56 protein-coding genes and 1 pseudogene (2 of these 57 running past the window's edge) are annotated in these 55403 nt (G+C 65.1%); 33 read left to right on the top strand and 24 right to left on the bottom strand.

Annotation, left to right across the window (positions count from 1 at the left end):
• A protein-coding gene (locus tag PSm6_RS23155) for an FUSC family protein (protein ID WP_265168370.1) crosses the window boundary here: on the bottom strand, window positions 1-121 show its start. Its footprint begins 2051 nt before the window's first position; 121 of the gene's 2172 nt are visible here — the first part of the coding sequence; its start codon is at window positions 119-121; its stop codon lies off the left edge, out of view.
• 9 nt (window positions 122-130) lie between these two features.
• Window positions 131-1636: an efflux transporter outer membrane subunit gene (locus PSm6_RS23150; protein ID WP_265168369.1), complete on the bottom strand. Its 1506-nt coding sequence runs from the start codon at window positions 1634-1636 to the stop codon at window positions 131-133.
• Window positions 1637-1807: 171 nt separating this feature from the next.
• On the opposite strand from PSm6_RS23150, the gene PSm6_RS23145 reads away from it, so the two are divergent.
• From PSm6_RS23145 to PSm6_RS23110, 8 genes are all read left to right on the top strand, one after another.
• On the top strand, window positions 1808-2761 hold the full coding sequence (locus PSm6_RS23145; protein ID WP_021219161.1) for a LysR family transcriptional regulator: 954 nt from the start codon (window positions 1808-1810) through the stop codon (window positions 2759-2761).
• Window positions 2762-3506: 745 nt separating this feature from the next.
• Complete coding sequence (locus PSm6_RS23140) at window positions 3507-4061, top strand: hypothetical protein (protein ID WP_236209169.1); 555 nt, start codon at window positions 3507-3509, stop codon at window positions 4059-4061.
• 9 nt (window positions 4062-4070) lie between these two features.
• On the top strand, window positions 4071-4367 hold the full coding sequence (locus tag PSm6_RS23135; protein WP_265168368.1) for an EF-hand domain-containing protein: 297 nt from the start codon (window positions 4071-4073) through the stop codon (window positions 4365-4367).
• 17 nt (window positions 4368-4384) lie between these two features.
• Window positions 4385-4957 (top strand): sigma-70 family RNA polymerase sigma factor, encoded by a 573-nt coding sequence (locus PSm6_RS23130; RefSeq protein ID WP_236209167.1) that lies wholly within the window; start codon window positions 4385-4387, stop codon window positions 4955-4957.
• Window positions 4947-5249, top strand: a complete 303-nt coding sequence (locus PSm6_RS23125) for a hypothetical protein (RefSeq protein ID WP_021219165.1) — start codon at window positions 4947-4949, stop codon at window positions 5247-5249. Before PSm6_RS23130 ends, PSm6_RS23125 begins: the two co-directional genes overlap by 11 nt.
• Window positions 5246-5683: a periplasmic heavy metal sensor gene (locus PSm6_RS23120; protein ID WP_021219166.1), complete on the top strand. Its 438-nt coding sequence runs from the start codon at window positions 5246-5248 to the stop codon at window positions 5681-5683. The genes PSm6_RS23125 and PSm6_RS23120 overlap by 4 nt, the downstream gene beginning before the upstream one ends.
• A gap of 93 nt (window positions 5684-5776) precedes the next feature.
• The gene (locus PSm6_RS23115) at window positions 5777-6544 is read left to right on the top strand and encodes a substrate-binding periplasmic protein (RefSeq protein WP_236209166.1); all 768 of its coding nucleotides are present in this window, start codon (window positions 5777-5779) and stop codon (window positions 6542-6544) included.
• A 115-nt stretch (window positions 6545-6659) separates the two neighbouring features.
• Window positions 6660-8273 carry an FMN-binding glutamate synthase family protein gene (locus tag PSm6_RS23110; protein WP_236209165.1) on the top strand — a complete coding sequence of 538 codons (1614 nt, stop codon included), beginning with the start codon at window positions 6660-6662 and terminating at the stop codon, window positions 8271-8273.
• Window positions 8274-8313: 40 nt separating this feature from the next.
• Here the strand turns inward: PSm6_RS23110 and PSm6_RS23105 are convergent, their stop codons facing one another.
• The 3 genes from PSm6_RS23105 to gcvA all read right to left on the bottom strand — a co-directional run bounded on the left by PSm6_RS23105 (window position 8314) and on the right by gcvA (window position 10261).
• The gene (locus tag PSm6_RS23105) at window positions 8314-8802 is read right to left on the bottom strand and encodes a DUF7689 domain-containing protein (RefSeq protein WP_021219169.1); all 489 of its coding nucleotides are present in this window, start codon (window positions 8800-8802) and stop codon (window positions 8314-8316) included.
• 99 nt (window positions 8803-8901) lie between these two features.
• The gene (locus tag PSm6_RS23100; RefSeq protein WP_236209164.1) at window positions 8902-9369 is read right to left on the bottom strand and encodes a GNAT family N-acetyltransferase; all 468 of its coding nucleotides are present in this window, start codon (window positions 9367-9369) and stop codon (window positions 8902-8904) included.
• A gap of 10 nt (window positions 9370-9379) precedes the next feature.
• A complete protein-coding gene (gcvA, locus tag PSm6_RS23095) occupies window positions 9380-10261 on the bottom strand; it encodes a transcriptional regulator GcvA (RefSeq protein WP_021219171.1) in 882 nt (293 codons plus the stop codon).
• Window positions 10262-10394: 133 nt separating this feature from the next.
• Here gcvA and PSm6_RS23090 point away from each other — a divergent pair, with 133 nt between their 5' ends.
• The 3 genes from PSm6_RS23090 (at window position 10395) to PSm6_RS23080 (ending at window position 13978) form a co-directional block, all read left to right on the top strand.
• Window positions 10395-11351 carry a DMT family transporter gene (locus tag PSm6_RS23090; RefSeq protein ID WP_021219172.1) on the top strand — a complete coding sequence of 319 codons (957 nt, stop codon included), beginning with the start codon at window positions 10395-10397 and terminating at the stop codon, window positions 11349-11351.
• A 214-nt stretch (window positions 11352-11565) separates the two neighbouring features.
• Window positions 11566-11847 (top strand): hypothetical protein, encoded by a 282-nt coding sequence (locus PSm6_RS23085; protein ID WP_021219173.1) that lies wholly within the window; start codon window positions 11566-11568, stop codon window positions 11845-11847.
• Window positions 11848-11974: 127 nt separating this feature from the next.
• Window positions 11975-13978 (top strand): peptidase U32 family protein, encoded by a 2004-nt coding sequence (locus PSm6_RS23080; RefSeq protein ID WP_021219174.1) that lies wholly within the window; start codon window positions 11975-11977, stop codon window positions 13976-13978.
• A gap of 61 nt (window positions 13979-14039) precedes the next feature.
• Here PSm6_RS23080 and PSm6_RS23075 read toward each other — a convergent pair whose 3' ends face one another.
• Window positions 14040-14930: an oxygenase MpaB family protein gene (locus tag PSm6_RS23075; RefSeq protein ID WP_081672185.1), complete on the bottom strand. Its 891-nt coding sequence runs from the start codon at window positions 14928-14930 to the stop codon at window positions 14040-14042.
• Window positions 14931-15014: 84 nt separating this feature from the next.
• Here PSm6_RS23075 and PSm6_RS23070 point away from each other — a divergent pair, with 84 nt between their 5' ends.
• Window positions 15015-15623 (top strand): TetR/AcrR family transcriptional regulator, encoded by a 609-nt coding sequence (locus PSm6_RS23070; RefSeq protein WP_021219176.1) that lies wholly within the window; start codon window positions 15015-15017, stop codon window positions 15621-15623.
• A 209-nt stretch (window positions 15624-15832) separates the two neighbouring features.
• Here the strand turns inward: PSm6_RS23070 and PSm6_RS23065 are convergent, their stop codons facing one another.
• The 3 genes from PSm6_RS23065 to PSm6_RS23055 form a co-directional block, all read right to left on the bottom strand.
• Window positions 15833-16240: a hypothetical protein gene (locus PSm6_RS23065; protein ID WP_169708388.1), complete on the bottom strand. Its 408-nt coding sequence runs from the start codon at window positions 16238-16240 to the stop codon at window positions 15833-15835.
• Window positions 16237-18882, bottom strand: coding sequence for a DUF8812 domain-containing protein (locus PSm6_RS23060; RefSeq protein ID WP_265168367.1), 2646 nt, complete (start codon window positions 18880-18882; stop codon window positions 16237-16239). Before PSm6_RS23060 ends, PSm6_RS23065 begins: the two co-directional genes overlap by 4 nt.
• Before the next feature lie 685 nt (window positions 18883-19567).
• Window positions 19568-20416, bottom strand: a complete 849-nt coding sequence (locus tag PSm6_RS23055; RefSeq protein WP_021221750.1) for a CAP domain-containing protein — start codon at window positions 20414-20416, stop codon at window positions 19568-19570.
• Between the two features lie 258 nt (window positions 20417-20674).
• On the opposite strand from PSm6_RS23055, the gene PSm6_RS23050 reads away from it, so the two are divergent.
• Entirely contained in the window at window positions 20675-21433 is a 759-nt protein-coding gene (locus PSm6_RS23050; RefSeq protein WP_021221749.1) for a class I SAM-dependent methyltransferase, read from the top strand.
• A gap of 385 nt (window positions 21434-21818) precedes the next feature.
• Window positions 21819-22316: a BRO-N domain-containing protein gene (locus tag PSm6_RS23045; RefSeq protein WP_236233463.1), complete on the top strand. Its 498-nt coding sequence runs from the start codon at window positions 21819-21821 to the stop codon at window positions 22314-22316.
• A gap of 79 nt (window positions 22317-22395) precedes the next feature.
• Here the strand turns inward: PSm6_RS23045 and PSm6_RS23040 are convergent, their stop codons facing one another.
• Entirely contained in the window at window positions 22396-22656 is a 261-nt protein-coding gene (locus tag PSm6_RS23040) for a hypothetical protein (RefSeq protein ID WP_021221747.1), read from the bottom strand.
• Window positions 22657-23183: 527 nt separating this feature from the next.
• Here PSm6_RS23040 and PSm6_RS23035 point away from each other — a divergent pair.
• From PSm6_RS23035 to PSm6_RS23025, 3 genes are read left to right on the top strand one after another with little or no spacing between them, the layout of a single operon-like run.
• A complete protein-coding gene (locus tag PSm6_RS23035) occupies window positions 23184-24125 on the top strand; it encodes a HamA C-terminal domain-containing protein (protein WP_265168366.1) in 942 nt (313 codons plus the stop codon).
• Window positions 24122-26725, top strand: a complete 2604-nt coding sequence (locus PSm6_RS23030; RefSeq protein ID WP_265168365.1) for a DEAD/DEAH box helicase — start codon at window positions 24122-24124, stop codon at window positions 26723-26725. Before PSm6_RS23035 ends, PSm6_RS23030 begins: the two co-directional genes overlap by 4 nt.
• Window positions 26726-26734: 9 nt before the next feature.
• Entirely contained in the window at window positions 26735-27043 is a 309-nt protein-coding gene (locus tag PSm6_RS23025) for a DCL family protein (protein WP_307735017.1), read from the top strand.
• A 144-nt stretch (window positions 27044-27187) separates the two neighbouring features.
• Here PSm6_RS23025 and PSm6_RS23020 read toward each other — a convergent pair whose 3' ends face one another.
• Window positions 27188-28162, bottom strand: coding sequence for a helix-turn-helix domain-containing protein (locus PSm6_RS23020; protein WP_265168364.1), 975 nt, complete (start codon window positions 28160-28162; stop codon window positions 27188-27190).
• A 262-nt stretch (window positions 28163-28424) separates the two neighbouring features.
• On the opposite strand from PSm6_RS23020, the gene PSm6_RS23015 reads away from it, so the two are divergent.
• From PSm6_RS23015 to PSm6_RS22990, 6 genes are all read left to right on the top strand, one after another.
• Entirely contained in the window at window positions 28425-28958 is a 534-nt protein-coding gene (locus tag PSm6_RS23015) for a 2,4'-dihydroxyacetophenone dioxygenase family protein (protein ID WP_021221744.1), read from the top strand.
• 44 nt (window positions 28959-29002) lie between these two features.
• Complete coding sequence (locus PSm6_RS23010) at window positions 29003-30274, top strand: MFS transporter (protein ID WP_265168363.1); 1272 nt, start codon at window positions 29003-29005, stop codon at window positions 30272-30274.
• Window positions 30274-31332, top strand: a complete 1059-nt coding sequence (locus tag PSm6_RS23005) for a 2,3-butanediol dehydrogenase (RefSeq protein WP_265168362.1) — start codon at window positions 30274-30276, stop codon at window positions 31330-31332. Before PSm6_RS23010 ends, PSm6_RS23005 begins: the two co-directional genes overlap by 1 nt.
• 2 nt (window positions 31333-31334) lie before the next feature.
• Window positions 31335-32069, top strand: coding sequence for an SDR family NAD(P)-dependent oxidoreductase (locus PSm6_RS23000; RefSeq protein ID WP_265168361.1), 735 nt, complete (start codon window positions 31335-31337; stop codon window positions 32067-32069).
• Window positions 32070-32176: 107 nt separating this feature from the next.
• The gene (locus PSm6_RS22995; protein ID WP_265168360.1) at window positions 32177-33478 is read left to right on the top strand and encodes a carbohydrate porin; all 1302 of its coding nucleotides are present in this window, start codon (window positions 32177-32179) and stop codon (window positions 33476-33478) included.
• 17 nt (window positions 33479-33495) lie between these two features.
• Window positions 33496-35163: a GMC family oxidoreductase gene (locus PSm6_RS22990; protein WP_265168359.1), complete on the top strand. Its 1668-nt coding sequence runs from the start codon at window positions 33496-33498 to the stop codon at window positions 35161-35163.
• 290 nt (window positions 35164-35453) lie between these two features.
• On the opposite strand, the gene PSm6_RS22985 is transcribed toward PSm6_RS22990, so the two are convergent.
• Complete coding sequence (locus PSm6_RS22985) at window positions 35454-36005, bottom strand: TetR/AcrR family transcriptional regulator (protein ID WP_031288592.1); 552 nt, start codon at window positions 36003-36005, stop codon at window positions 35454-35456.
• Between the two features lie 106 nt (window positions 36006-36111).
• Here PSm6_RS22985 and PSm6_RS22980 point away from each other — a divergent pair, with 106 nt between their 5' ends.
• Window positions 36112-37047, top strand: a complete 936-nt coding sequence (locus PSm6_RS22980; protein ID WP_021221736.1) for an alpha/beta hydrolase — start codon at window positions 36112-36114, stop codon at window positions 37045-37047.
• 101 nt (window positions 37048-37148) lie between these two features.
• Here PSm6_RS22980 and PSm6_RS30605 read toward each other — a convergent pair whose 3' ends face one another.
• From PSm6_RS30605 to PSm6_RS22970, 3 genes and pseudogenes are all read right to left on the bottom strand, one after another.
• A complete protein-coding gene (locus tag PSm6_RS30605; protein ID WP_371877151.1) occupies window positions 37149-37550 on the bottom strand; it encodes a methyl-accepting chemotaxis protein in 402 nt (133 codons plus the stop codon).
• 126 nt (window positions 37551-37676) lie between these two features.
• Window positions 37677-38579 (bottom strand): annotated as a pseudogene (locus tag PSm6_RS30600) (PAS domain-containing protein); the annotation flags it as partial.
• Window positions 38580-38869: 290 nt separating this feature from the next.
• Window positions 38870-39208, bottom strand: coding sequence for a hypothetical protein (locus PSm6_RS22970; RefSeq protein ID WP_169708479.1), 339 nt, complete (start codon window positions 39206-39208; stop codon window positions 38870-38872).
• A 365-nt stretch (window positions 39209-39573) separates the two neighbouring features.
• On the opposite strand from PSm6_RS22970, the gene PSm6_RS22965 reads away from it, so the two are divergent.
• Both PSm6_RS22965 and PSm6_RS22960 read left to right on the top strand, forming a co-directional pair.
• Window positions 39574-40716, top strand: a complete 1143-nt coding sequence (locus PSm6_RS22965; RefSeq protein ID WP_265168357.1) for a hypothetical protein — start codon at window positions 39574-39576, stop codon at window positions 40714-40716.
• 18 nt (window positions 40717-40734) lie between these two features.
• Window positions 40735-41508, top strand: coding sequence for a hypothetical protein (locus PSm6_RS22960; RefSeq protein ID WP_043246572.1), 774 nt, complete (start codon window positions 40735-40737; stop codon window positions 41506-41508).
• Window positions 41509-41523: 15 nt separating this feature from the next.
• Here the strand turns inward: PSm6_RS22960 and PSm6_RS22955 are convergent, their stop codons facing one another.
• Window positions 41524-42186 (bottom strand): hypothetical protein, encoded by a 663-nt coding sequence (locus PSm6_RS22955; RefSeq protein ID WP_021221731.1) that lies wholly within the window; start codon window positions 42184-42186, stop codon window positions 41524-41526.
• A gap of 748 nt (window positions 42187-42934) precedes the next feature.
• On the opposite strand from PSm6_RS22955, the gene PSm6_RS22950 reads away from it, so the two are divergent.
• From PSm6_RS22950 to PSm6_RS22930, 5 genes are read left to right on the top strand one after another with little or no spacing between them, the layout of a single operon-like run.
• Window positions 42935-43486 (top strand): chalcone isomerase family protein, encoded by a 552-nt coding sequence (locus PSm6_RS22950; protein WP_043246994.1) that lies wholly within the window; start codon window positions 42935-42937, stop codon window positions 43484-43486.
• Between the two features lie 11 nt (window positions 43487-43497).
• Window positions 43498-44034 carry a DUF3833 domain-containing protein gene (locus PSm6_RS22945; protein WP_043247011.1) on the top strand — a complete coding sequence of 179 codons (537 nt, stop codon included), beginning with the start codon at window positions 43498-43500 and terminating at the stop codon, window positions 44032-44034.
• 30 nt (window positions 44035-44064) lie between these two features.
• Window positions 44065-44370, top strand: a complete 306-nt coding sequence (locus tag PSm6_RS22940) for a DUF6482 family protein (RefSeq protein ID WP_021220926.1) — start codon at window positions 44065-44067, stop codon at window positions 44368-44370.
• Window positions 44364-45908, top strand: coding sequence for a cryptochrome/photolyase family protein (locus PSm6_RS22935; protein ID WP_371876959.1), 1545 nt, complete (start codon window positions 44364-44366; stop codon window positions 45906-45908). Before PSm6_RS22940 ends, PSm6_RS22935 begins: the two co-directional genes overlap by 7 nt.
• Window positions 45905-46045 carry a DUF2256 domain-containing protein gene (locus PSm6_RS22930; protein WP_184491268.1) on the top strand — a complete coding sequence of 47 codons (141 nt, stop codon included), beginning with the start codon at window positions 45905-45907 and terminating at the stop codon, window positions 46043-46045. The genes PSm6_RS22935 and PSm6_RS22930 overlap by 4 nt, the downstream gene beginning before the upstream one ends.
• 36 nt (window positions 46046-46081) lie before the next feature.
• On the opposite strand, the gene PSm6_RS22925 is transcribed toward PSm6_RS22930, so the two are convergent.
• The 3 genes from PSm6_RS22925 to PSm6_RS22915 all read right to left on the bottom strand — a co-directional run bounded on the left by PSm6_RS22925 (window position 46082) and on the right by PSm6_RS22915 (window position 47901).
• Window positions 46082-46465, bottom strand: a complete 384-nt coding sequence (locus PSm6_RS22925; protein WP_031288275.1) for a c-type cytochrome — start codon at window positions 46463-46465, stop codon at window positions 46082-46084.
• Between the two features lie 186 nt (window positions 46466-46651).
• Window positions 46652-47230, bottom strand: a complete 579-nt coding sequence (locus PSm6_RS22920; protein WP_021220929.1) for an HD domain-containing protein — start codon at window positions 47228-47230, stop codon at window positions 46652-46654.
• A gap of 113 nt (window positions 47231-47343) precedes the next feature.
• On the bottom strand, window positions 47344-47901 hold the full coding sequence (locus PSm6_RS22915) for a helix-turn-helix domain-containing protein (protein WP_265168355.1): 558 nt from the start codon (window positions 47899-47901) through the stop codon (window positions 47344-47346).
• Between the two features lie 455 nt (window positions 47902-48356).
• On the opposite strand from PSm6_RS22915, the gene PSm6_RS22910 reads away from it, so the two are divergent.
• Window positions 48357-48872: a thioredoxin family protein gene (locus tag PSm6_RS22910; RefSeq protein WP_265168354.1), complete on the top strand. Its 516-nt coding sequence runs from the start codon at window positions 48357-48359 to the stop codon at window positions 48870-48872.
• 28 nt (window positions 48873-48900) lie between these two features.
• On the opposite strand, the gene PSm6_RS22905 is transcribed toward PSm6_RS22910, so the two are convergent.
• A complete protein-coding gene (locus tag PSm6_RS22905; protein ID WP_265168353.1) occupies window positions 48901-49656 on the bottom strand; it encodes an SIR2 family NAD-dependent protein deacylase in 756 nt (251 codons plus the stop codon).
• Between the two features lie 187 nt (window positions 49657-49843).
• Here PSm6_RS22905 and PSm6_RS22900 point away from each other — a divergent pair, with 187 nt between their 5' ends.
• Window positions 49844-51931 carry a hybrid sensor histidine kinase/response regulator gene (locus PSm6_RS22900; RefSeq protein ID WP_265168352.1) on the top strand — a complete coding sequence of 696 codons (2088 nt, stop codon included), beginning with the start codon at window positions 49844-49846 and terminating at the stop codon, window positions 51929-51931.
• A gap of 3 nt (window positions 51932-51934) precedes the next feature.
• Here PSm6_RS22900 and PSm6_RS22895 read toward each other — a convergent pair whose 3' ends face one another.
• From PSm6_RS22895 to PSm6_RS22880, 4 genes are all read right to left on the bottom strand, one after another.
• Entirely contained in the window at window positions 51935-52546 is a 612-nt protein-coding gene (locus tag PSm6_RS22895) for a LysE family translocator (RefSeq protein WP_265168351.1), read from the bottom strand.
• 599 nt (window positions 52547-53145) lie between these two features.
• Complete coding sequence (locus PSm6_RS22890) at window positions 53146-53895, bottom strand: substrate-binding periplasmic protein (protein WP_265168350.1); 750 nt, start codon at window positions 53893-53895, stop codon at window positions 53146-53148.
• The gene (locus PSm6_RS22885) at window positions 53892-55148 is read right to left on the bottom strand and encodes a sensor histidine kinase (RefSeq protein ID WP_265168349.1); all 1257 of its coding nucleotides are present in this window, start codon (window positions 55146-55148) and stop codon (window positions 53892-53894) included. Before PSm6_RS22885 ends, PSm6_RS22890 begins: the two co-directional genes overlap by 4 nt.
• A protein-coding gene (locus PSm6_RS22880; protein ID WP_265168348.1) for a CHASE sensor domain-containing protein crosses the window boundary here: on the bottom strand, window positions 55043-55403 show its 3' portion. It continues 146 nt past the right edge of the window; 361 of the gene's 507 nt are visible here — the last part of the coding sequence; the start codon falls outside the window, past its right edge; it ends in the stop codon at window positions 55043-55045. Before PSm6_RS22880 ends, PSm6_RS22885 begins: the two co-directional genes overlap by 106 nt.

The raw sequence follows: 55403 nt of genomic DNA, 5'->3' as shown, positions 1-55403 counted from the left end.
CCAGGCGGTAGGCCAGCCACAGGGCGATGAAGGCGGTGAGCAGGGCCTTGAGGATGAACACCCAGGTCAGGCCCTCGGTGCGCGCCCAGCTGGCCAGGTCGCGGCGCAAGGTTGTGGTCATGGTCGTTTCTCAGGGATGGGGGATATGCAGCGTGGGTTCGCTGGGCGTCAGTCGCTCCGGCTGCGGGCCGGCGGCCACCGGCAGCACGCCGCCGCCCAGTTGCAGCAACAGATCGGCCTGGGCCACCAGGCGTGCGGCGCGCACCTGCTGCTGCAGGCGTTGGGCCTGGAGCAGCGCCGGTTGCGCCTCCAGCACCGCGCGCTGGTCGGTGAGGCCGCGCTGGCGGGCCAACTGGGCCAGGTCGAAGGCATGTTGCGCCTGGGTCACCGACTCGGCAGCCAGGTGCTGCTGCTCGCGCAGGGACTTCAGCCGCACCAGGGCATCGGCCACGCCCTTGATCGCCAGCACCAGCGCCTGGTTGTAGCCCTCCACCGCCAGGTCGTAGCCGGCCCCCGCCTCGGCCAGGCGGCCACGGCGCAGGCCACCGTCATAGACGGGCAGGGACAGCGCCGGGCCCAGGCCCCAGGTCAGCTTGTCGTAGCGCAGGAAGTCCAGCACCCCACCCTGCACCGCCGAGGTGCCGAGGCCGCCGAGCAGGTCGACGTTGGGGTAGAAGTCCGCCTTCGCCGCCTCGATGCCCCGCGCTTCGGCCGCCACCCGCCAGCGCGCGGCCACCAGGTCCGGCCGGTGGCCGAGCAGCTCCAGGGGCAGGCGCGGCGGCAGGCCCAAGTCCAGCAATGGCGACAGCGCCGGGCGTTGCAGGGCCTCGCCCTCCCCCGGCCCCGCGCCGGCCAGGGCGGCGAGCTGGTTGTGGTCCAGCGCGATGGCCTCGTGCAGCAGGTCGATCTGCCGGCGGGCCTCGGGCAGGCCCAGCTGGGCGCGGGTCTCTTCCAGGCCGGTGCCGATGCCGTCGTGGCGGCGCTGGCGGGTTAGCGCCAGCAGCTGTTCCTGGCGGGCCAGCTCGGCTTCGGCAATATCCAGCTCGGCGTGGTGCAGGGCCAGGCCTATATAGCTGCGCACCAGGTTGCCTTGCAGCTCCAGGGCCGCCAGGCGCGCCTCGCTCGCCGTCGCCCGGGCCTGGTCGAGGGCCGACTCGCCACGGCTGCGCTCGCGGCCCCAGAGATCCAGCGGGTAGGAAAAGCCCAGCTGGCTGGTGTTGTTCCAGCTGCTGCTGCGGGCCAGGTCGCCGGGGCCGTAGAAGGCATCGTCGGGCCAGCGCTTGCGTTGCAGGCTGGCGTCCAGACCCAGTTGCGGCGCCTCGTCGGCCTCCACCACGCCGGCCCGCGCCCGGGCCTGGCGCACCCGCGCGGCGGCCATGGCCAGGCTCGGGCTGCCGGCCAGGGCGCGGTCCATCCAGCGGTCCAGCTGCGGGTCGCCATAGGCGCGCCACCACTGCCCGGCGGGCCAGCCGGCCTCGGCCTGGGCGGTGCTGATGGCCGCGCCCGGCGCCAGTTCATGGGCGTCCAGGGGCCGGGAGGATGGCGCGAGGCCGGAGGAATCGATACAGGAACACAGAAGCGGGAAGACGGCGAACAGACTGGCTCGGGTCAACCCGGGCCGACGATTGCGGGGCACGTGCGGCACATCCTGAGGCAAGGACCTGAAAGGCCCGAAACGGCGGCGATTCTATGTGTGGCCCGGCTTCGGGATAAGCGCTCGGATAGGCGATTCATTGTGTACTGATCAGCCATAATCCCCTCGGCACTTCATGCCAGAATTCGCACCCCTTCCAGGCCGGAGCCCTTCATGGACATCCTCTTCAACATGCGCGCCTTCGTCTGCGTGGCCGAAACCGGCAGCTTCACCGCTGCGGCGGCCCGTCTCGACCTCACCACCTCCTACGTATCGCGCGCCGTGGCCACCCTGGAAACCCACCTGCGTACCCGCCTGCTGCACCGCACCACCCGTCGCATCGCCCTCACCGAAGCCGGCCAGCGCTACCTGCTGCGCTGCGAGCAGATCCTCGGCTACATAGAGGAAGCCGAAGCCGAAGCCAGCGAAGCCCACGCCCGCCCCGCCGGCAACCTCAAGGTCCACGCCATGACCGGCATCGGCCAGCACTACCTGATCAAGGCCATCGCCCAGTACAGCGAGACCTACCCCGACGTCAGCTTCGACCTGACCCTGGCCAACCGCACCACCGACATCCTCGACGAGGGCTACGACATCTCGGTGGTGATCGCCCAGGAGCTGCCCGACTCGGGGTTCATCTCCAAGCAGCTCGGCACCACCTACAGCGTGCTCTGCGCCTCCCCCGCCTACATCGCCAAACACGGCGCCCCGCGCCAGCCGTCGGACCTCACCCAGCACCGCTGCCTGCGCCTGGTGAACTCGGTGATGGCCCTGGACAAATGGCTGTTCGAGGGCCCGGACGGGCAGCAGATGATCTCCATCAACCACACCCCCTTCCAGGCCAACACCGCCGACGCCATGACCGAAGCGCTGATCGCCGGCATGGGCATCGGCGTGCTGCCGGTGTACTCCGCGGTCAAGGGCCTGGAAGACGGCAGCCTGGTGCGCGTGCTGCCGCGCCACAGCCTGTTCCCCCTGGGCATCTACGCCCTCTACCCGTCGCGGCAGTTCCTCGACGCGAAAATCCGCACCTGGGTGGAATTCCTCCGCGACTTCCTCCCCGACCGCCTCAAGGCCGACGACGCGGTGATCACCGCCTGCAGCAATGCCCTGGCGCCGCAGCCGTAGGGTGAACCCCGCCTCACCAGCCAGCCCAGCATCCGTGGTCACGCCGGGCTCCGCCGGTGGATGAAAAGAGCGTCATCCACCCTACATCGGCCCACCTCTGTGCCCCCACTCCAGCACCACCGTCGCCGCTGCTAGGGTGGATGACGCTTCACCCATCCACCAAGCGGAGCACCCGATCGCACGGAGCGGTACCCGACAGCCGGCCCACCTTGGTGCCTGCGAAAAATAAGGTTCATCGCGTCTTTCCGGGGAAGGCAGCCTTGATTTTCAGTCTGTAGGGCGGGTGAAACCCGCGTGGCCTTGCGCACGGCCCCGTCGGGTTGCACCCGACCTACAACGGCGGGCCCCTCCTGTGGGAGCGGCTTCAGCCGCGAAAGACCACCCGCTGGCAGCCGGCTGAGGGGTGGCCGGAGGTTCCATCGCGAAGGAATTCGCGCCCACGAGGCGGGCATGCGCGCGGGCTGCACGATCGCCTGGTGGATGAAAAGAGCGCCATCCACCCTACATCCGGCCCATCTCGGTGCCGGCTCCGCCAACTGATCACCAAGCTCTTACCGCCAACGCCACGGTCGACGCCGCGTAGGGTGGATGACGCTTCACCCATCCACCAAGCGGAGCACCCGATCGCACGGAGCGGTACCCGACAGCCGGCCCACCTTGGTGCCTGCGAAAAATAATCGCAGGTACCCCGCCATCGCCGGCGTACAACCCTCGAACCCGCCCTTTTCCCGGCAACGAGGCTCCCATGAACGCCACCCTGCGCAACGCCCTGCCCCACCTGCTCTGCCTGCTCTTGCTGTGCGCCGGCCTGGCCGAGGCCAGGGAACGCCAGCACGCGGGCGGCTTCGTCACCGGCCGTGGCCAGGCCGGCAGCTGGCAGACCCAGCGCAGCGGCAACCTGGCCGACGGGCTGACCCGCCAGCGCAGCGTCACCGGCGCCGACGGCCGCAGCGCCAGCACCAGCAGCACCACCCGCTACGACCGCGACAGCGGCCAGTTCAGCCGCAGCAGCAGCGGTGCCGATGGCCGTGGCGTCACCCTCGAAGGCACCCACGCCGACGGCCAGAGCAGCGGCACCTGGACCACCAGCGACGGCCGCAGCGGCAGCTTCAGCCAACAGAGCCAGCGTGGCGACGACGGCCTCACCCGCCAGACCCAGGTCACCAACGCAGCGGGCGAGACGGCGCAACGCTCGGCCAGCTACAGTTTCGACCGCGACAGCCACACCCTTTCCCGCAGCGTCACCGGCAACCAGGGCGAGACCCGCACCGGCAGCCTCACCCTGACCCCGAACCCCTGAGGTGATTCCATGAACCCCATCCCCAGCCTGTGCCTGGCCCTGCTCCTCGGCGCCAGCCTCAGCGCCCAGGCCGCCGGCGACGGCAGCCGCCGCGAGATGCTCCAGGAGCGCATGCAGGAACGCATCAAGGCCATGGACGGCAACGGCGACGGCGCCATCTCCCACGAGGAGTACATGGCCCACGCCGAACAGCAGTTCCAGCGCCTGGACGCCAACCACGACGGCCGCATCACCCAGGATGAGATCGGCAAGCTGCGGCAGCAGGCGCAGCAGGCGCAGCAGCGCCAGGGCGGCCAGTTCCCCTGAAGCCGGCCCACTGACGGATGGAACTCGATGACGAGCAGTTGATGGCCGCCGTGGCCGAAGGCGACCAACGCGCCTTCGCCACCCTGGTGCAACGCCACCTGCCCCGCGCCTACGCCATCGCCCGGCGCGTGCTGCCCGAGCAGGCCGATGCCGAGGACGCCGCCCAGGAAGCCTTCACCCGCATCTGGACCCACGCCGCCGACTGGCAACCGGGCCGGGCGCGCTTCACCACCTGGCTGCAGCGCATCCTGGTCAACCAGTGCCTGGACCAGTTGCGCCGCCGCAAGCGCCGCCCCGAGCAGGGCATCGACGCCCTGCTGGAGGAGCTGCTCGACCCCGGTGCCGACACCGCCGCCGAAGTGCAGCGCGCCCGCGAGGCCGCCGAGGTGCAACGGGTGGTGCAGCGCCTGCCGGACAAACAGCGCATGGCCGTGGTGCTCTGCTACTTCGAGGAGCACAGCAACCCCCAGGCGGCGGAGCTGATGGGCGTGCATATCAAGGCCCTGGAGGGGCTGCTGGGCCGCGCCCGTGCGCAACTGCGCCGCTGGCTGCCCGGCCGCCCGAACGAGGAGAACACCGATGAACGATGAACAGGATCTGCGCCGGCGCCTTGCCGCACAGCCAAGACCGACGCCCCCGGCCGACCTCGCCGCGCGCATCGTCGCCCGCGCCACTGCGCAACCGCAGCGCCCGGGCTGGCGCCGACGCCTGCAACGGGCCCTGGAACAATGGCGCTACGGCTGGCAGGTGAAGCTCGCCAGCCTCGCTCTGTGCGGCGTGCTCGGGCTGCTCGCCGGCCATGCCGGCGCACCGGCCGGCGACGCCGACCTGGAAGTGGCCGCCCAGGCCCTGGACCAACTGCTGTGGACGGAAGAACCATGAACAGGACCTGGCTGCTCGGCGGCGCCCTGCTGCTCTCCCTGGCCGGCAATGCCTTTCTCGGCGGCTGGCTGATCGCCCGCCCGGCACCGGGCGACTCCGGCTTCCAGGGCCAGCCCATGCGCCAACTCATTGCACGGGTCCGGGAGCTGCCCGCCGAGCAACGCGGCGAGGTGCGCGCGGTGATCCGCCAGCACGCCCCGCAGTTGCGCGACCTGGCCCGCACCAACCGCGACAACCGCCAGCAACTGCTCGATGAATTGGCCCGCGAGCCCCTGGACGCCGCCGCCGTCGAACGACGCTTAGCCCAGCAGCGCGAAGCCACGGCAGCGCTGCAGAGCGCGGCCCAGGCGATGCTGCTGGAGATCGCCGGCAAACTGCCCGTGGAGCAGCGCCGCCGCTTCTTCGACCGCCCACAGGCCTTCGGCGCACCGTGACGGGCACAGGGCGTGCCGGCTGGCAGGCCGGCACGCCCTGTGCTTGGCTGAACGGGTGCCACGCCGCCCGGCGTGCATCGCCGGGAGAATTCGATGTCCCGATTCCGGATCCTGTTGTTCATCTGCCTGTTCGCCTGCGCCCGCCCGCTCTTCGCCGAGGGCCACATCCGCATCGCCATCGGCGAGTGGCCGCCTCTTATCAGCGCCGCGCAGCCCGGCAATGGCGTGATCCCCACCCTGGTCAGCGAGGCCTTCGCCACCCAGGGCATCACCGTGGAATACGGTTTCTTTCCCTGGAAGCGCGCCTTCGAGGAAGTGCGCCAGGGCCGCTGGCAGGCCTCGGCCGTGTGGGGCCGCAACCCCGAGCGCGAGGCCTGCTGCCTGTTCTCCGAGCGGGTCTACAGCGACGAAGTGGTGCTCTTCTACAACCGCGCCCGCCCCGTGCAATGGGACGGCACGCCGGCCGACATCGAGCGCCTGCGCGGCCTGACCATCGGCCTGCCCCTGGGCTCGGCGAAGACCCCGCTGCTGGAAGAGGCCGAACAACGCGGCCTGCTGAAATACGAAGTGGGCGGCGACGAAACCAGCAACCTGCGCAAGCTCGCCGCCGGGCGTATCGACGCCGTGGACATGGTCAAGGGCACCGGGCAGTGGCTGGTGAACCAGAAACTGGACGCGGACGAAGCCGCGCAGCTGACCACCACCGCACCGCTGCAAAGCTGGGAGTACTTCGTGCTGTTCGCCGGGCAACCCGCCGGCAACCGCGATTATCTGGAGGCCTTCAACAAGGGCCTGGCCGCCCTGCGCGCCAGCGGGCGCGAGGCCGAGTTGTGGCGGCGTTTCTTCGCCGCGCCGCGCTAGCCTACGGCGCCTGGCGCGCTCACCCGACGAGCTTCAGGGTGCCCCTCGCCGCGCCACAAGGCGTAACCTTGACGCTCCGCTACGCTGAACCCGTGCCCTCTCACAAGGAAACCGCATGAGCCTGTCGCTTCTCAGCCGCTACGCGTTCTTCGCCTTCTGCGTGCTCTTCACCCTCGCCACCCTGCCCTTCATCGAACATGAATGGGTCTGGCCCTTCACCCTGCTCACCGGCGTGCTGTCGCTGGTCGGCATTCTCGACCTACTGCAGAAACCCCACGCGGTGCGCCGCAACTACCCGATCCTGGGCAACATCCGCTACCTGGTGGAAGGCATCCGCCCGGAAATCCGCCAGTACCTGCTGGAGGCCGACGGCGACAAGCTGCCCTTCTCCCGCGCCCAGCGCTCGCTGGTGTATGCGCGGGCCAAGAACGAAGGCGCCGACAAGCCCTTCGGCACGCTGATGGACGTCTACCAGGCGGGCTTCGAATTCATCGGCCACTCCATGCGCCCGGCACCGCTGAGTGACCCGTCGGCCTTCCGCATCGAGATCGGCGGGCCGCAGTGCAAGCAGCCCTACTCGGCGTCGATCTTCAACATCTCGGCCATGAGCTTCGGCTCCCTCAGCGCCAACGCCATCCGCGCCCTCAACCAGGGCGCCAAGCTCGGCGGCTTCTACCACGACACCGGCGAAGGCAGCATCAGCCCCTACCACCGCGAGCACGGCGGCGACCTGGTGTGGGAACTGGGCAGCGGCTACTTCGGCTGCCGCACCGCCGCCGGCCTGTTCGACCCGGAGCGCTTCGCCGCCCAGGCGCAGGACCCGCAGGTGCGGATGATCGAAATCAAGCTCAGCCAGGGCGCCAAGCCCGGCCACGGCGGCATCCTGCCCAAGCACAAGGTGACCCAGGAAATCTCCGAGACCCGTGGCGTGATGATGGGCGAGGACTGCATCTCCCCCTCGCGCCACAGCGCCTTCTCCACCCCGGTGGAGATGATGCAGTTCATCGCCCAGCTGCGTGAGCTGTCCGGCGGCAAGCCGGTGGGCTTCAAGTTCTGCCTGGGCCACCCCTGGGAATTCATGGGCATCGCCAAGGCCATGCTGGCCACCGGCATCTACCCGGACTTCATCGTCGTCGACGGCAAGGAAGGCGGCACCGGCGCCGCGCCCCTGGAATTCACCGACCACATCGGCGTGCCGCTGCGCGAGGGCCTGCTGTTCGTGCACAACGTGCTGGTGGGGCTGAACCTGCGCGACAAGATCAAGCTCGGCGCCAGCGGCAAGATCGTCAGCGCCTTCGACATCGCCAGCGTGCTCTCCATCGGCGCCGACTGGGCCAACTCCGCGCGGGGCTTCATGTTCGCCATCGGTTGCATCCAGTCGCAGAGCTGCCACACCAACAAGTGCCCCACCGGCGTCGCCACCCAGGACGCCCTGCGCCAGCGCGCCCTGGTGGTGCCCGACAAGGCCCAGCGCGTGCACAGCTTCCACCGCAACACCCTCAAGGCCCTGGCCGAGATGCTCGCCGCCGCCGGCCTCGACCACCCGGCGCAGCTGGAACCGCGCCACCTGGTGCGCCGCGTCTCCGACAGCGAGATCCGCCTGTTCTCCCAGCTCCACGTGTTCCTCAAGCCGGGCGACCTGCTCAAGGACACCATCGAAGCCGACTTCTACGGCCGCATGTGGGAGATGGCCCGCGCCGATAGCTTCGAGGCCGCCTGCGGCTGGTGACGACGCTTACTGGCTGCACCCGGGGACACGGACGTCCCCTTCACGCCTTCCTGAACGACTTCACGAGCGCACCGTAAGTCTCACCTGCAAGCTCCAGGCGCCCGTGGGTGACCCGTGCGCCGGGGTAGAGCTTCGATTCCCACAAGTCGTCAGGCATGCCATCGATCTTGGGGCCGGTGTACTTCTTGGTGGCATGGCTGGCGAAATGGCCGTTGGAAATGGCCATGAGGTCCACATCAGCGGCATCGTGCCCCGCTGGCACCTCGACGAACCCCATGTCCAGGTAGAACCTCACCATGCCGGTGACCGCCTCCACATCGAATTCGAGCGTGGTGTCGCCCACGGTCCAGCCGATGCAGTTGTAGCCGTCATAGCAGCCAGGCGAGGTCACGTAGACATTGGCACGGGTCAGGCCGGGGAAGGCCGCGCTGTAGTCCGCCCATTCCTCATCGGTGACCGGCCTGGGTAGCGAATCATGTTGAACGGTGCCAACGGCGGCGGTATTCACTGGTTTCTTCTTGCGCGGCATAAGGCACTCCATCGCTGGGCCGGGTCGTCAGTGGCAGCATCCTGGCCTGTGCACAAGAGGATCGCTGCCAAGGACTTCTTATAGACCACCGCCCATCACTCACCCAGGCTGAGCAGCCGCCAACGAGCGCTCCATCACGATGGTGCGCTCCTCGCCCCGGATAATCTGCTGCACGGCCTGGAAGCCCAGCCCCGCGTAGAAGCCTTCGGCGGTGATCGACGACGGCACCTTCAACACCGCGACGCCGCGCTCCCGCGCCAGCGCCTCGACATGCTCCATCAGCCGCCGGCCAACGCCCAGCCCCTGGGCACCTGGCGCGACGAAGACGGTGCGCACCACGTCCCCGTCCAGGCTGGCAGTGCCGATCACGCAGCCCGCCTCCTCCGCCACCAGCACCTCGCGCGCCGCCAGCAGCCCCCGCACCTGCTCGGGGCCGAAGTTCGCCTGCACCGAGGCGATCACCGCCGGCGGGTAGTCACGGGCGTTGCTCTCGGCCAGCGCCAGGAGCACCACCTGGCTGATGGCCGTGGCGTCGTCAGGGGTGGCGGTTCTGATCAGGTATTCCATGTTCGATTCCTCAAGCCCTGCCCGCCTCGGCCAGCAGCCATTCGCGGAACGCCGCCACTGCGGGACGCTCCAGAACGCCGGCCGGGTAGACAAGAAAATAGGCCAGGGCGCTGGCAACGCCCTGGTCGAAAAGCACCGCCAGGGTACCGGCCGCGAGCTCGCGATGCACAAGGGAGCGCCGCACCAGCGCCACCCCGAGCCCGGCCCGGGCCGCCTCGATGGCGCCGTTGCTGTCGACGAACAGCGGCCCGCGCGTGGCGTCCACGCCCGGCACGCCGGCCGCCTCCAGCCACAGCGGCCAATCGTGGCGGTGCTCGTCGTGCAGCAGCGTGAAGCCCGCCAGGTGCGCGGGCGTCGACAGGCTCGTACCGGCGGCCAGCGCCGGGCTGCACACCGGCACCAGCTCGTCGTCCACCAGCCGCTCGGCCACCAGCCCCTCGTAGCGGCCGAAGCCGTGGCGCACCGCCAGGTCGATGCCGTCGTGGGCGAAATCCATGCGCCGGTTGGACGGGCTGATGCGCACGTCGATCCCCGGCATCCGCGCCTCGAAGCCACCCAGCCGAGGCACCAGCCACTGCAGGGCGAAGCCTGGCGTGCAGGTCAGGGTCAGCACCGCCGGCCGCGCGCGGGCGGTGATCTCGGCGGTGGCTTCACGCATCAGGCGGAAGGCCGTGCGCAGGGTGGCGAAGTAGTCCGCGCCCTCGGCGGTCAGGGCCAGGCTGCGCGGCCGGCGCAGGAACAGTTGCACACCGAGAGCCGCCTCCAGCTCCTTCACCTGCAGGCTCACCGCCCCCGGCGTCACACAGAGTTCACGGGCGGCCAGGGTCACGCTGAGGTGGCGGGCCGCCGCTTCGAAGGCGCGCAGCGCGCTGAGGGAAGGCAAGGTGCTCATGCTTTAGAAAAACTCGATCGTCCGTGGAGAAAAGCTCGTTTGTCACGCCGAGCCCCGTCCGAATAATAGGGAGCCACAGACGGGATTCAAGCGACCGCCTGCAACGAATGGAACTCAAGCAAGGAGACAGGCGATGAACACGCAGAACGTCATGGGCACACGCGAATGGGGCATGCTGGTGGCCCTTTCCATCCTCTGGGGCGGTTCGTTCTTCTTCGTCGGCATCGCCGTGAAGGAATTGCCGCCTTTCACCATCGTCATGGCCCGCATCGGCCTGGCCGCCCTCGCCCTCTTGGCCCTGGTGCATCTCATGGGCCTGCGGATGCCGCGCGATCCCCGCGTGTGGCTGGCGTTCTTCGCCATGGGACTGCTCAACAACCTGATTCCCTTCTGCCTCATCGTCTGGGGCCAGACCCACATCGCCAGCGGCCTGGCCTCCATCCTCAACGCCAGCACGCCGCTGTTCTCGGTGCTGGTGGCGCACCTGCTGACCCAGGACGAGAAGATGACCGGCCGCAAGCTCGCCGGCGTGCTCATCGGCCTGGCCGGCGTCGCCACCCTGATCGGCCCCGCTGCGCTGTCGGGGCTCGGCAGCCATATCTGGGCGCAGCTGGCGGTGCTCGGCGCCGCGCTGTCCTATGCCTTCGCCGGTATTTTCGGCCGTCGCTTCAAGGCCATGGGCGTGCCGCCGATGATCACCGCTACCGGGCAGATCAGCGCCTCGACCCTGCTGCTGATCCCCGTCGCCCTGCTGGTGGACCACCCCTGGACCCTGCCCCTGCCCGGCCCCGCCACCTGGGCCGCACTGGCCGGCATCGCCCTGCTCTCCACCGCCCTGGCCTATGTGCTGTACTTCCGCATCCTCGCCAGCGCCGGTGCCACCAACCTGATGCTGGTGACCTTCCTCATCCCGGTCAGCGCCATCCTCCTCGGCGCCCTGGTGCTGGGCGAACAGCTGGAGGCCAAGCACTTCATCGGCATGGCCCTGATCGCCGCCGGCCTGGCCGCCCTCGACGGCCGCCTGGTCACCGCCCTGCGCCCGAAACCGCGCCACCCCGACCGCGACAGCTTCCTCGGCAAGGACATCTAGCCCCCGCCAGCCGCCAGGCCCCGGCGCGCGGGGCCTGGCAACCCAGCCGACACAAGGCTCGAATAATTCTGCAACTCACCCTCCGGCACCCGGTCTATGGTTATCAGCGATCGCCACGCCCGTTGCACAGCGGCCACAGAGCCGCGTCGCGCAGCGGTCGGCAGGATCGCAACCCCACTCAAGCCTGTCGTCTGCCGGACAAAGGAGTTGCCCCGTGAAGTGCTTGATCTGCGAACACGAAGCCAAGCCCCTGGAATCGCGCGGCCCCGGCCTCGCCCTGCGCTGTCGGGAATGTGGCAGCTACCAGGTGGACGAACGCCTGCTGGCGCGCCTGCGCCTGAGCGGCGAAATCCTCGATGAACAGCAGGCCCGCACCCGCCTGCACTTCCGCCGCGCCGGCCACCAGGGCCTGCCGCGGCTGGACGCCGCCGACGCCGACCTGCTGCAACCGCGACCGCTGATCCACGACTGGATTCGCGATATATCCAGTTGCTGAGGGCCTCGCCGGGGCGCCAACCGTCGGCGCCGCGAGCGACCGTCGGGAATGAGCGCGGCCAAGGGTGCCGAGCACGCGCGGTGCGGCTACAATTCGCGCCCTGCACCGTGCCGGAAGCCTTTTTGCCATGTCCCTACCCAAACACCACCTCGAACTGCTCAGCCCTGCCCGCGATGTGCACATCGCCCGCGAGGCCATCCTGCATGGGGCCGACGCCGTCTACATCGGCGGGCCGAGCTTCGGCGCGCGGCACAACGCCTGCAACGAGGTGGCCGATATCGCCCAGCTGGTGGAGTTCGCCCGGCGCTTCCACGCCCGCGTGTTCGTCACCATCAACACCATCCTCCACGACGACGAGCTGGAGCCGGCGCGCGCGCTGATCCACCAGCTGTACGACGCCGGCGTCGACGCGCTGATCGTCCAGGACATGGGCGTGATGGAACTGGACATCCCGCCGATCGAGCTGCACGCCAGCACCCAGACCGATATCCGCACCCTGGAGCGGGCCAAGTTCCTCGACCAGGCTGGCTTCTCCCAGCTGGTGCTGGCCCGCGAGCTGGACCTCAAGCAGATCCGCACCATCGCCGACCACACCGACGCCGCCATCGAGTTCTTCATCCACGGCGCCCTGTGCGTGGCCTTCTCCGGCCAGTGCAACATCTCCCACGCCCAGACCGGCCGCAGCGCCAACCGCGGCGACTGCTCCCAGGCCTGCCGCCTGCCCTACACCCTCAAGGATGACCAGGGCCGCGTCGTCGCCTTCGAAAAACACCTGCTGTCCATGAAGGACAACAACCAGAGCGCCAACCTCAGCGCCCTGGTGGACGCCGGCGTGCGCTCCTTCAAGATCGAAGGGCGCTACAAGGACATGGGCTACGTGAAGAACATCACCGCCTACTACCGCCAGCGCCTGGACGGCATCCTGGAAAACCGCCCGGACCTGGCCCGCGCCTCCAGCGGCCGCACCGACCACTTCTTCGTGCCCGACCCGGACAAGACCTTCCACCGTGGCAGCACCGACTACTTCGTCACCGACCGCAAGATCGACATCGGCGCCTTCGACTCCCCCACCTTCACCGGCCTGCTGGTGGGCAACGTCGAGAAGGTCAACAAGCGCGACCTGCTGGTGGTGACCCAGGAGCCCCTGTCCAACGGCGACGGCCTCAATGTGCTGGTCAAGCGCGAAGTCGTGGGCTTCCGCGCCAACATCGCCGAGCCCAAGGGCGAGTTCGAGGAAGACGGCCAGAAGCGCTACCGCTACCGCGTCGAGCCCAACGAAATGCCCGAGGGCCTGTTCCGCCTGCGCCCCAACCACCCACTCTCGCGCAACCTCGACCACAACTGGCAGCAGGCCCTGCAGAAGACCTCGTCCGAGCGCCGCATCGGCCTCTCCTGGGTCGCCAAGCTGCGTGAAGAACGCCTGGAACTGACCGCCACCAGCGAGGAAGGCATCAGCGCCAGCGTCGCCCTGGACGGCCCCTTCGGCGCCGCCAACAAGCCCGAGCAGGCCCTCGAACAGCTGCACGACCTGCTCGGCCAGCTGGGCACCACGATGTACCACGCCGACGCCGTGGAGCTGGACGCGCCCCAGGCCTTCTTCATCCCTAACTCCCAGCTCAAGGCCCTGCGCCGCGAAGCCATCGAGGCACTGACCACCGCCCGCGTCGCCGCCCACCCGCGCGGCGGCCGCAAACCCGTCGCCGTGCCGCCGCCGGTGTACCCGGAAGCGCACCTGTCGTTCCTCTACAACGTCTACAACCAGAAGGCGCGTGACTTCTACCACCGCTACGGGGTGCAGCTGATCGACGCTGCCTACGAGGCGCACGAGGAAGCCGGTGAAGTGCCGGTGATGATCACCAAGCACTGCCTGCGCTTCTCCTTCAACCTCTGCCCCAAGCAGGCCAAGGGCGTGACCGGCGTGCGCACCAAGGTCGCGCCGATGCAGCTGGTGCACGGCGACGAAGTGCTGACCCTGAAGTTCGACTGCAAGCCCTGCGAAATGCACGTGGTGGGCAAGATGAAGGGCCACATCCTCGACCTGCCGCAACCCGGCAGCGCCGCGACCCAGGTGGTCGGCCACATCAGCCCCGACGACCTGATGAAAACCATCCGCAACCGCGCCCCGCACTAAGGCCCCGCCCAACCGCGCCACCCCTGTAGCCCGGGCTTCAGCCCGGGACCGGTGAAGCCCATCAAGCCCCGGGACTCCGCTGCTCTGCAGGGGCAGCCAGGCGCGCACGCCGTATCGCCCGCCGCGCCCGGGGGAAATAGCCCCACTCCCCAGGCAGCACACGCCAGGCCAGCCGCAGGAACCCGGCGAGCAGGCGCAACCGGCGCTGGTCCGACGCCGTCCAGCGCAGCCCCAGCCGCTCCCGCAATACCGGCGGCAAGGTGCCCCGCGCCACCCAGCGCACGCCGCCCACCAGCACCGGCTGCAGGCACCACCACAGCGGGCCGCGCATCCAGGAATAAGGCGCCTGCAAGCCCCCGGTCGAGCCGAAATACCAGGCGGTGATCTCCGTCGGCTGGAGGCGCTGCTCCAGCATCCGCTGCCAATACTCCTGAAAGGCGACGTAGCTTTCCGGCACCTGCCCCATCGGCAACCCATAGAGGGCATACCAGTGGACGGACTCCTGGTAGAGGCGCTCGCATTGCTGTTCGTCCAGGGGCGTACCAAGCCACTGCTGCAGGGCGATCTGCGCCTCGAAGAAGGTCGCGTGGGCCCAGTAGAACAGCTCGGGGCTGAGGGCGTGGTAGGGCCGCCCCTGCCCGTCCTGGCCCTTGATATCGCGATGGAAGGAGCGCACCTGCAAAGCCGTGCCGGCAGCCTGGCCGCCGTCGTAGACCACACCCAGGATCGGCGGGATGGAGCGCAGCAGGCGGTTCCAGGGGTTGGCGAACAGGTCGGAGTGCTGCAGCACGCCCGCGGCCAGGCCCGGGTGCATGTTCTGCAGGATGCCGGTGCGCCCGATCAGCAACAGGCCGCGCAGGTCGCCGAAGTAGCGCCAGGTGAGCGAGTCCGGCCCCAACGGGCTCGGCTGGGCAGGTTGATGGGCGGGCTGAGCGAGGTCTGCTGTATGCATGGAAGCGGCTCCGGCAAGGGCTTGGAAACGCCCTCACGCTAATGCGACTATCCGCTCGCATTCAATTCGCGTCCGGAGCCTGTCATGCGCAAGCAGCCCCGCCAGCAACGCTCGCAACAGATGGTCGCCGACCTGGTGGAAGCCTGCGCCCGGGTCATCGCCCGCGACGGTCTGGCACGCCTGAGCACCAACCTCATCGCCGCCGAGGCCGGGGTCAGTGTCGGTTCGCTTTATCAATACTTCGCCAGTAAGGAAGCCCTGGTCGAGGCCCTGCTCGACCGCATGAGCCAGGCGCTGGCCGACGTGGTCCGCGACAACGCCACGGCCTTGCTGGCGGACGACGTGCACACCGCCGTGGAGCGCCTGCTGCAGGCGGTATTCGCATTCATCGACCGCAACGCCAACCTGCACCTCGAACTGGCGCGCCACTGGCAGGACTTGCGCACGCTAAAGGTGGTCGACGAAATGGAGCGGCACCTGTTCGACTTCTGCCGCCTCTACCTGCTGCGCCACCTGCGGGAAATCCCCATCGACAACCCGCTGCCCACGCTCTACGTGGTCATCAACAGCGCGCTGATGACCATCATCCGCTTCATGAGCCACCCCCATCCGCCGCTCACGCGCAGCGAACTGATCGGAGCCCTGAGCGACATGTTCGCGGCCTATATGGCCAGCCTGGCACAGGCGAAGTGAAGTAAGGGCGGCAGGCCTTCATTCGAACGCGGGAAACCACGTCCTCAGGACGTGGTCATGAGCCATCGGCTCCAACTGTGACGGTGCGAATTGAGAAGCCGGCAGGATGAACGCGAGCCGTAGGGTGTGCCGTGCGCACCTCCGCACGGTGCTTTCGGCAGGCTTCCTGATCGACTCCGGTGGCGGAATTGGCGATGTGAATGAGAGACCTATTGCAACTCCCCACAGACAAGGTGCCTAGCTACTTCGCCAGCAAAAATTACTTCACATTTTTTTACTTGCTCTCCCGTAGGTATCAATGGCGTAAACCCAATTTCAAGAATCAATTTCCCCGAATCAAAGGCCCCATCCTTTAGATCGACATCTGCAAAGTCGGAATTAAAACTCTTTCCATCTAGCGAGCAAATGCTATTTTCCGAATCAATCTTGACCTCAGCCCCACCACCCGGCCGTAGAACTTGAACCACGATGCACTTGTTGCTGAAAACAGCAAAATATCTGATCACTTTACCACCAACAACACCTGATCCTGCCTGACTGACCTGCCTGTAATCCAACATATCTCCCGCCATAGCCATTGAGCAAAAAAACACCAACAACAGAATAGATCTACTCAATTAAGATACTCCCTTCTTCTCATGTATCTATCGGATGGCACTCCGTACCAGTTTTCAATACCCGACATGACCTTACGCATCCCTAAAATATCGCTATCAACAAAATATCTCTGCATAACAGCGCGCTTTTCCGGCGTATAGTCACCCCTGTATATCAAATCAACCACTACATCCTGAATCTTTGAATCAACCGCCTCCCAATTCAGAATTCCATAGTTATTTACATTAAAGCTGCTCCCTGAAATTCTAATCACCTCCTTCCTCATAAAATCATAGACAAGCAAGAATAATTTGTACTGCTGCTCCCTGGTTATCGCTTGCTTCTTTATATTTTCCGGAGCTCTTTCCAAATATGCTTTCGCACTTTCCCCTCGCAACCCCTTGGCACCCAAGAGCCATGAAAAGAGCGGCTCTTGAATACCAACCCCACCTAAATCCATTTCAGGAAAGGGCCTCTGACCCAAATCATACCCACGCCCGATAGTTACTCCTGACTCTCCACCAGGCCAATGCGCAATCCTGCTAAAGTACTTATGCAAATAGTTCCTTTCATTTTCGACATCATTACCCTCAACATCGAAGGTCAACTGCCCACGCGGAACTATTAGCCATGAGACATCATCCGCGCCAATAGCACCTGACAAGCCGATCAAAATACCAATAGGATTTAAAAAGCTAAGCACAGCATCATTAGGTAAGTAACCCAATACGGATACCTCCTCCCACCAACTCAACTCCTTAATCCGTTCCTTCTCAGCCACCCAATTCAAGATGGGCGTCGATCCCGTATGCCCGAGCACCTTATCCAGCGCATCCCACTTCCGTTGTTGATAAAACCACTCACTTTCGTAGTGAATGACCAATTGAGAAATGGACTGGGCGTAGGCGGGAACCTTGAGCGCCTTCTGAATCTCGTCAGTGGTGATCTTCCCATCACGATCTGCATCGATGATTTCGAAGAGCCGCTCTCTTACCGGTCCTTTGTCTGATGCATCGGCCAGGGGCTTCCACTGCTCCATTTCCTTGCCATCAAAGTAATCGCCCATGTTCAACAGGAAGTGGGCCAGGGCGTTCTGTGGCGGGTCGTCGTTGTAGATGACTTCATAGCCGTCCCACGACCAGGGGTTGACCCAGGGCGTTACACCGATTTCATCGCAGATCCACCCCATGGGGATGTCCTTGCCCGCTGCGTCGATCAACAGGTCATCCAGGCGATACCAGTTCCTGGCCTTGGACGTCTCAGTGGCGGGTACGGTGATCTTTCTATCTGCCGACAGGCCGTCCAGTTCGGTACGCGGGATCAGCAGCTTCGCACCGCTCGCAACATGGGGGTCGCCAAGGTTCGGCGGAGCCGAGTGGCTGTGGCCTGGCTGGTGGACGACGACCGTCGTGCCCTTTTCCAGCTTCAGCCAGGTTCTGGCTTTCTCGGGCATTTGGTCTGCCCATTGGCGGCTTCGAGCGAAGAAGGCCTCCACGTTTTCACAGGCGAAGACTTCCAGGTGCAATCGCTCCTGCGGGGCCTCCTCATTGCTCTCCTGGTAGGGGCCGAGGTGACCGATAAGGTCGCCGGCCTTGATCGGGCGGGGCCTGTCCAGCACCACGACCTTCCCCCGTTCGGGTACGCGCTCACCCTCCAGCGAAGCGAGATGCACGTACTGGACGACGCTTTCCAGCTTGCGGAAGTCGCCTTCTCCACTGATGGTGATTTCCGTGCCGCTGGGCAATTCGAAGATCTTGTCGCGGGAGGTGTCCGGTGTGGGTCGCACCCGCAGCGCATCACGGGTCGTATTGACCCGATAGGCTCCACCGCCCAGGTCCAGCAATGCGCTGAAGCCGACATAGCCTTGCAAGGTGCCGTCTGGGTTTTGCAGTTTCACCGGCCCCTTGATGCCCTCGACTTTGCGATAGGCACCTTCACCGCTGACGGTGATGGCAGTGCCTTGCGGTAGAAAGCCGATGGTCTTGCCCTGAGTCGGAGCGTGCCTGAGGTTGAGGCCTCTTTCGCCAGCACGGACAGGACTGAAGTCTGTATCCGTCTTCACCCGGTACTGGTTCGACTCCGGCCAGAACGCTGGCCGTGGTTTGTCAGGGTCCGCCAGGTAGCTCGCCCAGTCCGCGAGGTGCATGTACAGGCTGTAGAAGATTAGGCTGGGGGGCGTGTCGGCGACGCCTTCGATCTTCGGGGCCTCCAGACGGTGGCAGACCAACACGAAGCCCGTGGCGAAGGGTGCCTTCATGATCACGCCTGGTGCCGGGAAGAACGTGGTCTTAGGCGTTTGCTCGGGAATGCGATAGGCGATCACCTCACCATCGGCCAGGCAACGCACGAAGCTCTGGCCTTGAGGGCCCGCCGTGCCCGCCGTGCCTGAATCGAAATGCACCCCGCCATGCCACAGGCCATTGCGCCCCAGCGGAAAGTAGCCCGACTGTGCCTTGGCCAGCGTGGCCAACTGCTGGAAGACGGACGAGGTATCGCCAAAGGGGTGACTCCAGTTCTTCACTGCCGGCAAGTCGTTGAGAGGTGGCGACTCCAGCGGCGGAGCTGGCGGCGGCGGGCTGGGGCGTTGCACCGGCGGCGCGGGAGGTCCCTCCCGCCAAAGACGGTACTCATCCTTCATTGCGTAAAAGAGGTCGATAAGCATGGGGCACGCTCCTTTGCGTGTTCCGGGGCGGCACTAGCCGAGCAGCTTGTGAGGCGCCGGTGGCGAGGGGTGGCATCAACGAGGCGATGCGTCGAACGCGCCTATCTGGAGACGGCGGCGACTGTGACCGAAGAAATGGCGGCGTCCGGCGGGGCATGCTCTGGCCTCATCGATGACATGACCCACATGCATCACGGGCCTGCAACCGTATTGCTACGAACTGCCGAGCCCCGCATGCGGGTGAGACAGTAGGCTGAATACCCTCAGGAGCTGGGAATAGGGAAAAGCCCCCAGCAGCTAGCGAACCTTCTGAAGCGATGATGGGCATCGACAAAATGCACAGGGCTACCGCAAGACAGAGGTGTGCTTTCGACGCCTTTATGCAGAAGAGCAACTCTGTGTCTTTGCCCTGCGCGAGCCCTTATTCAATGGCCGTAAGCGGGTGCATGGTTCACCAGCAACAGTGCGGGCACGGCGCGAAACCAGCCACATCAGCCCCGACGACCTGATGAAAACCATCCGCAACCGCGCCCCGCACTAAGGCCCCGCCCAACCGCGCCCCCCCTGTAGCCCGGGCTTCAGCCCGGGAACCGATGCGCACTAGCACCCGGACTGAAGTCCGGGCTGCGTCCCTGCAAGCCAGCGAAAACCGCTGGCAACGCCGCGATGGCAACCCAGGCAGGTTTTACGGAGCGCCCAGCAGCAGCGTCCAGTAGACCCCACCCGCCTTCGCCGCAGGCGACTGGGCGCCGCCCAGGTCGGTGAACAGCGGGCTCATCAACCGCGAGCATTCCTCCGGGCTGGCCAGCCAGCCCTGCACCGCGCTGGCCGCCGAGCCCATGCCGGCGGCGATGCTTTCCGCCACCCGCGTGCCCGTATAGCCAGCACTGCGCGCCCGGTCCGCCGGCGCGCTGCCGTCGGTGCCCTGGTGGGCGAAGAAGCCGTTGAGCGCCATCGACTGGCTGTGAGAGGTCGCCGCCGCAGCCAGGGCCTGGTTCCAGGTCAGCGGCGGTGCCGAGGCGAAGGGCTCGCCCCCGCAGAGGCGTGGCTGCGCCCGCGCCGCGTTCACCTGCTCCAGCAGCGCCGAAATGGGTGACGGCCCGCCGGTCAAGACCGCGCTGTGCAACGGCCGGGCGAAGGTCACCCGCCACACCGGCCCCGCCTGGCTCACGCCCACATCGACGAACTGCGGATTCAGCAGCACATCGCAATACCCCTGCATCGCCGCGAACGCCGCCTGCGCATTGGCCGGGCCGGAAAGGCGGATGGTGCGCACATCCCCGATGCGGTAACCGGATTGCCCCAGCGCCGCGCGCCAGGCCTCGCCGCTCTCGGTCGGCAGCACCAGGCGCGGGTCATGGGTCAGGGGCGTGAGTACAGCGGTGGGCTGGTTGCCGCAGTTCTGCGGCTGGGCGCGGTAGGCATTGATGGCATCGACCAGCATGGCCTCCTCGCCAGCGGAAGCAGCGGTGGCGAGCAACAGGCCAAGCAGGAAAGCGAACGGACGGATGGGCAAGGCAGCAAGTGGGCGCATGGTTCGAACCTCATATGAAGGAAGTCGGGCAACCACGGCGCCAGCCCGGGCGCCACGGCACCCGGGGTTCGCAAGCCCGTGAAGGTTGGAACCGCAACGGCGCCGCCGAGTTCAGCGGCGCCCGAAGGGGGCGGCTCGCCTGAGCGCCAACCTCATCGCCATATGGCCAACCTGGCAAAGGCGAAGTAAGGGCTACGCCCCTATGAAGGCAGGGCCACAGAGTTGCGGTAGCATCCCCCGCTTGCCATGGAGAGTGATATGCAAAACCGATACGGAAGACTCGCCTCGTGGATTTATCACCTGGATAAACCCATCGGCCATTCATTTGGAGATCTGGAGTACTACCAGCAGCGTCTGGCGGACGTTGATGGCCCGGTACTGGAACCTGCAGTGGGTAATGGACGGATCTTCATACCGCTGCTGGAGAGGGGCCTGGCCATCGAGGGCTTCGATGCCTCCCACGAGATGCTCGAATACTGCCGGCAGGAATGCCGCGAGCGGGGGCTGCCCGCTCCCCTCACACAGCAGACGTTCGAGCAGTTCAGCTACGACCAGCCATTTGCGGCCATCATCATGCCCGCCGGCTCATTCCAGCTGATTACCGAAACCGCCTCCGCGATGACCGTGCTCAAGCGGTTCTGGAATCACCTGCAGCCCGGCGGGAAGTTGATCATGGACATCGACCCCATCGAGAGCATCATCGGGGAGGCACACGCCGCACGGAGCTGGACAGTGGATGGCAACAGCCTGCTCACACTGACCAGCCATCGAGCCGAAGTGGATTACCGCAAGCAAACCACGCTCTCTCATCTGCACTACCAGCATTGGCAAGATGGCACCTTGCAGTCCGCCGAACTGGATCTGTTCCACCTGCGTTGGTGGGGCGTCGACGAACTGGCATTCGCGCTACGCGAAGCAGGTTTTGTGGATGTAGTGGCCTCAGGTGGCTACCAGCATGGCCGCTCCCCTTGCCAGAACGACCACATCATCAGCTTCGAAGCACGCCGCCCAGGTTGACGAGGCCACGGACAGAGGCCGTGGCAAACATGGCGTGCACCTGATCGAAAGCGGCCACGCCGCTCAGTGCACCCGAGGCGGTTGTTCAAGCAACCGCCTCACCCGGTCAGTGGCAGACCATGGGCCCGCCCTGACGTAACGCTTTCCGTCCCAAGGCCCGCCACGTTCTCCCGAGCAAGACGGCAGCCTGTCGCCCTGCCGGCCCCCTCCTCCCCTTGCCCTCGGGCTCGCCCGTCCCTATCCTGCGCCGGTCACGGTCAATCCCGTGGCCGGGATTGACAGCCCGATTTAGTAGGCGAGTTGCCTTCAGCTACACCCGCAAAGCCGTAACGGCTCGGCTGGCCTAACTGACGGTAAGCAAATGGACCTTAATTGGAACTTCGCCATGCATGACGCACTTACCCCCATCACCTTCCAACGCCACTGCCATCAACTGCGCGCGGTCATGATCGACAACCGCCCCTGGTTCGTCGCCCTCGACTTCGCATTGATGATCGCCGCCGCCCGGCCGTATCGGCTGACCAAGCGCCTCTACCCGCACCAGTTCCGCTTCGCCTACCTGCGCTACAGCACAGGCCTTTGCGAAGAAGTGGAACTGATCAGCGAAGCCGGCCTCTACCGCGCCCTCTACCGCTTCGGCCACCCCGAGCATTGCGCCCTCAGCCAATGGCTCAGCGACGAAGTGATCCCCACCCTCCACGACTACCACCGCGACCCGCAGGCCAGCCCGCGACGCATCCTCATGACCTGGGCCAACCAGCGCATCGCCGCGCTGCACTGGCAAAGCGAAACCTGGATCGCCCGGCAGGACCTGCCGCGCTTCATGGCCGCGCACGATGATCCACGGCTGGGGGATGGGCCGAGTTGGAAACGGTTTTTCTAGGCCTTGGAAAGGGAAACGCCGCATGGAAGTGCGGCGTTTTTAGTTGCGAAGATATCGCCACCACCCTGTCCAGCCACTGTCAGGGCACCTGGCGCCCCAAGGGCAATCCGACCATCTCCACCAGCCGCAGGTAGTCCTCATAGTTACTGCGCGACAGGTGGATCACCGCATCCATCAACGCACCCTCCCGGTACCCATCGAGAAACGGCCCCGGCACACCATCGTGCAAAGACACGTTTTCCAGAATCACCTCGGCGATCACCAGGGTGGTATGCAGGCGTGCATCCAGGCCCTGGACCAGTTGCTGCAGGCGGCGTTGTTCGTGAGTGATATCGCTCATGCCGAAACCTCCCCGTGGGTGGGAAGGATGGAGTGCGGGGCTGAGCGGTAGAGAACGAGAGGGGTGAATGCGTCGTGCATGGCGAAGCTCCAGTGAGATGGACCAAACCACCACCTGATCGCTGTCATTCGAATGGTGGCAGACCACGCGGGGTTGACAGACCGGACACTGGAGCCGGCAGACCACGAGGGCCTCCCCGCGCGATCTGCCATAAAACAGAGCAGTTATGAAAACTGCATGCGTGCTGATGCCTGCAAAAAACATTCGCCGTTTTTCGCATGCACCTCAGGGCGCATTCGCGCCAGTGTTCAGGCTGTCAAACCCGGCCACGGGACTTACCGTGGCGGGTGCAGGATAGGGATGAGGGGGCGGGAGGGCAAGGGCAGCTAACAGCCAGAATTAGACGTTTGAGCGTCTTGGAAGGCTTGGCCTATCCACTACAGTGGAAGCCGGTTACATTGTGATCTCGTTGTGCCATCTCGACGTAGTTGGCGTGAGCGATATGGAATGGAGGCCACTTATAGATCATGACCCCTGCCGATCTCGAATCAGCTCTGACAGGGAACCCAGAAGCACTTGAGGTTCACCTGACGCTCGTAGAGCGTGACGTTCACATTGACGGACATCTAGTTAAGGTTCACTGCCACTGCCTGTCAGTTGATGGAAATGGCCGTGTTCAACCGCACAGACTTGCAGAGTTCATGCGAAATGCGGTCGTTGATTATGCGATCCCGCGCTCGAAGCTCGCAGACGCAAAAGCGCGTGACAATAGGTTCAATAGTACCGAAGCAGTCGCCGACCTCATCGAGCAGGCAAAGCGCTCGTTTACTGATTTAGCGAACACAGGCGAGGGCGGAGAAATGCTGCTGTTCTTACTTGCAGAGCGTTTCCTGAAACTGCCCCAAATTCTTTGCAAGATGGATCTCAAGACAGACACACGCATGCACTACCATGGCGCGGATGGAGTGTATGCAGGAGTGACAGATAGCGGCACTTTAAAGCTCTACTGGGGTGAGTCAAAAGTCTACTCAGGCTCAAGCGATGCGATTCGCGACTGCCTCAAATCTCTCTCCCCCTTTCTAATCGAACCAGAGCACGAGGACGCTGGGAGAGAACGCGACCTAATACTCCTTAGCGACAAAGCCGACCTCAACAATCCAGCACTCACTGATGCACTCAAAAGGTACTTCGATAAGTCATCGGTTATGTCTAAACGGGTTCAATATTGCGGCGTGGCTCTTGTAGGCTTCGACGCCCCTTTCTACCCAAAAGGCGAAGCGAAGGCGGTGGCTGAGGATATCGTCGAAGCATCCCGTACAGCACTTATTGACTGGACTAAACATGTTGGCAAACGACTAAAAAAGGAAAAACTCAATCAGATAGAAATTGAGCTGTTCTGCATTCCCTTGCCTTCGGCTGAAGGCTTTCGCGCGGCATTTCTCAAAGCCATGGGAATCAAGGATCAATGAGCCTAGCTGACTTACAATCGTGGTTGCTTCAAGAGGGGGTTCGATATGACCTTGAGACGATCACTCGACTCACTGTACGTAAGGAGCTCGACAATCTGGCACCAGAAGCATCAGATCAACACTCATCTAGTATTGACTGGCCCAGATTATTGCTCGCTGGAAGCATTCTCGCGAAATCAGATCAAAGAGTCGATCAAGAAGCTGCGCTTCGAGTCGCAACCGCCGCAATTGCCTTAACAGACAATCAAGTGTTCAAAGACGCTGGCGCTGTCCTGATGGGTAAGCTTTCCAACTTTAGAGCAATTGCGTTAGCCACCAGTCGCGAACTGGTGAAGACCGATCTCAATGCGCGGCTTGGTATTGCATTGCGTCTTGAAGCTCACCGTCGTGAGATAGATCATTCAGTTCTTGTGCAATCAAGCGGTACTTGGCTTCAAGTAAACGATTTTCAGCAGCGCTTCTGGACAAATGCAACTGGAAATAGCTGGCTCTCGGCATCAGCACCGACCGCCTCTGGCAAGACGTTTCTTGTCCTTCAGTGGCTGATCGATCAAGTGTTAGCTGGTGAAAGCAGGGTGGTTGTCTATCTCGCACCAACCCGTGCGCTGGTCTCCGAAATTGAAACCAATCTCAAGGAACTCCTCGGTAGCACTGAGCTTATCGAGGTCTCATCTCTTCCCCTCAAAGATAAATATATAGCCGCACGAGAGGGTGGCCCACGAGTAATTCTCGTCTATACACAAGAGCGGATGCATCTTCTCGCTAACGTGCTGAGCGACGCATTTTTGGTTGATCTGCTTATTGTGGACGAAGCACATAAGATAGGTGACAACCAGCGTGGCGTTATTCTACAGGATGCAATAGAGCGAGCCACCCGTGCCAACCCAAAACTGAAAGCTGTTTTTATCAGCCCGGCGACCCAGAACCCAGGAGAGTTACTAACGGACGCACCAATGGGTGTAAAAACCACCACCGTCGACAGCAACTCTTCAACAGTTCTTCAAAATCTAATGGTCGCAACACAAGTACCGCGAAAATCGAAGCTTTGGGCGCTTACTCTTCGGCAGCAAGATTCAGAAATCCCCATTGGAACTCTTCAACTAGCGAGTACACCAGCCGGATTAAAGAAGCGTCTAGCATTCATCGCAGCAGCTGTTGGCGTTAGAGGCGGAACGCTCGTGTATGCAAATGGAGCTGGAGAAGCCGAGGAAGTAGCCGACTTAATCAGCCAGCTTATGACTAAGCCTGAGTGTATCGATATAGAACTCTCACAACTTGCTGAGCTTGCCCGCAAGGGGGTGCACCACGACTTCCGACTGGCACCACTTGTAGAGTGTGGCGTAGCATTCCATTACGGAAATATGCCGTCACTGCTCCGCTTGGAAATAGAGCGGCTGTTCCGGTCAGGTAAGATCCGCTTCCTAGTTTGCACATCCACTCTGATTGAGGGGGTAAATTTATCCTGTCGGACGATTGTGGTACGCGGACCTCGCAAGGGAAAAGGCCATCCGATGGAGCCACATGACTTCTGGAACTTAGCTGGCCGCGCAGGAAGGTGGGGTGATGAGTTTCAAGGGAATATCATTTGCATCGACCCAGAAGATAAGCAAGCTTGGCCTACCGGAGTGCCTAGTCGAGCACGTTATCCCATCAAGCGCGAAAGCGATGCGGTTATTGAGCTTGGCGATAACATGGCGAATTACCTCCTAAATCGCGGACTTCCTGAGCTCTCCAGCATTGAGGACAAAGATAAATTTGAGCAGGTCGGGGCGTATTTGCTCACAACTTTTATGCGGCTCGGTACTATTTCAGCAGCTAATCTCGCAAAACGTCATGACGCTGCTTCGATTGAAAAACTCGACCACGCCCTGGGATTATTAGCCGAACAGATTGAAATCAGCGTCGACCTAGCATCTCGACATCCAGGGGTAAGCGCGGTTGGCCTTCAGAAACTCCTCGAAGCTTTTCGAGCCTACCCCGGAGATGTGGAGAACCTACTCTTAGCAGAAGTCGCAAGTAACGACAGCTACGATCGATTCATAACAATAATGGGCAGAGTTAACGAACACTTATTTCTCGCCTTTACCCCAGACACCCGCATTAGATTGTATGCACTCATTATCATCAAGTGGCTAAAGGGTTATTCATTAGCCAGAATCATCCGCGACAGCATCGAGTGGCATCAAGGCGTGGGGAGAGCTTTTAAATTACCAGAATTAATTCGCAGCACCATGGAGCTTGTGGAACAGATCGCTAGATTTAGGGCCCCCAAGTATCTCTCGGCCTACATGGATGTATTATATTTACACCTTCGTGAAATTGGCCGCGAAGACCTTATCGATGATGGCCTGGATATCGGGACCCAGCTTGAATTTGGAATTTCCTCGACAACACTTCTTTCGCTAATGGAGCTTGGCCTTTCCCGTATGAGCGCTGTAACTTTGTACGAAAAAATTGCTCGCGATGACCTTAGCAGAGAAGAGTGCACAGCTTGGGTTCATGAACGCGCAAACCAACTCTACGCAATGGATATTCCGGCAATTATCATTCGCGAAGTGCGCGAGTGCCTTGCACTACCAGATGAAATAGAGAAGCAATAAAACCTTAGAATGGAGAGGCTACCTATGCCAGCGAAACCTATCACTCTCGGGCCCCGAAATTTTGCAAAGCGGGGAGATGCTATCGAATTCCTCAAAGAGATGCTCGGACGTTATGACTTAGGAGATCGAGTCAATTCCGAAGATGCCGTATTTTTAAGAGCAGCACTCGAGAATCATCCGGACTCTGCCAAGAAAATCGGTTGTGGCATTGCCGATTTCAGTGTTCGGAGCGCCGACTTTGGCACCCGATGCTTTTGGGTCAACCGCACAGATGGCTCGACAGAGAAATTCTCCATCACCGCGTCGATACGGGGCTAGTTACATGAATACATCTATATATTTTCTCTAGATTTAAGTTACTCGTGTTTTGTTATGCGCGTTTGGAAAAATACAAGCGCGCATAAATTACGCCAAAAAATGAATTGGGCGCATGATTCAACCTGTGATAGATCGATGGGCCGTCTATCCAACCTGCCCCACCTCCCCCCTCACCTCACTCGGCGTCCTCCCATACCTCGCCTTGAAGCTCCGCGCGAAATGCGCCTGGCTCGAATAGCCGTGCCTGTAAGCCACCTCGCTGATATCCAGGCCATTGGCCTGCGGGCTGCTGAGCAGGCGGTGGGCGAGTTCGAGGCGGCGTTCGGCGATGTAGCGGCTGGGTGAGCCGCCTTCCTGGGCGAACAGGCGGGTGAGGTGGCGCACGGAAATGCCGATGCCCTGGGCGACGCGCTCGCAGCTGAGGGCCGGGTCGCCCAGCTGTTCGGCGATCAGGCGTTTGGCGGCCAGTAGATAGGAGGCGCCCTGGGCGCTGACGCGGTGTTCGCCGGTGCTGCCGGCGATGATGCTGGAGAGCAGCTCCAGGGCGTCGTCTTCGAAGTGCTCAGCCTCGCGGTTGGTGGGGCGTTGGAAGAAGCCCTGGGTGCGCTCGCAGAGGGTGCGGGTGAGCAGGCGTTGCAGGCGGGTTTCCGCGCCCACTTTGAGTGGGCCGTCGAGGCGGCCGAGGCAGCGTTCGCCGAACAGGTCCTGGGGGATGTCGAAGATGAACTGGCGCATGGCGCCGGAAAAGCCGAACAGGTAGGGCTTGTCGGTGCGGTAGATGATCATCTCCCCCGGCTCCAGCAGGGTGCAGCCTTCGCCCTGGTAGAAGAACGAGCGGCTTTCCTGCACCAGGGAGACGAACACCGATTCCTTCGGCACCGAGCGGATCATCGAGCAGTCCCGCTCCACCACGTGCTGGTTGCCGCGCACCAGGGCCAGGCTCATGGCGCCCAGTTCGAGGTTGGATTGCGAGGCGGCGAGGCCGCCGTCGGCGTAGGAGGAGCATTTGAGGCCGACGAGGATGGAGGCGTTGTACTGCTCCCAGAACCTCAGGCGCTGGTCGACCGGGATGTCGCAGGTACTGGCTCGCCGGGTCTCGAGCAAGGCGGGTGTGGTCATTCTTATTGTTCTCGTGGGTCGCCGCGGATCGAACCCCCGGGCCAAACATCGGCAGCTCCCGGGGACCGGGCGTCGCGCATCCTCTGTGGGTGTGGGCGACGCCCGATCATTAACATCTGAACGCTGCCCGCCGTCAATCGCCCCCCGCCCGCTGCCCGGGCCCTGTCCGAAAAGCGCAAACAACAGGGCCGAGGCGATCAAACCCGCTGCCGCCGCGCCCTCTAGAGTCGGCCCCAGTCCATTACAACAACGAGACTGGAACATGGCCGAGCCTGCCCGCAACGAATTCTGGAAAGACCTGCAAGCCATCCCCAACTGCTTCAAGCCCGACGCCAAGCCCGAGGTTTATCTGCCCAACGCGGCGAGCGACGACCTGAGCCTGTACGTGCCCTTCACCGAGACGGTGTCCTCGCGCCCGCTGTGGATCTCGCCGAGCGAGAACCGCTGGTGCGACATCCTCATGGCCCGTAGCGCCGGCCTGGTGAACCGCCACTACCACCCCCACGAAGTGTTCGCCTACACCCTCTCCGGCAAGTGGGGCTACCTGGAGCACGACTGGACCGCCACCGCCGGCGACTTCGTCTACGAGACGCCCGGCGAGGGCCACACCCTGGTGGCCTATGAGCACGAGGAGCCCATGCGCGCCTTCTTCATCGTCAAGGGCCCGCTGATCTGGCTCGACGAGCGCGGTGAGCCGGAGGGCTACTTCGACGTGCACTCCTACATCGCCATGTGCCGCGAGCACTACGAGAAGATCGGCCTCGGCGCCGCCTACATCGACTCCCTGTTCCGCTGACCCCTTGCCCGGGGCGCCCGCACGGCGCCCCGGAGGAGAACGACATGGCGCCCACGACTTCCAACGCCCGGTATGAAAACGTACTGCTCGGCGTGCTCTTCCTCACCTTTGGCTTCGTATTCTTCGACCGCCTGGCACTGTCCTTCCTGTTTCCCTTCATGGCCGAGGAGCTGCAGCTCGGCAACCGCCACCTGGGCATGTTGTCGTCGGTGCTGGCCCTGGCCTGGGCGGTGTCCGGGGCCCTGGTGGGCCTCTGGTCCGACCGCAACGGCGTGCGCAAGCCGCTGCTGATCGCGGCGGTGATCCTCTTCTCGCTGTGCTCGGCGCTGTCCGGGCTGGTGGGCGGTTTCCTCAGCCTGCTGCTGTTCCGGGGCGTGATGGGACTGGCCGAAGGGCCGATCCTGCCGCTGTCGCAATCGCTGATGGTGGAGGCTTCATCGCCCCATCGGCGCGGCCTCAACATGGGGCTGCTGCAGGGCTCGGCCGCCGGCCTGCTCGGTGCGGTGATCGGCCCACCGGTGCTGATCGGCCTGGCCGAGGCCTTCGGCTGGCGCCACGCCTTCGTCATCTCGCTGCTGCCGGGGCTGCTGATCGCCTGGCTGATCTGGCGCTACGTGCGCCCCGACGACAGGGCACGCAAGCCCGACGCCAGCACGGCCGGCAACGGCGTCGGCCTCGGCGGCCGCCTGGCCCTGCTGAAGAGCCGCAATATCCTGCTGTGCACGCTGATCAGCTGCGTGTTCCTCACCTGGTTCATCGTGCTGATTTCCTTCACCCCCACCTTCCTGGTCAGCCAGCGCGGCTACAGCCCGGCGAGCATGGGCGGGATCATGAGCTGCCTGGGCGTGGCCTGGGTGTTCTGGGGCTTCGCCGTGGCGGCGATCTCCGACCGCATCGGCCGGCGCCCGACCCTGGTGCTGTTCTCCCTGGTGGCCGCCTGCTGCCCGCTGGCCCTGCTCTATGCACCCACGCCCTTCAGCCTCGGCGCGCTGATGCTGCTGACCTACACGGGCCTGGGCTGCTTCACCCTGTTCATGGCCACCATCCCGGCGGAGACGGTGCCGCGCGGCGTCATCGCCACCGCCCTGGGGCTGATCATGGGCATCGGCGAGCTGGTGGGCGGCTTCATCGCCCCGACCATCGCCGGCTTCGCGGCCGACCGCTACGGCCTCTCCATCGTCATGTGGATGAGCTGCGGCGGTGCCCTGCTGGCCGCCCTGCTCTCGCTGTTCCTCAAGGAAACCGCGCCCACGGTGCTGGCCCGCAAGGCCGGCCGCCCCCTCGCCGACACCGCCAACCTGCAAGGACACCCCTGATGAACGCATTGCGCTGGCATGGCGCCCGGGACCTGCGCCTGGACGCCCTCGACATCCCCCCGCCCGGCCCCGGCGAGGTGGAACTCAAGGTGGCCTATTGCGGCATCTGCGGCAGCGACCTGCACGAGTACCAGGACGGCCCGCACTCCATCCCCCAACAGCAGCCCCACCCGCTGTCCGGCTGCCGCGCACCGCTGACCCTGGGCCACGAGTTCAGTGGCGTGGTCACCGCGCTGGGCGCCGGGGTGCAGGGCTTCGCGGTGGGTGACCGGGTGGCGGTGGAGCCCATCTACCGCTGCGGTGATTGCCACTACTGCCGCGTGGGCCAGTACAACCTGTGCAGTTCCATGGGCTTTATCGGCCTGATGGGCGATGGCGGTTTCGCCGAGCGCGCCCGGGTGCCGGCCTACATGCTGCACCGCCTGCCGGCCAGCGTAAGCCTGCGCCAGGCCGCCGTGCTGGAGCCGGCCGCCGTGGCCCTACACGCCCTGCGCCAGAGCAGCCTGCAGCCCGGCGACCGCTGCGCGGTGTTCGGCCTCGGGCCCATCGGCCTGCTGCTGATCGCCCTCGCCCGGCTGCGCGGCGTCGAGCACATAGTCGCGGTGGACGTGGCCCCCGAGCGCCTGGCGCGGGCCCTGGAGTTCGGCGCCGAGCGCGTGCTCGACGCCCGCCAGGTGGACGTGGCGCAGCAGCTGCAGGCCAACGGTGGCGTGGATTGCGCCTTCGAGGCCGCCGGCACCCAGGCGACACTGGACGCGGCCCTGCACGGCCTGCGCAAGGGCGGCGAGGCGGTGCTGGTGGGCCTGATGGGCGAGGCGCGCTTCGACGCCTTCCACCTGGTCAATAACGAGCTGCGCATCACCAGCAGCGTCGGTTACCGCGACGTCTACCCAGAGCTGATCGCCCTGCTCGACAGCGGCCGCCTCGACCTGGGCCGCGCGGTGACCCGCTGCGTGCCGCTGGAGCGCGCCGTCAGCGATGGCTTCGAAGCCCTGCTGGCCGACAAGGCGCAGATCAAGGTGCTGGTCAATCCCAACCCCGAACTGGCGGAGGCCTGAACATGCACGCATCGACCTTCAACCCCGGGCTGTTCCGTGATCGCCAGGTGCTGGTCACCGGCGCCACCTCCGGCATCGGCGCCGCCATCGCCCTGCAGTTCGCCGAGCTGGGCGCCTCGGTGCTGGCCCTCGGGCTTAACGCCGATGGCGCGCTCACCCCGCGCCACCCGCTGGTGCGCCCGCAGGAGCTGGACGTAAGCGACGCCGCCGCGCTGGAGGCGGCCATCCAGGCCCTGCCCCGGCTGGATGTGCTGGTCAACTGCGCCGGCATCAGCCGCGACCGCGAGGAATACCAGCCGGCCTGCTTCGAGCGCGTGCTGCTGATCAACCTCGTCGCTGCGATGCGCGCCAGCCAGTGCGCCCGCGAGCTACTGGCCCGCCAGGGCGGCAGCATCGTCAACATCGCCTCGATGTTCAGCACCTTCGGTTCGGCCGACCGCCCCGCCTACAGCGCCAGCAAGGGCGCCATCGTGCAGCTGAGCAAGTCGCTGGCCATCGAGTACGCGGCCCTCGGCATCCGCGTCAACGCCATCGCCCCCGGCTGGATCGACACGCCCCTGGGCGCCGGCCTCAAGGCGGATGCGCAAGCCACCCGGCGGATCATGCAGCGCACGCCGCTGGAGCGCTGGGGCGAACCGGCCGAGGTGGCCGCCGCCGTGGCCTTCCTCTGCAGCCCGGCGGCCAGCTTCATCACCGGCGCCGTGCTCGCCGTGGATGGCGGCTACCTCTGCACCTGAAGCCCTGACCCAACCCGAAAACGCCCACCCCGGAGCCCGCGCCTGGGCGGGGCCCTGCTGCCCAAAACAACCGCGCCTTAACAACAACAAGAAAGGACCGCCCAACCATGAACCGCACCCTGGCCCGCAACGCCTTGCTCCTGAGCCTGCCCCTGCTGCCCCTGCCCGGCCTCGCCGACGAGGCCCCCGGCCCGCTGGCGGAGCTGGGCAGCCAGCTCGCCGAACACGGCATCAAGACCCACGCGGTATTCCTCAGCCTGGCCGTGAAGAACCTCGACACCGGCCCGCGCCCGCACAGTTTCGGCAACAGCGGCGACCTGTTCCTCGGCGCCGATCTGGACCTGGGCAAAATGGCCGGCCTGGACGGCGCCGCCCTGCACATCGAGCAGACCCAGTTCATCCTCGACCGCAACACCGGCCAGCCCACCTCGGGTGCCTGGCAGGGCGCCGTCGGCAGCTACTTCGGCGGCGCGCCGATCCACAACGACATCGGCGCCAGCCAGCTGAGCCTGCTGACCTGGGAGCAGCAGTGGCTCGACGGCAACCTGGAAACCCACCTGGGCCGCACCAACGCGCGCCGCTATTTCTTCATCTACAACTGCGAGAGCCAGGTCACCTGCAACGACCCGGTGATCGACGCCTCCACCGGCGTGCTGCCGCCGCCCTACGGCGCCTGGGGCGGCTACCTGAAGTACCGCCTGACGCCGGACCTCTACCTGCACGCCGGGGCCTTCGAATCCAACCCCGTGGACTACCTGAAGAAGCGCCACGGGCTGGACTTCAGCACCACCGACGCCAGCGGTACCAGCCTGCTCTACGGCATCGGCCGCCGCGAAGGCGCCGAGCGCAACCCCTACAGCTCCCACTACGAGCTCAACGGCTACCACAACACCTCAAAACAGACCGACCCGCTCACCGGCGCCAGCGAGCACGGCAGCAGCGGCGCCTTCTTCAAGTTCCAGCAAACGGTGTGGCGCGCCGACGGTGGCCAGGGTGATGCACCCCAGGCGGCGCAGCTGTTCGGCTCGCTGTCGGCCGCCGCCGACGACAAGCAGCCCTTCCGCCACTTCGCCGAGGCCGGCATCAGTTGGCTCGCGCCCTTCGAGCGCCCCGGCGACAAACTCAACCTCAAGGCCAGCTACCTGCGCCTCAACCCGCACCAGCTGGAGTTCCAGCGCCAGAGCCGCATCGCCGCCGGCGGCGACCCGAGCCAGGGCTCGCGGGATGTCTACGCACTGGAAGGCAACGGCCACTTCGCCCTCACCCGCCACCTCGCCCTGGAACCCAGCGTCCAGTACCTCTTCAACCCGGACAACTACTACAACCCCGGCGCCACCGAGATCAGTGGCGACGGCTTCGTCGTCGCCCTGCAGCTGACCCTGGACGTCGGCTCGCTGCTGGGCCTGTGAACCGCAAGGAATCCGCCATGACCTCACCCCGTCGCTTCGACTACATCATCAATGGTGCCGGCTCGGCCGGCTGCGTGCTGGCCAACCGGCTCTCCGCCGACCCGGGCCTCTCGGTCTGCCTGATCGAGGCCGGCCCCAGCGACCGCAGCCTGTTCCCCGGTAGCTACATCCGCACGCCGGCGGGCATCATCCGCCTCATCGCCAACCCGAAATGGAACTGGATGCACCGCTTCAGCCACGCCACCGGTAGCGGCGAGGTGGAAGTGCCCTGCCCGCGCGGCCGCGTGTGGGGCGGCTCCAGCGCCATCAACGGGATGATCTACATCCGTGGCCACCGCCACGACTACGACCAGTGGGCCGCCCAGGGCAACCGCGGCTGGAGCTACGACGAGGTGCTGCCCTACTTCCGCCGCTCGGAGCACTTCGAGCCCGGTCCCTCGCCCTGGCACGGCCAGGGCGGTGAACTCAACGTCGCCGAGCTGCGCAGCCCCAGTGCGGTGAATGCGGTGTTCTACCAGGCCGGCGAAGAACTCGGCTGGCGCTACAACGCCGACTTCAACGGCAGTGATCAGGAAGGCATCGGCCCCTTCCACGTCACCCAGATCAACGGCGAACGCTGCAGCGCCGCGCGGGCCTTTCTCCACCCGGTGCTGACGCGTCCCAACCTGCAGGTGCTCAGCGGCGCCCTCACCCACCGCGTGCTGCTGCAGGGCGACCGCGCGGTGGGCGTGGAAGTGAGCCAGGGCGAGGAATTGCTGCAGCTGTTCGCCGAGCGCGAGGTGATCCTCAGCGCCGGCAGCATCAACTCGCCGCAGCTGTTGATGCTCTCCGGCATCGGCCCGGCGGTGGAGCTGGCGCGCCACGGCATCGCCCTGCGCCACGAGCTGCCCGGCGTGGGCCAAAACCTGCAGGACCACCAGGACGTGGTGCTCATGTACCGCAGCGACGCTGCCCTGGGCTACGGCCTCTCCCCGCGCGGACTCTGGCCGCTGCTGCGCTCGCCCTGGCAGTACCTGGCCGGCCGGCGCGGCCCGCTCACCTCCAACACCGTGGAAGCCGGCGGCTTCCTGCGGCTCGACCCGGCCGCGCCGACTCCGGAGCTGGGCCTGATCGTCGCCCCGGCACTGAAGAACCAGCCGCAACGGCCGGTGCCCTTCGGCCACGGCATCAGCCTGCACGTGGCGGTGATGCACCCGCAGAGCCGCGGCGAAGTACGCCTGAACTCGCCGGACCCGCGCGACAAGCCGCACCTGGCCGCCAACTTCCTCAGCCACCCCGAAGACCTGCGCAAACTGGTGGAAGGCGTGCGCCTGGTACGCCGCCTGGCCGGCACCGCCGCCTTCCGCCAGCACCTGCGCGGCGAGCTGGTGCCCGGCAAAGCCATCGACAGCCAGGCGCAGATCGAGCAATGGATACGCCACAACCTCGGCACCGTGTTCCACCCCGTCGGCACCTGCAAGATGGGCCACGACCCGCTGGCCGTGGTCGACGACCAGCTGCGCGTGCACGGCATCGACGGCCTGCGCGTGGTGGACGCCTCGATCATGCCCACCCTGATCACCGGCAACACCAACGCCCCGGCGATGATGATCGCGGAGAAGGCGGCGGAGATGATTCTGGGTACGGCACGCAAGGCGCCTGATTCGCAACCCAATGACGTCGCCCTGCCCGCGCTCACTTCCTAGGGTGCTCGGCAGGTAGGGGTGACTTCAGTCGCCAAGCAGGCCGCAGGTCTGCCACTCGGTATCACAGGGGGATGCTGCGCATCCCTTGGCGACTGAAGTCGCCCGTACAGCGCTCCTTCGTTAGCCGGCGCCCTTCGAGCACCTATGCCACGCGTTCTTCCTGCTGGGTTAACAATTCGAGATGAACCAGATCGCGAGCTTGCCTCGCCCAGCGCCAATGGATCGCGGCGTCCATCACGTACAGGAGAGAGAACAGGGCAGCCATCATCTTGACGAGCGCGGGCTTTGTATCAGGCCAGGTCTGTAAAGGAGTGTTGGGAAAACCATTCGAGAATATCGTCACGCTGCTGCTCGGTGTGCGGATGTGCCAGGAGGCCTTCTACGAGAAACGTTGCTACCGTAGCCAACATCCTGGCTCGCCCTTCACTGACGCCTTTGGCTTTCAACGCGCGGACCACTGTAGTTTCTAGAATTCGGTGAAATCCCTCATGCCAATCCTGAATCACTGCGGATTGGCCAAGTTTGCCGTGAACCGTATTTACCAGCGCTCGGCTTTGTTCAAATTCCTGTAACGCCCAGGCAATCTGGTCCTTCAGGGGTAATCCCACTATCGAGGGCAGCCGCTTTAGACTGTCCGACACCAGGCGGTTGAGCACCCCAACCAGAAGTTCGTCTTTGCTGCCGTAGTACCAGTAGAGGGTATTAGGGGTCACTCCCAGCTCTTGGGCAATTCGACTCATGGAGGTAGCGTCGTAGCCACATGTGATGAACAGCTTGGCGGCGGTTTCTTCCAGCTCCCCTCTTTTCACATCCAGATCAATGTCACGCTTATTCTTGGCCATGCTGCCAACTCCCACTGTCGCCCGGGCCATTCTTGAATTGCATTCAAGAGGAGTAGATTTATCTCTTGAATGCCATCCAAGATAATTCTGCCTCTGGAGCTGCGCCATGGAAAAACTGAGACATAACCCTGAAGACCTTACGTGCCAAAGCGAACGAACAGGCTTCTATTCGGAGGGTACTTGGTGCGCAGCCACGCTGCATTGGCCGGCAAACACCAACAAACACGCCAGGCCGGCCATTCTCATGGTGCACGGATGGGGAGGCATCCAGAACGCACTGACGGTGCCATTCTATGAAGAGTTCACGCGCGCCGGGTATGCGGTCATGACGTTCGACTACCGCAGTTGGGGTGAGAGCGCTGGGCTTCCTCGGCAGACCATTTCGGCTCGTCAGCGCATGCAAGACGCCGATGCAGCGCTCGCCTTCTTGAAATCCCATCCACGCATTGACCCAACCAAAATCGTCGTTTGGGGCTCTTCTTTCGGCGGTGGCCATGCGGTGGAGCTAGCAGCAGATCATCCAGAACTGGCAGGTGTGATCGCCCAGGTCCCCATGTTGGACGGCATGGCTACGGTATTGGCGCTACCTGCCCCCCGCCTGATGAAATTCGCTGTTTACTGTTTGTCCGATCTGATCAAACCCGGGCGGCCCATTTATATTCCGGTTGTCAGCGAACCTGGGGCGTTTTCTTCGATGGATAGAGATGACGCCCATACGGCACTGCAACTCGCTGAGCGCAGCTTGAGGCGCAAGTACGACAATCGTGTCGCTGCGCGCTCCCTGATCACAATGGGTCCCTATCGCCCGCTCAAACGATTGAAGGAAATTCAGGTTCCCACGTTATTGCTGGGAGCAACGGAGGACACAGTCGCCCCCTTCGTAGAGCCCGCAATTAACAAAGTGAAAAATCCTTACATCACCGTAGAAACGATCAAAGCCAACCATTTCCAACCTTACTTTGAGCCTTTCTTCAGCGAGGTTATATCCAAGGAACTGGAGTTTCTGAAGGGCCTGCATCACGCGACGGCCCTGGTCTCGTAGACACCCTCAAGCCTCAACAGAGGCCACCAGCCACTGCGAAATAATCCGTTCTTGGCCAATAGCGGCCCTTCAAAAAAACTGGCCCGGTGCCGGGGTCGACGTTACTTGAAGAGCGCCGAAACCACCTTGGCGACGTGTTCGGCGCCCCGGCTTATCTCGCCCATGATGGTGGCGACGGTGGAGATCTGCGCGTTGTTGTCCTTGGCGCTGGCTTCGATCTTCTTCATGTAGTCGTCGATCTGCTGGGTCATCTTCACGTTCTCGGTGACCACGCTCTTGATCTCGACGGTGGCGCCGCTGGTGCGCCCGGCCAGTTGCCGCACTTCGTCGGCCACCACGGCGAAACCGCGCCCCATGTCCCCTGCCCGCGCCGCTTCGATGGCGGCATTGAGGGCCAGCAGGTTGGTCTGCTCGGCGACGCCCTGGATGGTAGTGACGATGTTCTCGATGTCCTTGGCCTGAAGATTCAGCTTGGAGATGAGGTCCACAGCGGTGTTCACCATGGTCAGGGTGGTGGCGGAGATCACCACCGACTGATCGAGCGAGTCCATGCCCCGGTTGGAGATCTGCGCAGTCTCCTCGGCGGTGGAGAAGGACAGTTCGGCGGCACGCCGGACCTCTTCGTTGCGGCGCACCTGTTCGGTGACGTCGATGGCGAACTTGACCACCTTGAACACGGTGCCGGACTCGTCCTTCACCGGGTTGTAGCTGGCCTCGATGTGCACGGTGTTGCCGGAGGCGGTCTTGCGCTCGAAGTGGCCGCGATAGAAGTTGCCGGCCTTGAGGTTGGCCCAGAAGTCGGGGTTCTCCTTGTAGAACGTGTCGAGGCACAGCATGCGGTGGTGGCGGCCCTTGAGGCTGCCGAGGCTGTAGCCCATCAGGTGCAGGAAGTTGTCGTTGGCGTCGATGATCTCGCCGTCGGGGGTGAACTCGATCATCGCCATGGAGCGGCGCAGCGCGTCGCTCAGCGCGGCCAGCACCAGCAGGTCGGAGTGTTTCTGGGTGACGTCGCTGGCGATCTTGAGGACCTCAGTCACGCGGCCGGACTCATCCTTGACCGGGAAGTAGGTCGCCTCCAGCCAGATCACCGAGCCGTTCTTGGCGATGCGCTTGAACACCCCGCGCTGGGAAATGCCGTTGGCCAGGGATGCCCAGAAACGCTCATAGGCGCTGGAACTGCGGAAGCTGTCCTCGCAGAAGATGCGGTGGTGCTTGCCGACAATCTCCTGCTCGGTGTAGCCGACCACCTGGAGGAACAGGGGGTTGGCAGTGATGATCTCGCCCTGTGGGGTGAAGCAGATGGACGCGACGTTGTCCTCGACGGCACGCAGCCGCTGGAGGTTTTCTTCGTCCTGGGGGTCTTGATGGCAGGGCTGACTCGGCTCTTTCTGAACAGCATGATGAGCTCCTCGCGGTATGGGGTCGGAACGTTTTGCCCTTACTGCCCACAGTAGTCGTCCGGTAGCCGGAGCGGCCTTCCTCAGAGTAGCCAAGCCAAACGGAATGAGAAGCTGATGCAACCCCAAACCCATCGGCTTGGGGTTGTCTTCAGTTCCGCTTCATCTTGCTGTGATCCGGACTCAATGGTTATCGGCACTTCCCTATTTTCTGTAGGGAAATCCTTAGCAGCCAAAATGCCGCTGCGCTTGATGAATGCACAAGGCAGAGGGTCGAGGGCCGCAAACTCCCCATCTGAAGCCTCCCGTACGTTCGGGTCAGCCGAATGACAGGCCCCGAGATGGGCGAGGCGCCAGCAGCAAGGCCAGGCAGAACCCGACGAACGGCACCGCCGCCCCTATGAGCAGGGTCGAGGCGTAACCGCTCAGCGAGAAGGCGCAGAGGCTGGCTGCCAGCACAGGGCAAGCCCCCAGAGCAGGCCGGCCCGCCCGTACCGGCCCAGACGGCGGGCCAGGAAGTGGGCGATAAGCCGCCCGATGATCGAAGCAATGACGAGCGCCTGCTCGACGCCCAGGATGGCGATGCCGGCCAGGAAGGCGGGCCCCTCGGTCGCCTCCCGCTCCACGGCCCAGAAGAACCAGGCGACCTGCGCCCCGTAGAGCACGACCACCCCGGCCAGGGCCGCCAGGAATGCTCGCCATCCAGGGAGCAGCGCGGGCAGCGTGCCCACCAGCAGCATCCCGATCAATGCCATGCCGTGCATGGTGCCAACCTCCTTGTGTGGATCATCCTCGACGCCCGACGAGGCGGCTCCCTGCCTGCGGATGGGCATACCCAGGGCGCCATCATCGACGGGGCGCGCGCCAGGTCAATCCCCGGGATGAGTTCCTGTCGAAGGGTTCGCAGACGGGAGGCGCACGGTTCACCTACGGTCACCCTCGGCGTATCCCAGCACCCTTTCACAGATCCGTGCCGCCTCGATTTCCAACCTGCGTTCGCAGTGGCACTATCGGCCAGCTGCATGGAAATGGATGTCGCCATGCGCGCTCGCCTGCCGAGGCGCTCTACCCGATATCCCACGCGCTCACGTTCACCTGACCCGCTCGGTTGCCGAGATAAGGACATCTCATGAACACCCTCGCACTGCTTACCGACATCCTGCGAAAAACCAAGGCCTTCTCCGGCCGGGTGCCCAACAGCGCAAAGGACAAGGCCACTATCGTGGGGATATTCCGCGAGCTGATTCCGGCGAACGTTGCCTCGCTGGACCCCGACGTGATCGATGAGCCGCAAGACTACGAAGTGCTACTCGCTCGCCTGGCGGCCATCAGCAATGGCGACCTGGCGCCGGAGGACGTGCAGATCAATGCCGGCCGCACCGGCAAGCTCACCCTGACCTTCACCCAGCAGCAGGAAACCCACTCGCTGAAGTTCACCCACGAGGGCGGCACCTACATCGATCAGAGCTTTCTCGATGCGCTGCACAAGCACTGCAAGAAAAAGCTTCCCGGCACCTTTCTCTTCACCTCGGAAGCGGAAAGCATCGAGGCGGTGTATTTACCCTTGAAGGCATTCAAGCGGGTGAACAACGAACTGCTCAGCACGCAAAGCACCGATGCCCTGGCCACGCTGATCCAGGCAGGCAATGTCTTCTCCATCGACTGGGACAGCATTCCGTACGACGTGGTGGAAGGGTTCACCCGGGACGGCGAGACCCTGATCACCGCCTTGATCAAAGCACCGTTCGCCGAGAAGCCCGGCAACTGGGGCGCTACCCGTCGCATCGAGATTCTCGAAGGGCTCCAGGGCATGGCGAATGTCTTCCGGGCCAATGCCCACGGCGAGACGCCCCGCGAAATTGCACTGGCCAAGGGCTGGGATCACCTGGTGCCGGAACTCAGTGGCTGGCCCGTGAACACCGTACCCGTCACGACTATCCGCGAGCGGGCTGGCAAGGGGCACACCTGCTTCGAGGATGACCTCAAGAAAGCCTTCGAACGGCTGGACACAAAGGGCCTGTTCGAATCGATTCACTTCGACCCGAACAACCCCTTCCAGCACCTCCATATCTCCCACACACCCGACTTCATCTATGGCGAAGACACGCTGCTCGTCTCCCGCTATCGATTTGGCGGCGCCGTGGTCGGCTATCGCGTTTTCAGCCAGAAGCTCGGTGAAAACGGCTGGTCGCTAAGCCGATTCGTGCCATTGGGCGAGGTCGATCAGCTGTGTGAAGTGATCGAGCGCTACTGCACACACTCCTTGGTCTAAAGAGAACGGATATCTCCCATGCAACGCATTGCAATCGCTGCACTCTCAGCCCTGATCTCGATGACGGCGGTCGCAGGCACCCTCGAAAGCGAACTTCAAAAGAACGGCCTGGTAGCCCAGGCCATACCGAAAAGCGGCATCACCGAGAAAGTACTGGACCTTGGCTCTTATCAGGTTACTGCCGACGGTGGCGGGCTCCTCATCAGTCACGATGAGCAGAGCCTGGAGCGGCCCCTGACCGAGTTGCAGGTCGATGGCGTGAAGATCATGGGCACGGACCATGGTGAATGGGGAGGTGAGCTGACCGTCACCTCGCAGGATGGAACGACCAGAACCTTGCTGAAGGAAAATGTCGTCAGCATCCAGAAAGTCGACGGCTCGATCTTCGTGTTTACCGGGCTCAGCCACATGGGGATCAACGTTGGCGCCATGTACGAGCTGACGGATATCGCAAGCGAACCGAAGTTGGCCAGGTTCACCCTGCTTCCCTCCGCCCCGGAGAAGATCCTTTTTGAAAAAGGCGTTGCCTACATCCTGACCTTCGACAGCCTTATTGCCGTAAACCCATCCCCTGAGCAGGCGTCGATGGAAATCATTGCCTACAAAGCGCCCTGGTCGCGCTTTGCGCCCAATAGCCTGGTCAAGCGAGGCGACACCTTTGTAGTGGGTATGTATGCAGGCGTTACGGTGGTTAACACCAGCCGGTTTGGAATTCAGGACGTGAGGTTCTATGGGCCGCAGGGGGCAGAAGAACTGCTCAAACCGGAGACGATCAATCATCGCCTCCGCTGAGCCGCAACCCTCGGCTCACTGCGCCCGGACGTAAACCCCATCGAAGCTCACATTCATGCCGCCGCAATTGTTGTTGTCATCGACGATCAGGAAGCGGCCGATACGGGTGTACTCGACAGCGCAGTCGTACTTGCCGTCGCCGTCCTTGGTCATGGCGTAGCGGCCTTTGGGCTTGAAGGTGCCGTCGATCTGCCCGATGTGGGTACTGGCGCCGCTGCCCCAGGTCGAATCACCGGTCACGTGCAGGCCCGGCCCCTGCTCTTGCTGCTCGATGGTGAGGGTGCTGGCCCAGGCCTTCCAGGTGCCCAGCCAATCGCTGGTTTCCGGCAAGGGGTCAGCGGCTGGAGCGAGGTTCACCAACTCGATCCAGCCCACGGTTTCGCGCTTCTTGCCCTGGTACCAGGCACAGGCCCAACCGCCTTCGATCTTGTTGACCAGCACCTCATCGCCCTCGATGAGGTACGCCTTCTGCTGGCAGCCCTCGGATTCGGGGCAGCGCTCGTCGTCCTTGAAGAAGTGCGTCTGGTGCTTGTTCACGACCTTGTACAGCTGGCTGAACTTGCCCTCGGAGGGGAAATAGCCATTTCGGCAGCTGAAGGGTTCGCTGTCCTCTGCGTGGCTGGGCAGGCAGATCAGCGCCAGGGCGCTGGTGAGAAGAAAGGGAGTGATCTTGTGCATGAAGGGCCGGTCCTTGCCACTGTGACCGCTGCGGGGCGACGGGCCCGGCGGCGAAGAGGGAGCGGGAATCTAGCGACGTGCGCCCGCGAGGGTCAACTCGTACATCTGTACTAAGCGTGATCCGGTGATCACTTCGCACCGTTGCCGCTCTTCGTAGGGTGGATGGCGCTCTTTTCATCCACCATCGGAGTCCCGTCCGGCACCGTCTGGTGGACATGAAGAGCGATGTCCAGCCTACACACGGACCCGCTCCGTGCTGGCTCGTGCGGCACTCCGTAGGGCGGGTGAAACCCGCGAGTCCCCTGCCCCACAGCTGTCGGGTTGCACCCGACCTACAGGCTGCCCTTCGTAGGGTGGATGGCGCTTTTTTCATCCACCATCGGAGTCCCGTCCAGCACCGCACTGTGGACATGAAGAGCGATGTCCACCCTACACATGGACCCCGCTCCGTGCTGGCTGTTACGGCACTTCGTAGGGCGGGTGAAACCCGCGAGTCCCTGCCCCACAGCTGTCGGGTTGCACCCGACCTACAGGCGGCTCTTCGTAGGGTGGATGGCGCTCTTCTCATCCACCAGCGGAGTCCCGTCCGGCACCGTTTGGTGGACATGAAGAGCGATGTCCCCCCACACACGGGCCTACTCCGTGCAGGCTGTTGCACCGTCGCCGCTCGATAAATCTATACAGATACTTATACAACGCTAATATTTGTATAATTTTATCACCCACCCACAGACCGGGAGAGACCACCATGGGCCTGGCGATATCCCCCGCTTCGGCGCTACGCCGTGCCGTCCTGCTATGCCTGCTTCTGATAGCCGCGCCGTGCTGGGCCGACTGGCGGGGCGAGCTTCCCAAGGCCGAGCTGGTCGGCCAGGGCGATTTCACCTGGTTCGGCCTGCGGGTGTACCAGGCCCGCCTGTGGAGCCCGGCGGCGCCCATCGACTGGGAGCAGCCCTTCGCCCTGGAGCTCATCTACAGCCGCGAGCTGTCGCGAGACACCCTGGTGCAGGCCAGCCTGGACGAGATGCGCCGCCTGGGCGGTTCCTCGCTGGACGAGGCGCGCCTGGCGGCCTGGGACGGCGAGATGCGCCAGGCCTTCGTCGATGTGCAGCCGGGCCAGCGCATCACCGGCCTCTACCTGCCGGGCCGGGGAAGCCGCTTCTACGTCGACGGCCAGTTCCGCCACGCGGTGGCCGATGCCGATTTCGCCCAGGCGTTCTTCGCCATCTGGCTGGATGCCCGTACCCGTAATCCCGAGCTGCGCCGCGAGCTGCTCGGGCTCAATGAAACAAACCAATGAGGAGGCCGATGATGCGTGCCGTAATAGGGTTGCTGTGCTGCCTGCTGCTCGCCGGGTGCGGCGGTGTGGAGGTCGATCATTACGCCAAGGAGCGCCCGCAGCTGGACCTGCCGGGGTTCTTCTCCAGGCCGGTACAGGCCTGGGGCATCTTCCAGAACCGCGAGGGCGAGGTGGTCAAGCGCTTCAAGGTGGACATCACCAGCCGCCGCGAGGGCGAGCGGCTGATTCTCGACGAACGCTTCCTCTACAGCGACGGGACCCGCCAGCAGCGGGTGTGGACCCTGCAACCGCTGGGTGATGGACGCTGGCGCGGCCGCGCGGCGGACGTGATCGGTGAAGCGGATGGCGAGGTGGCGGGCAACGCCCTGCGCTGGCGCTACACGCTGAACCTGGAGGTGGACGGCTCGACCTGGGAAGTGGACTTCGACGACTGGATGTACCTGATGGACGAGGACACCCTGATCAACCGCTCGAGCATGAGCAAGCTCGGCGTCGAACTGGGCCAGGTGACCCTGTTCTTCCGCCGCGACTCCGCATTGCAACACTGACTGACCGGGCGTGAGCCGGAGGACTGGGCGATGAATCTCCAACAACTTGGCGAAGCCGCACTGGCGGGCCGTATCGAAGGGCTCGACGTGGTGTCCCTGGAGGGCGGCTTCTACATCCTCCAGGCGCGCCTCGCTTCGGGCCTCGAAGGGGTGCTGGACGAGCAGGGCAAGGTCTTGCGCCTGCGCTCGACGACTCAGCTCCGCGACCTGCTGCAGGGTTTGCCACGGCTGCCTTGCGAGCTGGTGCAACATTGCGTCCATGACGAGATGTGCGGCGCCCGCGAGGGCCCGCTGGAACCGCTGCGCCTGCCCCTGTCGCTGGACTCGCAATGGTGAACGGCCACGTTCGCCGGCTCGGCCTGGTGCTGGGCGACCAGCTCAGCTTCGACCTTTCGCTGTTCGCGGCCCTCGACCCGGCCCGCGACGCGGTGCTGATGGCGGAGGTCAACGAAGAGGCGAGCTACGTGCCGCACCACCCACACAAGATCGTGCTGGTCTTCAGCGCCATGCGCCACTTCGCGGCGGCACTGGAGCAGCGTGGCTGGCGGGTGATCTACACCCGGCTCGACGCACCCGACAACAGCGGCAGCCTGGCGGGCGAGCTGCGCCGCTGGCACGCCGCCCTGGGCGAGCCGGAGCTGCACCTGACCGAGTGCGGCGAATGGCGCGTGGAAGAGGCGCTGCGCGCCACCGGGTTGCCGCTGAACTGGCACGCCGACAGCCGCTTCCTCTGCTCCCGCGAGGCGTTCGCGCGCTGGGCGGGTGAGCGCAAGCAACTGCGCATGGAGCTGTTCTACCGCGAGATGCGCAAGCGCAGCGGCCTGCTGCTGGAGCCGGACGGCCAGCCGCTGGGGGGCAGCTGGAACTTCGACGCCGACAATCGCAAGGCGCTGCCCAAGGGCGTGCGCGGCCCCTTTCCCGCGCGCTTCGGCCAGGACGCCATCACCCGCGAGGTGGTGGCTCTGGTGGGCGAGCGCTTCGCCCACCATTACGGGCGCCTGGAGGGCTTCGACTACCCGGTGACCCACGCCGAGGCCCAGGCGCTCTGGCAGCACTTCCTGGCGTTCGCCCTGCCCGCCTTCGGCGACTACCAGGACGCCATGGCCGAAGGCGAGCCCTACCTCTTCCACGCGCGTATCAGCGCCGCCCTGAACATCGGCCTGCTGGACCTGCGCCAGCTCTGCGCCGACGTGGAGAATGCCCACCGCCAGGGCCAGGTGCCGCTCAACGCGGCGGAAGGCTTCATCCGCCAGCTGATCGGCTGGCGCGAGTACGTGCGCGGCATCTACTGGCTGCGCATGCCGGATTACGCCAAGCTCAACGTCTTCGGCAACAGCCGGCCGCTGCCGGCGTTCTACTGGACCGGCCGCACCGAGATGCGCTGCATGGCCCAGGCCATCGGCCAGACCCTGGAGCTGGGCTATGCGCACCACATCCAGCGGCTGATGGTGACCGGCAACTTCGCCCTGCTCGCCGGCATCGCCCCCGCGGCCATCTGCGAGTGGTACCTGGCGGTCTACCTGGACGCCTTCGAGTGGGTGGAGCTGCCCAACACCCTGGGCATGGTGATGCACGCCGACGGTGGCTACCTCGGCTCCAAGCCCTATTGCGCCAGCGGCCGCTACATCCAGCGCATGTCCGACCATTGCGCGGCGTGCCGCTACCGCGTGGACCGTGCCACCGAGGAGGACGCCTGCCCGTTCAACGCGCTCTACTGGCACTTCCTGATGCGCCACAGCGAGCGCCTGGGCCGCAACCCGCGCCTGGCCATGCCCTATCGCAACCTGCAGCGCATGGACCAGGCCCGCGTCGATGCGCTCTGGGAGCGCGGCGAATGGCTGCTGGCACGACTGGATGCCGGCGAGGCGCTGTGAAGAAGGCCCACCTGCCGCAAAAGACCTGCGCGGTGTGCGGCCGACCCTTCGCCTGGCGCCGCCGCTGGGCGCACTGCTGGGACGAGGTGCGTTACTGCTCCGAGCGCTGCCGTCGCCAGCGCCACGCGGCTCAGTAAAGGTGGGCAGCCGCCCCGCTCTCCTCTGCGCCGCTTTCAGCGCGCCTTGAGGATCACGCCGCTCATGTACTGGTTGAGGTCGCGAAAATCCTGAACGCTCCAGGCGTGAGGCGGGATCTTCACGCCGTTCTCCTGCAGGGTGCGGGGAATCAGGTTGCCGTTGGGGCGGAGAATCACCGACGAGACGATGACGCCCGGGTAGTCCGCCAGCCGCTGCTTGAACGCGGCCGTGGTCAGGTCGGGGGTGGGCGGGTCGCTCTTGTGGGCCAGGGGCCCGGTGCCCTTGATGTCCGCCCCGTGGCACACGGCGCATCGCTGCTGGTAGAGCGTCTTGCCGTTGGCGATACCCGCAAGACAGAACAGAGGCTGGGTGAGTGACAGCGCGCCCAGCAGCGCGATAAGCGACGGTTTGATTTTCATACGGCCTTGTACGAACCAGACGGGGATCGAGGGCGTGCCTCGGCGTTGCTCCTGCAACGCGCACGTCGTCCGAGAGGTCGACCGGCACGCCGCCATGGTCCCATAGGCAGCCGCTCTAGCGTCAGGGTTTTCGTGTCATGCCGGGCGCAGATGTGATGGGGTTCGAGCGGGGTGCCAGGGAGCGCCCTACTCGCCCGCCTGGGCTTCCATGCGCTGCCGCGTGCCTGCGTCCAGCTGCTCGCGAATGGCCGCGAACAGGGGCTCGCCGCTGGTGTAGCGGCGCCCGTAGCCGAGGTTGAAGGCGTAGTCGAAGTCCGCCGGGTTGGCGCCCTGGTTGTGCTGCAGCAGGGTCTCCAGCTTGTCCAGCGCCTTGACCGCCAGCGCCTCGGGGGAGGCGGCGTTCTCGTAGTCATCCCACAGCGCGAGAATCTCGTCGCGCAGCCCGGCATCGAGGGTGCGGGTCAGGGTCAGCAGGTCTTCGCGCTCCTGGGCGCCCTTGTCGGGATGGCCGCCCTGCTCGATGGCGGGGATATCGCCGTGGATGGCTTCGCCCAGGTCATGGACCACGCACATCTTCAGCACCCGCAGCAGGTCGAGCCCGACCAGCTCATCGGCGAAAGTGATGGCCATCAGGCACAGGCGCCAGCTGTGTTCGGCGGTGCTTTCCGCGCGCCCGCTGGAGGTGTGGGCGCTGCGCAGCACGTCCTTGAGGCGCTCCGCCTCGCGGAGGAAGTCGAGCCGTCCCTTGATCCTGTCGATGTTCATCTCTCACCCGCGAATATGGCCGTCGGGGCGCAGAGGGCGCCCTCGCAGTCGCACAGCCTAGGCGCGGGGGCGATCCCACGTCCACGCATGGATTATGCGTGGATGGCTGGGGCTCAGAGGGTTTCCACCAGGCGCGCGGCGGTGCCGTCGGAGAGGGTCATGCGCGTCCAGCGGCACAGGCCCTGGCGGATGGGCACGATGGCGGAATCATTGGCGCCGCTGCCGAACTCCAGCGCCGGCGGCATCAGCAGGTCGCGCCAGCCCAGGGCATCCAGGGCGGCTTCCTTGCGCGCGATCTCCGGCGTTGCGTAGCGCCACAGCGAGCGCCCCATCAGCTCGGCCAGGGGCACGGAGAACTCGGCGGCGCGGGTGGCGGAACAGGCCAGCAGGCGGTGGCTGAGGTCGCAGACCAGGTGCACGGCGCGCGGGCTGTCGCTCACCAGCCGCGCCAGGGCCTGGTCGGCTGCGGCCTCCAGCCGGGCGGCCAGCATCTGCTCCACCCGCGCCCGCTCGGCGGGCTCCATCTCCTGCACGCCGCTTTCCCAACGCGAGATGGTCGATTGCGCCACGCTGAACAGCTGCGCCGCATGGGCCTGCTTGACCCGATGCAGCAGGCGCCAACGCCGCAGCGCGACGCCGAGCACGGCCGGTTTCAGAAGGCTGTCGTTCATGGTGCGGGCCCAGGGGAAATCCGTGGAAAGAGAGCGGATTTTGCAGGCTCATGCGGAACGCGGCCAGATAATCCTGTGATTCCCGACGATGGGTTGCGCAAGGTGCCGTAGGTTGGCGCCGAGCGCGGCGAGGCCCAACGCAACGATGCCCGGCCCCCGTTACGTTGGGCTTCGTGCCTCAACCCAACCTACGGAACATCGTGCCTCCCGGCGGCCTCCCCGGTGGACGAAAAGAGCGTCGTCCACCCTACACACCGGTCGGCACAGTGGTTTGGGTTGCGCTCAGTGCCGCAGGTTGGCGCCGAGCGCAGCGAGTCCCAACAGAGCGATACCCAGCCCCGCAAGCTGGATCAAAGGTGCCCCGTCTACCTGGCAAAAGCGGCAGCAACACTTGATGCGAGCGCCACTTTTCTGCTGGGATGCCCGCCTCTTCCCATCGTTCCCAGGAGGCCTCCATGGCGTCTTACCAGCAGCTGTTCGACATCGGCCAGGGCTTCGCCGACTTCCTCCGCAGCGGCCTGCCCACCGAGCGGGATGCCGCCAATTCGGTGGTGCAGAAGCTCGCGACGCCCGGCTGCATCGCCCCGGCGGCGCTCACCCGGCTGCAACGCATCGAACGCCGCTACCACCTGCTGGTGGTGGGCGAGATGTGGTGCCCGGACTGCCAGATCAACGTCTCGGTGCTCGACTTCATCTGCCGCACCCAGCCGCTGATCGACCTGGCGGTGATCACCAAGGGCCGCGCCGAGGACGACCTCAAGGCGCGCCTGAACCTCGACAGGGTGTCCATCCCGCTGGTGGTGGTGCTCGACGCCGCGTTCGCGCCGGTGGGGCTGTTCGTCGAGCGCCCGCAAGCGGTGATCGGCGCAAGTGACGAGGTGCTGCGCGACTACAAGGCCGGCCTCTACCTGGAAGCCACGGTCGACGACCTGCTGGCGCTGCTCGAACAGGCCGAACAGCGCAGTGCATGAGCCGCTGGCCACCCCGTTCAGATGATGCCTAGGCGTCAGCGCCGAAGGCCTGGCGCAACAGCGCCGGCAGCAACTCGCCGGCCGGGCCCGCCAGGGCGAACTCGCGCTCGCCCTGCACCGCCACCGGCTGGGTGTTGAGGTGCAGCACCGTGGCGCCCGCCGCCAGTGCCAGACGCGGAATACGCGCAGCGGGCTCGACCACGCCCGAGGTGCCGATGGACAGCAGCAGGTCGCACTCCTCGGCCGCCGTGAAGGCCGCACGCAACACGTCCCCCGGCAACTGTTCGCCGAACCACACCACGCTCGGGCGCAGCTTGCCGTTGCAGCGGGTGCAGCGCGGCGGCTCCACCCGGCGCCCTTCGTTCGGCTCGTCGGGCTTGGGGATCTCCAGCGCCGGCCGCGTGCAGGCGAAGCAACGCAGCGCATCGAGGCGGCCATGCAGGTGCAGCGCCTCGCGGCTGCCGGCGCGCTCGTGGAGGTCGTCGACGTTCTGGGTGATCAGGGTCAGCTTGGGCACCAGGGCGGCCAGGCGGGCGATGGCCTGGTGCCCGGGGTTGGGCTGGGCGTGGTGCACCAAGGTGCGGCGCCACTCGTACCAGCCCCAGACCAGGGCCGGGTCACGGCGGAAGCCCTCGGCGCTGGCCAACTCGCTCGCCTCGTAGCGCTCCCAGAGCCCGCTCAGGCGGTCACGGAAGGTGGGGATGCCGCTCTCGGCGGAAATGCCGGCGCCGGTGAACACCACGAGGTGGCGGGCCTTGGCCAGCAGGGAGGGATCGAAGCTCATCGACAGGGTCCGGTAACGAAGCGGGGGCAACCACCCTGCCAGTATGGGTACGAGCGTTCAACGCCCCGGCGGGCAAGCGACGAACGAAGCGCCTGGGTGTGCGCCAGTCAGCGTTTTTTATCGCCTGGAAGGTGGCCAAGGCGGCCGTCATGACCGATATTGCTTGCCTGTTCCAACGGATAACGCCATGGACGCCACATCCTTCCCCGCTGCCCCCGGCCCGATGAGCCGGCGGGTACGCGAACTCGACTGGGCACGGACGCCCCTCGGTCCCATCGCCGCCTGGCCCGCCAGCCTGCGGGTGGCCGTGGAAATGATGCTCGCCTCGCACTTTCCCAGCTGCCTGTTCTGGGGGCCCGAGCGCATCACCCTGTACAACGACGCCTTCAAGCCGATTCTCGGGGCCAAGCCCGAAGCCCTCGGCCGGCCCTTCGACGATGTATGGCGGGAGGCCTGGTACAGCATCGGCCCCATCGCCGACCGCGCCTTCACCGGCGAGGCCACCTTCATCGAAGACTTCCCGCTGGAGATCGACCGCAACGGGCGCCTGGAACGCTGCTACTTCACCTTCTGCTACAGCCCGGTGCGCGACGAGCGCGGCGAGGTGGTGGGCGTGCTCGACACCGTGATCGAGACCACGGCGCAGCGGGTGGCCGAACAGCAGTTGCGCCAGCTCACCCAGACCCTGGAGCGCCAGGTGGCCGACCGCACCCGCGATCGCAACCGCCTGTGGAACCTGTCGCCGGACGTGATGCTGATCACCCGCCTGGACATGACCATCACCGCCGCCAACCCGGCGCTGGGGCCGGTGCTGGGCTGGAGCGAAAAGGAACTGGTGGGCACCAGCTCCCTGGACCTGGTGCACAGCGATGACCTGTCCCTCGCCTGGGGTGCCAGCCACAGCCTGATGCAGGGCGAAACCCTGCGCGACTTCGACTGTCGCATGCGCCACAAGGACGGCAGCTACCGCTGGATCAGTTGGTCATCCAGCCCCGGCGAAGGCCATATCAGCGCCATCGGCCGCGACATCACCCAGGAGCGCGAACGCGCCGAAACCCTGCGCCAGACCGAAGAGCTGCTGCGCCAGAGCCAGAAGATGGAGGCGGTCGGCCAGCTCACCGGCGGCCTCGCCCACGACTTCAACAACCTCCTGGCCGGCATCAGCGGCAGCCTGGAGCTGCTCAAGCTGCGGGTATCCCAGGGCCGCACCGGCGAGCTGGACCGCTACATCTCCACCGCGCGCACCGCCGCCGAGCGTGCCGCCACCCTGACCCATCGCCTGCTGGCCTTCTCCCGCCGCCAGGCGCTGGACCCCAAGCCGACCAACGTCAACCGCCTGGTGGCCGGCATGCAGGAGCTGATCAGCCGCACCATGGGCCCGATGATCGAGGTGGAAGTGCTCAGCGGCCCCGAGCTGTGGACCGTGCTGGTGGACCCCAACCAGCTGGAAAGCGCCCTGCTCAACATCTGCATCAACGCCCGCGACGCCATGCCCGGCGGTGGCCGCCTCAGCATCGGCACCTGCAACCACCGCCTGGTGGAGCCCCGTGCGGGCGAACTGGGCCTGGCAGTGGGTGAATACCTCTCGCTCTGCGTGACCGACACCGGCACCGGCATGCCGGAAGAAGTGATCGCCCGCGTCTTCGACCCCTTCTTCACCACCAAGCCGGCGGGCCAGGGCACCGGCCTCGGCCTGTCGATGGTCTACGGTTTCGCCCGCCAGTCCGGCGGCGCGGTGCAGATCGCCTCGCAGCCGGGCGAAGGCACCAGCCTTTATATCCACCTGCCCCGCCACCACGGCGAGGAACGCATCGAGCACCACACCGGGTCGGAATTCGCACCCCGGGCCGAGCGCCAGGCCACGGTGCTGGTGGTGGACGACGAGTCGCCCCTGCGCATGCTCATCGGCGAGGTGCTGCGCGACCTGGGCTACCAGGTGCTGGAAGCGGTGGATGGCGCCTCGGGCCTGGCCCTGCTGGACAGCGAACAGCGCATCGACCTGCTGCTGGCCGATGTCGGCCTGCCCGGCGGCATGAGCGGCAAGGAAATGGCCCGGCTCGCCCGGCGCCTGCGCCCGGAGCTGCGGGTGCTGTTCATCACCGGCTATGCGCAGAACAGCCTGTTCGACAACGAGCAGCTGGAATCGGGCATGGAGGTGCTGGCCAAGCCCTTCGCCATCGAATCCCTCGCCTCACGGGTCAAGGGATTGCTGCAGAAAAGCGTGCAGCCACGCCAGCGCAGCGAGCGACAGGGCCCCTCGGCACGTACCGGCTGACCCCTAGCGGGTCAGCGGCAGCGCCAGCCCGGCGGCAGCGAACAGCGCCCCGCAGCAGCGGTTGAAGCCCTTGCCGCTGCGCGCCAGCCAGGGCCGCACACGGTGGGCCAGGCGCGCCAGCAGGTACTCCACCAGCGCCTCGATCAGCACGAAGGTCAGGGTCATCACCAGGAACTGCAGCCACAGCGGCTGCGCCGGGTCGAGGAACTGCGAAAGGAAGGCGCCGAAGAACAGGATCACCTTGGGGTTGGACACCGCCGAGAACAGGCCCTGGCGGAACAGGCTGACGCCGCTGCGGCGCTGGCCCTCGCCATCGGTGGAAACCTGCACCGCCGGCGCCCGCCAGAGCTGCACGCCGAGCCAGATCAGGTACAGCCCGCCGGCCACCTTGAGCACCGTCAGCGCATCGGCCGAAGCCTTGAGCAACGCGCCGATACCGAACATCGACAAGGCCATGATCAGCACGAAGCCCAGCGCCCCGCCGGCAATGGTGAACAGCGCCCGGCGGTGGCCATGCAACGCCCCATGGGACAGCGCCAACAACGCATTCGGCCCGGGCGTGAGGGAAAGGCCGAGAACGGCCAGCAGGTAGATCAGCCAGGTGTGCAGTGCCATGGGAATCGGCCATCGAAGCGGGAAGAGGCGGCCAGTCTAACGAGCCGGCAACCCCCTTGAAATCCCCCTTCCCGTCATTCCCGTAGGAACGAATTCATTCGCGATGGAATACCCGGCCACTCGCCGCCACGTGCCGGCTGCAAGTCCTTCGCGGCTGAAGCCGCTCCCACAGGAGACACCAGCGACGCCGTGCCGTTGTAGGTCGGGTGCAACCCGACGAGGCTCCTGCACAGACCATGCGCAATGCCACGCGGATTTCACCCGCCCTACGGCGCTGACCGGTGTGTAGGGTGGATGGCGCTCTTTTCATCCACCAAGCGACCTTCCAGCCCACACGCATGCCACGCCTCGTGGGAGCGAATTCATTCGCGATGGAATAGCCGACCACACGCAGCCATATGCCGACTGCAAGTCTTTCGCGGCTGAAGCCGCTCCCACGGGAGGCACCTGCGGCGCCGTGCCCGAAACGGACCATGGTGCAACCGGAAAACACTATGTCTGGGCAGCCCTGCGGGCTGCTTGGCGACTGAAGTCGCCCCTACACAGCAACCAATGACGCCGTGCCTTTGTAGGTCGGGTGCAACCCGACGGGCTATCCATCAATGCTGGTAACGCTTGCGGAAGTCCGCCTCCATGCTCGCGTAGCGCCCGCTCTTGTGCAGGGCCTGGAGGCCTGTTTCGAAGGCCTTGGCAATGCGCGCGCCGTCCGGGTGGGCCTTGGAGAAGGCCAGCCAGAAGCCGTCGGTCTGCAGCACGCCGGTGAGCTTCACCTTGCCGCGCAGGTGCGGGTCCTGGTTGATGCGCATGTAGCCCGGCATGGTGTTGAGCAGGATGTAGTCCACCCGCCCGGCCACCAGCATCTGCAAAAGCTGGCTGTCGGAGTTGGCGTTGTAGCGGTGGATGGCCGGGTCCTCCATGAAGGAGGTCGGGTAGGTGTAGCCATTGGTGATGCCCACCACCTTGCCGGCCAGGTCCTTGGCGCCCATGTCGGTGCGCGGGTCGTCGGCGGGGCCGAAGATCGCCAGCCCCTCTTCGAACAACGGCGTCGGGTGCCAGATGTACTGGTCGCGGTTGGCGTCGGTGATGGTCACGTCGAAACAGGCCACCGCGCGCGTGCCCTGGGCGTAGAACAGGCAGCGGGAGAAGGGCACGGTGAGGAAATCCACCTCGATGTCCTGGGTGCCGAGGGCCGCGCGCACCAGGTCCACTGCGAAGCCCTGGGCCGAGGAACCATCGGTGCCGATGGAGGAGTACGGCGCCCAGTCGTCCTCGGCGGCGATGGTCACGCGCTCGGCCCAGGCCGGCACGGACAGCAGGCTGCACAGCAGCGCGATCACCAGGGTTCTCATGCTTCACCCTCCACGGAATCGATGGATGCCGTGGCTTCATCGGCCATCGCCAGCCGGCGCGGCAGCCACAGCAGGAAGCGCACTCCCTCGCCCTCTTCGGAGTGGAACTCCAGGCGCCCCTGCAGTTTGCGGGTGACCAGGTTGTAGACGATGTTCAGCCCCAGCCCGGTGCCGCCGGTGCCGCGCCGGGTGGTGAAGAAGGGCTCGAAGATGCGCTCTTGCAGCTCCGCCGGCACCCCGCAGCCGTTGTCGCGGTAGTCCAGCTCGATGCCCTCTCCCTCGCTGCGCACCTGCAGTTCGATGTGCGCCTCGGGCGTTTCGGCGAAGGCATGGCGCACGCTGTTGATGATCAGGTTGGCCACCACCTGGGTCAGCACCCCCGGCAGGCTGCGCATGTGCAGGCCCGCTTCGCAGTCCAGCTGCACCGCCACCGGAACCTTGCGCGTCTCCGGGTGCAGGCTGGCGATCAGCGCCTCCAGCACCTGGCGCACCTCGAATTCGCAGCGGGCCTCGGACACCTGGTCCACCGCCGTCTGCTTGAAATCGCTGATCAGCTTGGCGGCACGGCCGATGTTGTTGGCCAGCATGCCGTTGCTGTCGTGGGCCAGCTCCAGCAGCGCCTGGAAGCTGTCGCTGGTGAGGGTCTGTGCCTGGAACTGGGTGCGCAGGTCCGACAGCGCCTCGGAGAGCACCGAGGACGCGGTCACCGCGATGCCCAGCGGCGTGTTCACCTCGTGGGCCACACCCGCCACCAGCCCACCCAGGGCCGCCAGCTTTTCCGACTCGATCAGCTGCCGCTGCGCCGCCTGCAGCTGGCGCACGCTCTGGGACAGCTCGCGGGTGCGTTCGGCGACGGTGGATTCGAGCTGGTCGGAATAGAACTTCAGCTTGCCCTCGGCCTCGCGCACCTGGCGCAGGTTGTCGCCGATGGCCTGCAGGTGCTGGTTGGTGGAGCGCACCAGCACGCCGATCTCGTTGTCGGCGTGGCCGGGGGGCTCCTGCAGGCGGGTGGTTTCCGGTGCGTCGATGTCCACCCGGGCGATGGACAGGATCAGGCTGCGCAGCGGCCGCGTCACCCACAGGTAGAACACCAGCAGCAGGATGGCGGAAATGGCCAGGGCGTAGAACAGGCTGCCCAGCAGGGTGATCAGCGCACGGTCGAGAAAGTCCCGCCCGTAGCGGTAGGTGTCCACCTCCACCTGCAGGGTGCCCAGCTCCTCGCGCTGGCCGGCACCGGGCAGGTCCGCCTGCAAGGGCCACTGAAAGTGCAGGGTGGCGCCGAACAGCAGGTCGTTGAGGCGCCGCCCCTCCTGCCCCCCAGCTCGCGGTGGTGCTCGGCGAACACCTTGCCCTCGGGCAGCAGGATGCGCGCCGAGGCCAGGGCCGGTTGCTTGAGCATGCCGCTGAGCAGGTCGCTGGCGGTGCGCGGATCGAGGCTGAAGACCACCGCCGTGACCGGCTCGCGCATCATGTCGAACAGGGCCTGCATGTCGCCATCCGGCTGCGCG

Origin of the sequence: Pseudomonas solani (assembly GCF_026072635.1) — a bacterium.
GTDB classification, from domain to species: Bacteria; Pseudomonadota; Gammaproteobacteria; order Pseudomonadales; family Pseudomonadaceae; genus Metapseudomonas; species Metapseudomonas solani.
This window is presented reverse-complemented; position numbering and strand designations above follow the sequence as displayed.

Excerpts from the sequence above, each read along its gene's own strand:
- PSm6_RS22910 (WP_265168354.1), top strand. The coding sequence starts at position 48,357 with ATGGCGTCTTACCAGCAGCTGTTCGACATCGGCCAGGGCTTCGCCGAC.
- PSm6_RS23140 (WP_236209169.1), top strand. The coding sequence starts at position 3,507 with ATGAACGCCACCCTGCGCAACGCCCTGCCCCACCTGCTCTGCCTGCTC.
- PSm6_RS23105 (WP_021219169.1), bottom strand. The coding sequence starts at position 8,802 with ATGCCGCGCAAGAAGAAACCAGTGAATACCGCCGCCGTTGGCACCGTT.
- PSm6_RS23075 (WP_081672185.1), bottom strand. The coding sequence starts at position 14,930 with ATGCATACAGCAGACCTCGCTCAGCCCGCCCATCAACCTGCCCAGCCG.
- PSm6_RS22985 (WP_031288592.1), bottom strand. The coding sequence starts at position 36,005 with ATGGCCAAGAATAAGCGTGACATTGATCTGGATGTGAAAAGAGGGGAG.
- PSm6_RS22900 (WP_265168352.1), top strand. The coding sequence starts at position 49,844 with ATGGACGCCACATCCTTCCCCGCTGCCCCCGGCCCGATGAGCCGGCGG.
- PSm6_RS22945 (WP_043247011.1), top strand. The coding sequence starts at position 43,498 with ATGCGTGCCGTAATAGGGTTGCTGTGCTGCCTGCTGCTCGCCGGGTGC.
- PSm6_RS23015 (WP_021221744.1), top strand. The coding sequence starts at position 28,425 with ATGGCCGAGCCTGCCCGCAACGAATTCTGGAAAGACCTGCAAGCCATC.
- PSm6_RS22980 (WP_021221736.1), top strand. The coding sequence starts at position 36,112 with ATGGAAAAACTGAGACATAACCCTGAAGACCTTACGTGCCAAAGCGAA.
- PSm6_RS23110 (WP_236209165.1), top strand. The coding sequence starts at position 6,660 with ATGAGCCTGTCGCTTCTCAGCCGCTACGCGTTCTTCGCCTTCTGCGTG.
- PSm6_RS22990 (WP_265168359.1), top strand. The coding sequence starts at position 33,496 with ATGACCTCACCCCGTCGCTTCGACTACATCATCAATGGTGCCGGCTCG.
- PSm6_RS22965 (WP_265168357.1), top strand. The coding sequence starts at position 39,574 with ATGAACACCCTCGCACTGCTTACCGACATCCTGCGAAAAACCAAGGCC.
- PSm6_RS22890 (WP_265168350.1), bottom strand. The coding sequence starts at position 53,895 with ATGAGAACCCTGGTGATCGCGCTGCTGTGCAGCCTGCTGTCCGTGCCG.
- PSm6_RS23005 (WP_265168362.1), top strand. The coding sequence starts at position 30,274 with ATGAACGCATTGCGCTGGCATGGCGCCCGGGACCTGCGCCTGGACGCC.
- PSm6_RS23045 (WP_236233463.1), top strand. The coding sequence starts at position 21,819 with ATGCATGACGCACTTACCCCCATCACCTTCCAACGCCACTGCCATCAA.
- PSm6_RS23145 (WP_021219161.1), top strand. The coding sequence starts at position 1,808 with ATGGACATCCTCTTCAACATGCGCGCCTTCGTCTGCGTGGCCGAAACC.
- PSm6_RS22925 (WP_031288275.1), bottom strand. The coding sequence starts at position 46,465 with ATGAAAATCAAACCGTCGCTTATCGCGCTGCTGGGCGCGCTGTCACTC.
- PSm6_RS22955 (WP_021221731.1), bottom strand. The coding sequence starts at position 42,186 with ATGCACAAGATCACTCCCTTTCTTCTCACCAGCGCCCTGGCGCTGATC.
- PSm6_RS23055 (WP_021221750.1), bottom strand. The coding sequence starts at position 20,416 with ATGCGCCCACTTGCTGCCTTGCCCATCCGTCCGTTCGCTTTCCTGCTT.
- PSm6_RS23070 (WP_021219176.1), top strand. The coding sequence starts at position 15,015 with ATGCGCAAGCAGCCCCGCCAGCAACGCTCGCAACAGATGGTCGCCGAC.
- PSm6_RS22940 (WP_021220926.1), top strand. The coding sequence starts at position 44,065 with ATGAATCTCCAACAACTTGGCGAAGCCGCACTGGCGGGCCGTATCGAA.
- PSm6_RS22905 (WP_265168353.1), bottom strand. The coding sequence starts at position 49,656 with ATGAGCTTCGATCCCTCCCTGCTGGCCAAGGCCCGCCACCTCGTGGTG.
- PSm6_RS23120 (WP_021219166.1), top strand. The coding sequence starts at position 5,246 with ATGAACAGGACCTGGCTGCTCGGCGGCGCCCTGCTGCTCTCCCTGGCC.
- PSm6_RS23030 (WP_265168365.1), top strand. The coding sequence starts at position 24,122 with ATGAGCCTAGCTGACTTACAATCGTGGTTGCTTCAAGAGGGGGTTCGA.
- PSm6_RS22995 (WP_265168360.1), top strand. The coding sequence starts at position 32,177 with ATGAACCGCACCCTGGCCCGCAACGCCTTGCTCCTGAGCCTGCCCCTG.
- PSm6_RS23115 (WP_236209166.1), top strand. The coding sequence starts at position 5,777 with ATGTCCCGATTCCGGATCCTGTTGTTCATCTGCCTGTTCGCCTGCGCC.
- PSm6_RS22895 (WP_265168351.1), bottom strand. The coding sequence starts at position 52,546 with ATGGCACTGCACACCTGGCTGATCTACCTGCTGGCCGTTCTCGGCCTT.
- PSm6_RS23040 (WP_021221747.1), bottom strand. The coding sequence starts at position 22,656 with ATGAGCGATATCACTCACGAACAACGCCGCCTGCAGCAACTGGTCCAG.
- PSm6_RS23010 (WP_265168363.1), top strand. The coding sequence starts at position 29,003 with ATGGCGCCCACGACTTCCAACGCCCGGTATGAAAACGTACTGCTCGGC.
- PSm6_RS23020 (WP_265168364.1), bottom strand. The coding sequence starts at position 28,162 with ATGACCACACCCGCCTTGCTCGAGACCCGGCGAGCCAGTACCTGCGAC.
- PSm6_RS23050 (WP_021221749.1), top strand. The coding sequence starts at position 20,675 with ATGCAAAACCGATACGGAAGACTCGCCTCGTGGATTTATCACCTGGAT.
- PSm6_RS23135 (WP_265168368.1), top strand. The coding sequence starts at position 4,071 with ATGAACCCCATCCCCAGCCTGTGCCTGGCCCTGCTCCTCGGCGCCAGC.
- gcvA (WP_021219171.1), bottom strand. The coding sequence starts at position 10,261 with ATGAGCACCTTGCCTTCCCTCAGCGCGCTGCGCGCCTTCGAAGCGGCG.
- PSm6_RS23035 (WP_265168366.1), top strand. The coding sequence starts at position 23,184 with ATGACCCCTGCCGATCTCGAATCAGCTCTGACAGGGAACCCAGAAGCA.
- PSm6_RS22970 (WP_169708479.1), bottom strand. The coding sequence starts at position 39,208 with ATGCACGGCATGGCATTGATCGGGATGCTGCTGGTGGGCACGCTGCCC.
- PSm6_RS22920 (WP_021220929.1), bottom strand. The coding sequence starts at position 47,230 with ATGAACATCGACAGGATCAAGGGACGGCTCGACTTCCTCCGCGAGGCG.
- PSm6_RS23090 (WP_021219172.1), top strand. The coding sequence starts at position 10,395 with ATGAACACGCAGAACGTCATGGGCACACGCGAATGGGGCATGCTGGTG.
- PSm6_RS22950 (WP_043246994.1), top strand. The coding sequence starts at position 42,935 with ATGGGCCTGGCGATATCCCCCGCTTCGGCGCTACGCCGTGCCGTCCTG.
- PSm6_RS23130 (WP_236209167.1), top strand. The coding sequence starts at position 4,385 with ATGGAACTCGATGACGAGCAGTTGATGGCCGCCGTGGCCGAAGGCGAC.
- PSm6_RS22960 (WP_043246572.1), top strand. The coding sequence starts at position 40,735 with ATGCAACGCATTGCAATCGCTGCACTCTCAGCCCTGATCTCGATGACG.
- PSm6_RS23060 (WP_265168367.1), bottom strand. The coding sequence starts at position 18,882 with ATGCTTATCGACCTCTTTTACGCAATGAAGGATGAGTACCGTCTTTGG.
- PSm6_RS22935 (WP_371876959.1), top strand. The coding sequence starts at position 44,364 with ATGGTGAACGGCCACGTTCGCCGGCTCGGCCTGGTGCTGGGCGACCAG.
- PSm6_RS22915 (WP_265168355.1), bottom strand. The coding sequence starts at position 47,901 with ATGAACGACAGCCTTCTGAAACCGGCCGTGCTCGGCGTCGCGCTGCGG.
- PSm6_RS23000 (WP_265168361.1), top strand. The coding sequence starts at position 31,335 with ATGCACGCATCGACCTTCAACCCCGGGCTGTTCCGTGATCGCCAGGTG.
- PSm6_RS23025 (WP_307735017.1), top strand. The coding sequence starts at position 26,735 with ATGGAGAGGCTACCTATGCCAGCGAAACCTATCACTCTCGGGCCCCGA.
- PSm6_RS23125 (WP_021219165.1), top strand. The coding sequence starts at position 4,947 with ATGAACGATGAACAGGATCTGCGCCGGCGCCTTGCCGCACAGCCAAGA.
- PSm6_RS30605 (WP_371877151.1), bottom strand. The coding sequence starts at position 37,550 with ATGGTGAACACCGCTGTGGACCTCATCTCCAAGCTGAATCTTCAGGCC.
- PSm6_RS23080 (WP_021219174.1), top strand. The coding sequence starts at position 11,975 with ATGTCCCTACCCAAACACCACCTCGAACTGCTCAGCCCTGCCCGCGAT.
- PSm6_RS23100 (WP_236209164.1), bottom strand. The coding sequence starts at position 9,369 with ATGGAATACCTGATCAGAACCGCCACCCCTGACGACGCCACGGCCATC.